Here is a 57317-nt window from a genome sequence, read left to right as displayed (position 1 = left end):
CGCCCGGTTGTAACCGATGCGTCCCTGTAGGCGCGCCGCGTCGATCATCCGCTCGGTATTGCGCATCATGGCGTCCAGGTTGCGTATGGTGATGGCGCCGTTGCCATAGTCTGGAATCAGTTCCCGCTCCCGAGTGGCCAATGCCACCAGCGCCGTCGCCAGCCGCTCCACCTCCGAAACATCGCTGACCTCCAGCGGTCCCGCCCCCGCCTCTATACTCTGGCGGTATTCATCCATCACGTTGGTGGAGACGGTGTCCGGCAGCTGGAAGGCGGTAGAGACCCGGGACACGGACTGACCCACCTTGGCGACCGACAGCTCGATGGCCTGTTTCTGCAGGAACTGTTCCTGACGGGACAGCACGTTGAGTCGCAGGGTCCGGATCAGCCACTGCAGCGTGGTGCCGTTGACAAGGAGGGTGAAGATGACGAAGCCCGTCGCCAGCAGTGACAGCAGGTGGGCGTTCTGTGAACCGATGGCGGTATTCTGGGCAATACCCAATGCCAGCACCAGGGTGACAGCGCCGCGCAGTCCGCCCCAGGCAATGACCAGACGGTAGGGCGAGCTGACCGGGTCGTTCAGGTGCAGCCAGGTCATGGGGGGAAGCAACACGTAAAGCACCAGCAGCCTGGCCGCCAGGGCGGCGATGACCACAACCAGTATCAGGGCCAGGTCGGTGGGGGTTATGCCGCTGAGCATTTCCGGAATCCGTACCGCCGCCACAAAGACGACGGCCGAACCGGCGACAAAGGCGATCTGCCCCCAGACCGACTGTACCCGCGTCCAACTCTTGGGTTCGAGGCGGGTACGGCCCAACGCGCTGAGCATCAGGCCGGCACTGACCACGGCGACTACGCCGGACACATGCAGGACCTGATCCGCGAACAGGTACAGCGGATAGGGCAGCCCCAGCGTCATGGCGGTTTCAGCCGGTGCGGCGCCTTCCAGCCAGGGCAGCAGCGCTGCTGCAAACCGGCCGACGAGGACACCGATTGCGATGCCCCCGATCAAAGAGACCAGCAGCGTCGCCAGGCCGGTGCCGAGTGTTGCCTGAGCCGGATCGGTGCCGAGCATGGCCAGTAGCACGCTGACAATGGCGATGGCTGCTGCGTCGTTGAGAAGACTTTCGCCCTCGACCAGGGTGATCAACCGGGCCGGCGCGCCGAGTTCCCGAAAGACCCGCAGCACTGCCGTGGGGTCGGTGGTGGCGACGATAGCGCCCAGGATCAGGCAGTTGATCAGGGTTTGTTCGCTCACCAGCGCCAGCGAGCCGCCCACCAGCAGCGTGCTGACGCCAACCCCCACGACGGCCAGCAGCAGTACCGGCGCCCAGTCCGAGAGAATGTTCTTTACGTCGACGGTGAGCGAGGCCTGGAACAGCAGTGGGGGCAGGAATAGCCAGAGGTAGGCCTCGGCCGAATAGGCCGGCGAGAAAAGTGGCGAAAAGAAGCCATGCCCGATGCCGGGAATAGCGGGAAAGAACATATGGACCAGCCCGAACAGACTGCCGACGAGCAGGAGCAGGGTCGACGCTGGTACCCGGATTTTGGCGGCAAAGGCCTCCAACCCAGCGACCAATGCCATGAGGCAGCCGACCAGTGAAAGCGCGAGCGCGAAGGTGTGCATAACGGGCGTCCGCTCCTCTTGAGGCGCAATGTAAAGACGGTGGTTTGCTACGCGGCTAGGTTTCCAGCACATCCCTGCCTTCAGGTAACGACTGTCGGCGAATACGCGGGCCTGTCAGGAAATGCCAATGGACTGGACCGGGTCTCTCTGGGCCAGGTTGGCTCGCCGGTCGTGCGGATAGGTCAGGAATACGCTTCGATAGTAACGGTGAGGTGGCCGGGTCGGCAAATGCGGGATGGTCTTACGACAAAGGTACTAGCGATGCCGGATGCAACGCGGCGGCTCCCGGCGGACGCCCGGGAGCCGGTGGGGATTACCCTTCCAGGGGCCAGTTTTCGATGACCTCCACAAACCGCTTCAGCCAGGCATTGGTCTGGCTGCCGTCGATGACACGGTGGTCTATGGTGAGCGACACATAGGCTCGGGGGCGGGCCTGGAAGCTGTCGACACCGTCGATTTCCTTCACCACCACCCGCTTTTCCAGAGCGCCGATCCCCAGAATCGCCGATTGCGGCTGATTGATGATGACCGGGGTCGCCAGCAGTGAACCGGAAACGCCGTGATTGGAAATGGTAAAGGTGCCGCCCTGCACGTCGGCAGGCTTGAGTGTGCCGTTGCGGGCGGCTTCTGTCATTTCCTGCAGGCGCGAGGCGATACCCAGCAGGGACAGCGTCTGGGAACGGTGAATCACCGGCACGATCAGGCCCTTGTCGCCGAGGGCGGCGCCGACGCCGATGTTGATGTCGTCGTAGAGCTCCAGGTAATCGTCATACCAGCGGCTGTTCACCTCCGGTGCGACCTCCATGGCGGCAATCGAGGCCATGACGAAGTAGGCGGTAAAGGTCAGGTTGACGCCCTTCCCGGCAAAGGCGGCCTTGTGGTTATTGCGATGGGCGATGATGGCGCCGAAATCGGCCTCGAATACCGCCGTCACATGGGGCGCGGTGGTGACCGAGTGCGTCATGTGTTCGGCGATGCGTCGCCGCATGCTGCTGTGAGGCACCTGGCGGGCGATCCGCGGCGCGTTGGGGCCGCTGCCGTCCGCGCGAGGTCCCGGCTGGGGAGAGGCTGGCACCCTGGCCGGCGATTCGTCGCGGGCGACGGTGGGCGCTGGGCCTTCATCGATAGCGGCGACCACGTCGGCGCGGGTCAGGCGGCCATTGCGTCCGGTCCCGGTCAGGGCCGTCGGATCGAGGTTGAATTCGGCGATCAGGCGACGCACCGCCGGGGACAGGCGCATTTCGTGTTCGGGCAACTCGTCCTGCGGTGCATGCACTGTCTGTGGCTGGGCCGGCGTTGCTTCGGGTTTCTTCGCGGCTGTTGTCTGGGGGGCAACCTGTCCGGTTACGACGTGGCCGAGTATCGCTCCGGGTTCGGCCTCGCAGTTTTCCGCCAGGACGATCTCCAGAATGCCGTCGCAGGGGGCCGGAACTTCCACCACCACCTTGTCCGTTTCCAGCTCGACCACGGGTTCGTCCTTGAGGACAGCGTCGCCGGACTGCTTCAGCCAGGTGCGTACGGTGGCCTGGGTGCCTTCCTGTTCGACCGGGACCAGAATATCCACCGTACGGCTGCCGACGTCGGTGTCTTGCGCGTTCAGGATCGCACTGTCGCTCATCTCAGAACCCCACCAGATAGTCGATTTTGGCGCGAATGTCGTCGACGGACGGCAAGGCGTGTTCCATCAGCGTCGGATGATGGGGACTGGGGATGTCGGGCATGGTCAGGCGGGCCACCGGTGCATCCAGATCCAGGAAGGCCTGATCGGCAACCACGGCCGCGATTTCCGCGCCGAAGCCGGCGGTTCCCAGGTCTTCGTGGACAATCAGGCAGCGGTGGGTGCGACGGACCGACGCCAGGACAGCTTCCCGGTCCCAGGGCATCAGGGTACGCAGGTCCAGTACGTGGACGGAGCGGCCTTCGGCCGCCTTTTCGCAGCGCTCGACCATGGCGCCCCAGGTGACGATGGTCAGGTCGTCGCCCTCGGTAACCGTGCGCGCCTGGCCGAACGGCAGGACGTAGTCGTCGCCGGGATAGGGGCAGCGTGCCGACGCCGCATCGAGCATGGCGCGGTGTTCGAAGAAGATCACCGGGTCGTTGCCGCGCAAGGCGCCCCGCAGCAGGCCGACGGCATCGGCCGCGTTGGACGGCACGGCGACCTTCCAGCCGGGAGAATGGACAAACTGGACTTCGTTGGTCTGGCTGTGCCAGGGATCTCCGCACTTGAAGAAACCGCCGGCTATACGTACCACCATGGGCGCGGCAAAGCGGTTGTGCGTCCGCCAGCGCATGGTGCCGCAGTCGTTGAGTTGCTCCACTGCCGGGTCGGCATATTTGCGGAACTGGATTTCCGGCACCGGAACCAGACCCGCCATCGCCATACCCACGGCGCGGCCGATAATGCCTTCCTCGGACAGGCTGGTGTCGAAGACCCGGTCGGCGCCGTGTTTTTCCTGCAGGCCGAGGGTCACGGCGTGGACACCGCCCTTGGGACCGACGTCTTCGCCGAAGACCAGCACCCGGGGGTTGACCGCCAGTTCATGATCCAGCGTCTTGCGGATCGCGGTGACCATGTTGATGCGCTGGCCTTCGGTGTTGGGCGTCTCGGAGGCGGCCGGCGCCTGATAGCCTTCGGTCCATTGGCCACCGCGTTGCTGCAGGTCGTCTTCTGCAAAGACATAACGGGTCACCTGCGCCGGGTCGCTGACCGGGCGGGCTTCGGCCTGTTCCCGAGCCTGCTGGACGGCGGCTTCCGCCTGGGCCTCCAGTTGGTTCCACTCGCTGTTGCTGAGAATCTTCGGCACCAGGTAGCTGCGCAGGCGGGGCAGCGGATCATGGGACCATTCACGTTTTACATAGGCGGCGGACTTGTAGGTCTGGGTGTCCTGGAAACTGTGACCTTGCAGGCGCGGCACCTTGAGGCGCAGCAGGCAGGGTCCCTGGCGGCTGCGAACGTGCTCGACCGCTTCGCTGATCAGCAGGGCGGCGTCCTGCGGCTTGCTGCCATCGCCGGAAAGTACATGCAGTCCTTGGAAACTGGCCAGGTTACGGGCGATGTCACCGCCGGGCGTCTGGAAGGTGGAGGGGACTGAAATGCCGTAGCCGTTGTCCTCGATATAGAACAGCATCGGCAGCTTCTGGGTGGTGGCGATGGTCAGTGCCGACCAGAAGCCGTTGGTGGCGACCGAGCCGTCACCGCCGAGCACCAGACTGATGGCATTGTCGTAGCTGCTGTCCTTCATCACCTGGGCGCGGTATTCGATCGCCTGCGCCCAGCCCGCCGTTGGTGTGTATTGGGCGCCGACCCCGCCGCACATCGGCAGTGCTGCCGGTCCGCCGGGGTTGGGGTAGTTGAAAACGACGCCGATATCGCGTCCGTCGGAGTAGCCTCCGGCCCGCGCCATGGAGGAACCAAGGGCGTCGGCCACGTCGACACCCAGCGAGAGCAGCAGCGGACGTGAGCGGTAGTAGCCGCAGGCGGCATCATGGGGATCGTTGAGCTTGAGCCCGAGCATGACCTGGGCCATGTCGTGCCCGCGGGCAGAAAACTGATAGAGAACCTTCTTCTCCGGGACCAGCACCTTCTCTTCCAGCTCGTCCAGGGCGCGGGAAACCAGCAGATGGTAGGCGACCTGGCGCCAGTCGAAGGCCGCTTTGGCCATTTCGGCCGGACTCGGTTGCCGGGTTTTGCGTTGGATGGCAGTCATATTGTTGTTGTCCTGACTATTGGCCAAGCGAGGCCCTCAGATGAGCCCCTGTTGTTATCCATGATAGAAGTCCGGCACGAGAATATGTTTCTTATATTCCTTGTTGGAGCTAGTATTTGAGGAAATCATTCTTCAAATGGCGTTGTATGGAAAATAAATATCCTTTGGATGGTGCTTCCGTCAAAATCCTCAAGGCGCTCCAGCAGGATGCGAGGCTATCGGTGCAGGACCTGTCCGGTCGCATAGGACTGTCCAGTACGCCGACTTGGAAACGGGTCAAGGAGATGGAAAAGGCCGGCGTTATCGACCACTACACGGCAGTCCTCAACCGGGCGCGGGTTGGGTTGAAGAATTGTGTCCTGGCGGAGGTGAACCTGGCGCGGCATGTGGAAAATGTCGTCGAGGAATTCGAAAAGGCCGTGCAGGAGCACGATGCGATCATCGAGTGCTATGCGACGACCGGCCAGGCCGATTACATGCTCAAGGTGGTTACGCCGGACATCGGCGAGTACGACGCCTTCCTGCACAACGTGATCTTCAAGTTGCCGGGTGTCAGCGAAATCCGCTCCAGTGTGGTGCTGCGGGAAATCAAACCGCCGTCACCGCTGCCGCTGGATCACCTTTAATCCGTTCCTAAGCTAAATCTAACCTTCTCCATGCAAACTGGACTGCACGCCAGTGCCGTCAAACGGCGATGGCCGGTCTGGTTTTCCGGTGTTGGAGGAAGTGGAATGCGGCGGTTTGGCCTCTGTGGTGCTCTGGTGCTGCTATTGGGTGAATTATTTGTGTCACTGCCGGCGGCAGCGGCTGGCGGGCCTCTGGGTATCGATCATCGTCTGGGATATGACAACACCGGGATCTGGAAACGCAGCAATCAGCTGAACCTGATGTACCTCATGGTCGGTAGCGAAGTGGGGCTGGGGCTTTGGCAGGGTGGAAATACCCGCCTGGGCAAGACCTCCTGGCAGGCCATGGATGCAACCCTGATCGGCGCCCTTTCCGCCCAGGCGCTGAAATACACCTTCACCCGCGCCCGCCCGTCCCATACCGACAACCCCAACCTGTGGTTCCAGGGCGGAGGTCATCACAGTTTTCCCAGCGGCGAAGTCACCACGGCCGCCGCGATTGTGACGCCCTATGTGCTGGAGTTCGGTCCGGATCACCCCTGGGTCTACGGGCTTGAAGTGCTACCTGCCTACGATGCCGTTGCGCGACTGAAGGTGCATGGCCACTGGCAGACGGACGTGCTGGCGGGTTTTGCGCTGGGAACGGCCATCGGCTATTACACTCATTCCCGGCATGAGTCCCTGTTGCTGAGCATCCTGCCGGATGGATTCGGTGTCGGTATTCGCGAACGATTTTAACGTTTCCTCGGGATTGGGCGCCTTGTGTCTTCAACCAAACCCGTCTACATTTTCAGACTCATGGCCGGGCCGCTGTCTGGGCTAAATCCCTGTGTCGCGAGGTGAGACGTGGTCAGAAGTGGGCTTCCCCGAACCGGGTGGCTACTGGTCATTGTCCTCCTGGTGTTGGGAATGGTTTCCTCTGCTGGCGCGCAAACCATAGCGCCGCCACGTAACATCATTTTTCCTATCGACCTGCTTCCCGATAATGAGTTTGCCTATTATCGCGAGCTGTTGGTCGAATCCCTTAAAAACGTTGGTGTCACGGCAGAGTTTCAGGTTCATGCAACCGTCTCCCAGCCTCGGATGTTGCGGGACCTGCAGCAAGGCATTACCGCTCTGAGGCCCCTGTTGCCTTCAAGGGCTGTGGACAGCACTCTCGTACAGGTGCCTGTGGATCTCACGGGAGGACGAATTGGCGAGCGAATATTGCTGGTCCGACCCGACGAACGCGAGCGTTTTGCCGGTGTTACAGACTTGGATCAGCTTCGGGCCACGGGTGCTGTCGCGATCTTAGGGGGGCATTGGTTTGACGTTGCCGTTTGGCGGGCCAATCGTTTGCCGCTTCACACGTTATCTGGCGATTGGTCGCGGATTTTCGGCATGTTGCAGGCCGGCGGGAGAGACATCGATTATTTTCCGCGTGGAGTTAGTGAAATCCTGTCCGACGCCAAGCGTTATCCGCAATTGGCCATAGAGCCGCATCTGCTACTGGTTTACGACCGGGATTTCCGCTTTTACCTATCCCGGCCTTACGCCCGTTATGCATCACTGATCGAATCCGCACTCGAAGCTGCCCGGGCTTCCGGCTTGATGGCGACCTTGCAACAAAAATACTGGGGTGGAGTGGATCGCGCGCTTTCGCTGGACCAGCGGCGACGGATCCATCTTTACACACCGCCCTAGGCCGGGGGAAAGATGGGTGTCTCCAGCCGTTCAAAGGCTGGCTTGCCAAAGAGATAACCCTGGAAATAGCGAATGCCCTGATCGGCCAGCCACTCATATTCCTCCACCGTTTCGACGCCTTCGGCGATGACAGTGCAATTGAGTTCGTTCATTGACAGGCAGATGCCTTTTACCAACGCTTGTTTGCTGCGCGTTTTGTGAATATCCCGAACCAGTTCCATGTCCAGTTTCAGCAGCTCGGGCTGGCAGTAACACAGGAGGTTCAGGCGGGAAAAGCCTGCGCCGAAATCATCGAGCGCCGTCTGAAAACCCATTTCGCTGTAGGCATTGATAATGGCCTTCAGATGATCCGTGGACGAGAGGTTTTCCTGTTCGGTGATTTCAAAGATGAGTTTCCGGGTATCAAATCCGAACTCCTTGGCGGCGGCCAGTGTGGTGCGTATGCAGCTTTCCGCGCGATAAACCGCCATGGGCATAAAGTTGATACTCAGGTACTCCTGCAGCCCTAACTCTGACGCGAGTTTCACCGCCCGAACCCGGCAGGCCTGATCAAACCGGTAACGGTTCCGGCTGTTGACCTTTTCCAGCACGGTCATGGCGCCTTCGCCTTTGGTGCCTCTCACCAGCGCTTCATAGGCGTAAACGGAGCGCGACTGAACGTCGACGATGGGTTGAAACGCGAAGGAAAAATCAAAATCGAGATTGGCGCCGCAGACGCAGAGCTGGCAATGAGATTCGTCGAACAAGGCGTTTTCATCGAAGTGATTGTCCAACATTATTTCATCCACCATTCCAGGTTACGAGCGAGGTTGCTGCGTAACACCATGACCTGTTTGCTCAACAAAGAAACGTTGACCTCATGTTTCGATGAAAGTGTTGCAGACGTCGTTGCCAAATTCAAAGTTTTGCGCGGCAAGGCGGGTGAACACGGCAAAGGAATTGCGATTTGGAAAAGAGGCAAACGGTTACCCGGAAAGGTTTCACAAGAGCAACCATCCACCAACCGCAAGCCCAGTGATCAGTATTGCCGAGACGGCGATCAGGAAGTTTCGTTCCATTGTCTCCGCAGGATCTTTTCCGATGAGTGGCCGTTGCGTCATTGTTGTATGACTGACATGGGAAGGGGTATCACCGGAGCGATGAATCAGGTCAACCAGTTCACTGAACATCGTTGATGAGAAGGTGTAGGGATCAAACGTGGCGATATGATGACGCCTTAATAAGGTATCGATGTCCCCGGCGATGGGCACGTATTTCATCGACCATTGGCCGAAACTTTTTTCTTCAATCGGCCCCTCCAGGACTAACTGGATGTCCCGATGGCGATTATCGCTTTTGATGCGATCGAACAGTTTCCTAACCGTTTCCGCTTCGCCCTCAAGGTATTGAAAAAAACAGCCGTTGCCGTAGTACAAACCACCGACGACACCCTTCTCCAGGTTGTTTTTTCGAGACGTTGCCAGAATGCGCGCGACGGACGGCTCCACCCCTTGCGCAGATGCGAAGGAAGTGAAGTTGGCGCGGCTGATATATGCTAGCTTTATGAAAGCCATCTCGATCAGTCTCCAATAGAGATTCAAGACCCGCTTTTACGTAGCGCAGCTCGCCGCAGACCGCCGGCTTTTGTTCAAATTTGTAACGCTTTTGCGGATAAGGGCAAATGATGCTCCGGGCAAGACCCTGTCTAGCGGGATTTCGCAGGATGTCTGCGTTTATACGGCAGCTTTGGGATAGGGTCATGATGTAAAGAATTGTAGTGCCCGTCATCGAAGGATCCCGTTTTAACGTAACCTCATCATCCAGTTGCCGGCTAGTCAGCACAAGTGGAGATGAGGCATCGGAACCGGGTTGACGATCAGTCGATTTGCAGTGCCACTGGAGGCATCGTTCAGGATATGTTGTCGAATCTCGACTTGCCCTTGCTGCTTGAGAATCTGCCTGCCGGTGTAGTCGTCTATGCAGCGAACAGCCAGATCGTATACGTCAATCCGGAGGCCGAGAGGATACTCGGGGTGCCGAGCGCCCAGTTGGTGGGCCGGCTCGCGGATGATCCGTCGTGGGAACTTCGTGGTAGCGATGACAGGCCGTTGCCGGTGAGCGGGCACCCGTTCGAACGCGTCATGGCTGACGGGAAGCCGCTGAATAATATGGTTTTGGGCGTGACCTTCGGGACGGCTCATCAATTACGTTGGGTGGTCGTCAGCGCCTATCTGGACAAGCATTCGCCAGAGCGGTTTGTCGTTGTTACCTTTACGGAACTGAGCCGGCAGCGCCCCGTCCCTTTTCAGGAAGCGTTCGAGTTGGTTGACGAGGCGATCGTTATTACCTCGGCCGATCCAAGCGACCGCCCATGGCCGCGAATTACCTACGTAAATGCCGCATTTTGCACTTTGAGCGGATACTCCTCCGTCGAACTGCTCGGGGAGACGCCGCGGATTCTGCAGGGCGAGGGCACCGACCGTGCAGCATTGGACCGTATTCGTGAGGCGCTTGTCGATGGGCGGCCGATACGGGAAACCCTGTTGAACTACAACAAGGTTGGCAAACCCTATTGGCTGGATATCTCTATTTCGCCCCTTCTCGACAGCCGGGGGCGTATCACCCACTTCATCGCCTTGGAAAGAGATGTCTCCCACCTGAAGCAAGAAGCCATTAGCCAACGTCGGGCAGCTGAAAGGGACCCCCTAACCCATCTACGTAACCGGCGTGGTTTTAAGGCGGCGTTGAAAGGGCTGATGGCTAATGGGCGGATAGGAAGAAGTCGTTTCTCCGTCATCACCCTGGATATCGATCACTTCAAGCGGATCAATGACAGCCTTGGGCATGCCAAGGGCGATATCGTGCTGACAAAGCTGGGAGAAATACTCAGAACCAGTCTGCGTCGCAACGACGTGGTGGCGCGTTTTGGGGGTGAGGAGTTCGTCGTGCTTCTGCCAGATACCGACCTCGATATCGCCTATCAGGCTGCCGAGCGGCTGCGTGAGGCGGTTATGGCCATTGACACTCCAACAACATTCACCATTAGCCTTGGCGTGGCCTGCAGCGGTCCGCAAGAACGGTTTGAATCGGTCCTGCTTCGGGCGGACCGGGCGCTATACACCGCCAAGGAGTCAGGAAGGAATCGCACCGAAAGGGCGCCGGAAGGACCCTCGACCGGCCCTTCCGTCTGACACCTAGGTCTCCTGCGTATGCCCTGATGCTGTGGAAAATCGCCCGGCGATACTGCGGCAAATCACGAGAAGCAACACGATCAGGCAAAGGCCGAGCAGTTGTTCGTTGGAAAACGTTGTGGCGTAAAGCTTGATCAGCAGCTCGCGTAAGGCGAACACGATAGTGACGTCGAGCAGTGTGGACAGGCGGACGTGCCGGGTTCGCAGGTAGTTGGTGAAGATACTGAACAGTTCGACAATGATGAAGACGTCCAGCACGTTGGCGACCATCTCCCGGAATTCCGGTTCGTCGATCCCACTGGTGCGAAAGCCGGGGATAAGGTGGATCAGGTTGGTCAGCACGTCGACAAAGCCAAACAGCAGTACCACAAGCATCACCAGCACGAGGCCGATCATGACGATGTCTACGGCTCTGTCATAGAGACTGAGTATCCAGTTCTTCAGGGTGGGTGCTTGCTTCACGTGGGCTTGGCCTTGTCTGGTAGCGATGTGTTTGGCGGAGGCTGAACACCGAAAACGGCGGGCCTGCATCCAGGCCCGCCGTTTTAGAGTATGACAACGCTAGCTTAACGTCTTCTGGCAGGAAAGCCTTTTCGTTGAGAAGCCTCATTAGCCCCTTTGGCGTCGCTACCCTGTCAGTATGCCGGCTTCAGCATGCGGCCGCGGCGGGCATCCAGGCTGTAGGCGCCGGCGCCGAAAGCGACGACCTGCAGCAGGCCTCCGGTAATGGAGATGTTTTTCAGGAAGTGGATCATCTGGTTCTGGTCGGCAAAGTTATGGTGGAACACCAGGGCCGTCGCCAGGGTGAAAATCGCCATGACCAGGGCTACGGCCCGGGTGCGGTAGCCGAGGACCAGTGCCAGGCCGAAGCCGACCTCGACCAGGATGGCGACAAGATAGGCCAGATCCGGTGCCGGCAGACCGGCATAGGCAATATAGGCCTTGGTGGCGGCGGGCGCAGCGATCTTGCCGACACCGCTGATCAGGAACAGTGAGGCGAGCAGAAGGCGTGCGGCGAGGGCGGTTGTGGCGCTCAGATTCGTGTTCATGGCGATTCTCCTAAATGGGTTCGATCGATGCGGATGAGGATGTCTTTTCATCAGCTTGATCTCATTCTAGTGTCGCCAAATGGCGCTAAAAAGCGGATGATTCGCGTAAGATTGTCAACTGGATGAAGACAATGAACCGATTGGAGGATATGCGGATCTTCGTCGAATCCGTGGACGCGGGCAGTTTTACCGCGGCGGCGGAGCGCCTGGAGTTATCCAAGCAGTTCGTCAGTAAACGGGTGTCGGCGCTCGAGGCGGGACTGGGCGCCCGCTTGCTGATCCGCACAACCCGAAAGCTGCGTGTCACCGAGCTGGGGTTGGCCTATTACGAGCGGGCGAGGGGCATTCTCCAGCAGGTGGACGATGCCGAACAGATGGTCGCCAGCCAGGTTGCGGAGCCCCGCGGTCTGCTGCGGGTTGCGGCGCCAATGTCCTTCGGCACCATGCACCTCAGCCCGGCCATTCCGGATTTCCTGCAACGTTACCCTGAGGTTTCGCTGGACCTGGATCTCAACGACCGGCGCGTGGATCTCATCAGCGAGGGATATGACATGGCCCTGCGCATCGGCAAACTGGAGGATTCGAGCATGATTGCCCGCCGGCTTGCGCCGCTGGACCGGGTGATCTGTGCCAGTCCCGCTTATCTGGAGCGGCACGGCGAACCGGCGTCTCCCGAAGCTCTGCGCAGTCACACCTGTCTGCTCTACGGCCTGAACCGGAGTATGGAGTGGGACCTGGTCCGGGACGGCAAGGCCCTGTCGGTGCCTGTCAGCGGGCGCCTGCGGGTGAATAATGGCGAGCTGTTGCGCGACGCTGCCATCGCCGGTCTGGGGCTGGCGTTCCTGCCAACCTTCATTATCGCGCCGGCACTGTCGGACGGGCGCCTGGTCAGTCTGCTCGACGCCTTTCGTCCACCGGCGACATCCATCTATGCCGTCTACCCCCAACACCGTCAGTCTTCCTTGCTCATCCGTTCCCTCACGGACTTCCTGCACGACCGCTTCAATCTGGATGTGGTGTAGCGTTTATCCCGCACTTCGTTGGGGCACGAGACGGGATCGGCCTCGCTGTTTCGGGGCGAAATGATGTGGGTAATTAGATGTTTTTGCGAATATTTTTTGTTTAACTGATTGATAATTTGGCGCTTGCTTTACCTTGGTACGCCCTTTGTGACAGCTCTAAAAAAATCCGTCTGGGGGCAAGTCCATGAGTAATGCGGTCAAGTTGAAACCGGAGTTAAGTGCGTTGCACCTCTGGGGAATCGCCGTTGGCTTGGTGATTTCAGGGGAATATTTTGGGTGGAGTTACGGCTGGGGAACCGCTGGCACCCTGGGGTTCCTGATCACGGCGATTTTCGTCGCCGCGCTCTACACGACCTTTATCTTCAGCTATACCGAGCTGACGACAGCCATCCCCCATGCAGGTGGGCCTTTCGCCTATGCGCGCAAGGCATTCGGTGAGCACGGTGGCCTGATTGCCGGGCTGGCGACCCTGATCGAATTTGTCTTCGCGCCGCCGGCGATTGCCATGGCAATCGGTGCCTACCTCAACGTCCAGTTTCCCGAGCTGGACCCGAAAACGGCGGCCGTTGGGGCCTATGTGGTCTTTATCGGTCTCAATATCCTGGGTGTGAAGATTGCGGCGACCTTCGAGCTCTTCGTCACCATCCTGGCGATCATCGAGCTGCTGGTCTTCATGGGGGTGGTCGCGCCCGGCTTCAGCGTGTCCAACTTCGTTGCCAACGGCTGGGCGGGTTCCAGTGTCTTCAGCGGTGCGGCTGTCGGCGGTATCTTCGCGGCGATTCCTTTTGCCATCTGGTTCTTCCTTGCCATCGAAGGCGCGGCCATGGCGGCCGAGGAAACCAAGAACCCCCGCCGCAGCATTCCGCTGGCCTATATCGCCGGTATCCTGACCCTGTTGGTGCTGGCTATGGGCGTGATGATCCTGGCGGGCGGTGTCGGCGACTGGAAAGCGCTGAGCAACGTCAACGATCCGCTGCCGCAGGCCATGAAAGCGGTGGTCGGTGCCAGCAGTGGCTGGCTGCACATGCTGGTGTGGATCGGCCTGTTCGGTCTGATCGCGTCCTTCCACGGCATCATCCTGGGCTACTCGCGGCAGATCTTTGCACTGGCCCGGGCAGGTTACCTGCCGACGTCATTGGCCAAGCTGCACCCGCGTTTCCGCACGCCCCACCGGGCCATCATCGTGGGCGGGATCATTGGCGTTGCCGCGATCTATAGCGACAATCTGGTGCAGTTCGGTGGCATGACGCTGACGGCGAATATGATCACCATGGCTGTATTCGGGGCGATTCTCATGTATATCATGTCCATGCTGAGCCTGTTCAAACTGCGCAAGACGGCGCCGACCATGGAGCGTCCCTTCAAGGCACCCTGGTACCCCCTGGCACCGGCTTTCGCCCTGGTCTCGGCCTGTATCTGCATGGCGGCGATGGTGTACTACAACTTTGCCCTGTTCATCGTCTTCCTGGTGTTCATGGGTGCGGGGTACCTGTACTTCGCCTTGACCGGCGCACAGCGTGCCACTGCCGAGGACTCGATGTCCCCCGCGGAGGCGTCGGCCTGAGTGTCCGCCTGAATCTGGAAAACGGCGAGAGGGAGGTTTCGTCCGATGAGCTATAGCTGTCGCATCGGCGTGCACAACCACCGTTTCGCCGACCTGCGCGACCTGCTGGCGAAAGCCAGCACGCTCAGGTCTGGCGATTGTCTGGCAGGCGTTGCCGCGGGTAGCGCCGAGGAACGCATGGCGGCAAAGCTGGCGCTGGCCGATGTGCCATTGCGTACCTTTCTCAACGAGGCGCTGATTCCGTACGAGCAGGATGAAGTCACGCGTCTCATTTTTGATACCCATGATATGGCGGCCTTTGCGCCGATAGCCCACCTGACGGTGGGCGAGTTCCGTGACTGGTTGTTACTCGAATCCACCTCGGCCGAAGACCTGAGTCGTTTGGCGCCGGGCCTGACGCCGGAGATGGTGGCGGCTGTCAGCAAGCTGATGCGCAACCAGGACCTGATCCTTGCCGCCCGCAAGTGCAGGGTGATTACCCGATTCCGTAATACCATCGGTTTGCCGGGTACGCTGGCCGTGCGGTTGCAGCCGAATCATCCCACCGACGACGTTCGCGGGATCGCCGCCTCCATCCTCGATGGGTTGCTGTACGGTTGTGGCGACGCAGTGGTCGGCATCAATCCGGCCAGCGACAGCCTGCCGGTGCTGGGCAATCTCTGGCGCATGATGGACGAGGTGCGCAGTCAGTTCGAAATTCCCATGCAGAGCTGCGTGCTGACTCATGTCACCAACCAGATCCGTGCTATCGAACAGGGCATGCCGATCGATCTGGTATTCCAGTCCATTGCCGGCACCGAGAAGGCCAATGCCAGCTTCGGTATCGACCTGGCGATGTTGCAGGAAGCGCGGGAGGCGGCATTGAGCCTGCAGCGCGGCACGGTGGGCGACAATGTCATGTATTTCGAAACCGGGCAGGGCAGTTGCCTGTCGGCTGACGCCCATCACGACGTCGACCAGCAGACCTGCGAGGTCCGGGCCTATGCGGTCGCGCGCCACTTCAAGCCGCTGCTGACCAACACTGTCGTCGGCTTTATCGGTCCTGAGTATCTCTACGACGGCAAGCAGATCATCCGTGCCGGGCTTGAAGACCATTTCTGCGGCAAGCTGCTGGGCGTGCCGATGGGGTGCGATATCTGCTACACCAACCATGCCGAAGCCGACCAGGACGATATGGATAACCTGCTGACACTGCTCGGTACCGCCGGGGTCACCTTTGTTATGGGGGTGCCGGGCGCCGACGACATCATGCTGAATTACCAGAGCACCTCCTTCCACGATGCGCTCTACGTGCGGGAAGTGCTGGGGTTGCGGCGGGCGCCGGAATTCGAGGACTGGCTGGTGCGCATGTCCCTGATCGACACGGCCGGCCGGCTCAGCGACCAGTCCACGGTGTCCGATCAGCTGCGTGCCTTGGTGCATCACGCGGAGGATGCCAGATGAGCCGCTGGGTACAGCCCAATCCCTGGGAACAGTTACGGCGCCATACGGCCGCCCGCATTGCGCTGGGGCGAGTGGGCGCGAGTTTACCGACGGCGGAAGTGTTGCGGTTCGGGCTGGCGCATGCCCAGGCCCGGGATGCGGTGCTGACGCCTATGGATACCGATCATTTATGCGAGACGCTGGAGAATAACGGTTTCCCCGTGCTGCGGGTCGCCTCCCGCTGTGAGGATCGGCCCACGTACCTGATGCGTCCCGACTGGGGGCGCCAGTTGAATGAGCGCGGCCGGCACCTGTTGGGCGATCCGGCACAGTCGAGTCCTGTGGCGATTGTGGTGGGGGACGGTCTGTCGTCAGTGGCCGTCGAGCATCATGCCTTGCCGCTGTTGCTGCTGCTGCGCCAGCGGCTTGAGCTGGACTGGGCGCGGATTCCCGTCATCCTGGCGCGGCAGGCCCGGGTGGCGCTGGCGGATGAAATCGGCCAGCTGCTCGGTGCGGAGGTCGCGCTGATGCTGATCGGCGAGCGCCCCGGCCTGAGTTCGCCGGACAGCCTGGGGGCCTACCTCACCTACAGGCCCAAGGTGGGCCGGAATGACGGCGAGAGGAACTGTGTCTCCAATATTCGTCCGCAAGGGCTCTCCTATCCGCTGGCGGCGCAGAAGATTGCCTACCTCATGGAGGAGTCGCTGCGACGCCAGCTGTCGGGTGTCGGTCTCAAGGACGACTCGATGGCGGACGTGGCGTTGCTGGCAGATCGGCGTTAGGTTTTTCCCCAGCGCGCTTGAACGCTAGGTTCTGCCGCCGCTCTTACGGTCATCCCGATGCATCGTCGACCGCAACTTATAGCGGTCTCCCGGATGTATCAGTCGCGCATAGCTGATCAGGTGATCGTTGGACCAGGTGCGCCGGGTCATGCACAGGCAGGGTGCTGTCCGTGAAATCTCCAGGTGCATCGCCGTCTCGGCATCGGCCAGTATGGCTTCCACGACGTGCTCGATATCGCTGATCGGGTAAGCGTCGACCAATACCTCGTTCGGTGTCATCCGCGAGAAATCCGCCTCCAGATAATCCGGCGCCCAGCGTGGATTCACGTAGCGATCCTCGAGTTGGATCGGTATGCCGCTCTCGCGATGAATCAGCAGGGTATGGAACACCTCCGCGCCAATCCGCACACCCAGGCCCAGTGCCACCTCGTCATTGGCCGTCACGGTTTCCCGCTTCAACAGATCGCTGCTGTAGACATGGCCTCGCGCCCGCACCTCTGCGGCGATGTTGAACACATCGACCAGCGACGACTCCGCCTTTCTATCGGTCACAAAGGTGCCCAGCCCGGGCTGGCGCGTCAGGTAACCCTGCTGGACCAGGTCGCGGATGGCCTTGTTGGCGGTCATGCGGCTGACATCGAAGTCCCGGGCCAGTTGCTCTTCCGGCGGGATCTGGTGATGCGCCGGCCACTCGCCGCTGTGGATGCGTTCGAGCAGGTAGCGTTGTATCTGCAGGTAGCGGGGAGGGTTGGTCGCCATCGGGTGTCCTGTTGCCGGTTTCGGCCGATGTTAATGCATTCAGGTTGGCAGGTCATGCCTGAGCTATACAACTCAACCTTATTGAATATACATTGTATCGCTCGCCTGGACTGGATTTACCTCGCGATCCAATGCATGCACTGGCGGTGCCGAAAATCGCTGCAGCTTTGCTAACTACATAAATATCAATAATTAATCCTGAAATTTGTGGCGTCTCAAGTACCTGCTGGCTTTACAGCTTGCGACCATGGTGGGCATCGCAAAGCGCTTGACATCTGCATCGTCTCGCTTTAAATGTATATACAAATAAATTCGAGAACGGATGCAGCATGTCCTCATTTACCGGAAAACGACGGTTTTGGCGCGACCTGACGCTGTTCGATGGCCTGGAAACGTTGCCGGAACCCATGGCGGTGATCACCGAAGGCGAGCGTATCGCGGCAGTCGTCCCGATGGCGCAGCTCACCGACGACTTGCTGATCGGCGCGGAAGAAGCCGGGCAGGGTGGTGTCCTGACGCCAGGTTTGGTGGATTGTCACACCCACCTGGTGTTTGGCGGCTCCCGTGCTGACGAATTTGAACAGCGTCTGGAAGGCGCCAGCTACGAGACGATCGCCCGCCAGGGTGGTGGCATTTTGAGTACCGTCCGGGCCACACGCGCTGCGAGTGACAGCGAACTGCTCGATGCGGCGGCACCAAGACTGCAGGCGCTGTTGGATGACGGTGTGACAACGGTAGAGATCAAGTCCGGTTACGGGCTCAACCGGGACGATGAACTGAAGATGCTGCGCGTAGCCCGTCGCCTGGGGGAGCAGTTTCCGGTGCGGGTGGTGACTACGTTGCTGGCCGCACATGCCCTGCCGCCGGAATACCGGGATGACAGCGACGCCTACATCGAGCAGGTGTGTGAGGACATCATTCCGGCGGCCGCGGCCGAAGGGCTGGCGGATGCGGTCGATGTTTTCTGCGAGAACATCGCCTTTTCCGTCGACCAGTGCGAACGGGTTTTTCAGGCGGCGCAGCGACAGGGTTTAGCCGTCAAGGCCCACGCAGAGCAGTTGTCCAATCTTGGAGGCAGCGCGTTGGCGGCCCGTTATGGCGCCCTGTCCGTTGACCACATCGAATATCTCGACAGCGCCGGTATTGCCGCCATCCGCGCAGCGGGGACGGTAGCGGTGCTGCTGCCGGGTGCCTTCTACAGCCTCCATGAAACTCAGCTGCCACCGGTCGAAGCGCTGCGTGCTGCCGGTGTGCCCATCGCCATCGCCAGTGATGCCAACCCCGGCAGCTCACCGCTTTTCCTGCCCACGCTGATGCTCAATATGGCCTGCAACCTGTTTCGCCTGACGCCGCGGGAAGCCCTGGCCGGCATGACGGCTCATGGGGCCAGGGCGTTGGGAGCGATCGACTATGGCCGGATCATGGTGGGGGCCATGGCGGACTTCTGCCTGTGGCATGTCCAGCAGCCGGCAGAACTGGCCTATGCCGTGCAGCCCGGCCGTCTGGCTCAACGGGTGTTCAGGGGGGAAGTGACCCATGGCTGATATCGATATGACGGCCTGGCAGGGGCGTATCGATCCGGAACCGGATAGCCTGCGCTGGCACCAGCATATCCTGCCCTTGAGCCATGCATTGGAAAGAGCGCCGGGCTTGGCCCTGCTGGGTTTCGCCTCCGATGCCGGGGTATTGCGCAACCAGGGGCGTCCGGGGGCGGCCCTGGGGCCTCAGGCACTGCGCCGGGCGTTGGCCAACCTGGCTCTGCACCGGGCAGGTCCGGTTTATGACGCTGGCGACATCCACTGCCATGGCGATGAACTGGAATCGGCCCAGGAGGCGCTGGGCGAAAGGGTGTCGGCACTGCTCGATGGTGGGCATTTCCCGTTGGTGTTGGGCGGTGGCCATGAGGTGGCCTTTGGCAGCTGGCTGGGGCTGGCTCGCCATCTTGGTCAGCGCGATGCGACCACTCGCCTGGGCATTATCAACTTCGACGCCCATTTCGACCTGCGTGATCCTGCAACCGTCCGCTCGTCCGGGACGCCATTTGCCCAGATCGCCCAGCAGTGTGAAGCCCGCGGCTGGCCTTTCCACTATGCCTGCCTGGGTGTAAGTCGTGCGAGTAACACGCGGGCCCTTTTCCAGCGTGCGCAGGCGTTGGGCGTCATGGTGCGTGAAGACCATGAGATGACCGAAGCCGGCCTGAATACGATCGCCCGAGACCTGGAGCGCTTTATCCAGGCGTGCGACCACCTGTACCTGACCATAGACCTCGACGTCCTGCCCGCCTGTGAGGCGCCGGGTGTGAGTGCACCGGCGGCCCGTGGCGTGCCCTTATCTCTGCTCGAACCGCTGATCGAGATCGTCCGCGACAGCGGCAAGCTGCGCCTGACTGATTTCGCCGAACTGAATCCCGACTACGACATTGACGGCCGCACGGCGAAAGCTGCCGCCCGTCTGATCCATCTGGTGACCCTGACCGGCTGAGCCCGGTCTGGCCGCTGAACACGACAGATCCAGAACAAGAGGCACTTTGACATGACACAGCATCAGCCGTTTCCCACTGGCAAGCGTCACGACCCCAGTCGCCGGATCGCAGCACCCACCGGGTCCGAGCTAACCTGTAAGAGTTGGCTCACCGAGGCGCCCATGCGCATGCTGATGAACAACCTGCACCCGGATGTGGCTGAGCGGCCGGAAGATCTGGTGGTGTACGGCGGCATCGGCCGCGCCGCCCGCGACTGGGAATGTTTCGACACCATCGTCGAGACCCTCAAGCGCCTGGAGGACAACCAGTCGTTGTTGATCCAGTCCGGCAAGCCGGTCGGCGTTTTCGAAACCCATCCCGATGCGCCGCGGGTGCTGATCGCCAACTCCAATCTGGTACCGGCCTGGGCCAACTGGGAGCACTTTAACGAGCTCGACCGCAAGGGCCTGATGATGTACGGCCAGATGACCGCCGGCTCCTGGATCTATATCGGCTCCCAGGGCATCGTGCAGGGCACCTACGAAACCTTCGTCGAGGCAGGACGCCAGCATTACGACGGCAACCTGAGCGGACGTTGGATCCTGACCGCCGGTCTCGGCGGTATGGGGGGCGCACAGCCGCTGGCCGCCAGTCTGGCCGGTGCCTGTTCCCTGAATATCGAATGCCAGCAATCACGCATCGACTTTCGTCTGCGTACCCGTTACCTGGACGAGCAGGCCACGGACCTGGATGACGCGCTGGCGCGCATCGAACGTTATACAGCCGAAGGCAAGGCCGTCTCCATCGGTCTCTGCGCCAACGCGGCCGATGTGCTGCCGGAACTGGTGCGTCGGGGTGTCCGTCCCGACATGGTGACCGACCAGACCAGCGCCCACGACCCGCTGCACGGCTACCTGCCGGTGGGTTGGAACTGGGACGAGTATGTCGAGCGCGCTGAGAAGGAACCTGCCGCCGTGGTCAAGGCGGCCAAGCAGTCGATGGCGGTCCACGTCCAGGCCATGCTGGCTTTCCAGGCGCAGGGTGTGCCGACCTTCGATTACGGCAACAACATCCGTCAGATGGCCCGGGATGAAGGCGTCACTAATGCCTTCGATTTTCCCGGCTTCGTGCCCGCCTATATCCGGCCGCTGTTCTGCCAGGGTATCGGTCCCTTCCGCTGGGCGGCGTTGTCCGGCGATCCGGAGGATATCTACCGCACCGACGCCAAGGTGAAGGAGCTGATTCCCGACGATCCCCACCTGCACCACTGGCTCGACATGGCCCGTGAGCGCATCAGCTTCCAGGGCCTGCCGGCCCGGATCTGCTGGGTGGGTCTGAAAGACCGGGCCCGTCTTGGTCAGGCCTTCAACGAGATGGTACGCAACGGTGAGCTGAAGGCGCCCGTCGTGATTGGCCGTGACCACTTGGACTCGGGTTCAGTGGCCAGCCCCAACCGGGAAACCGAAAGTATGAGGGACGGCTCGGACGCCGTTTCCGACTGGCCGCTGCTCAACGCTTTGTTGAATACCGCCGGAGGGGCGACCTGGGTTTCAATACACCATGGCGGCGGTGTCGGTATGGGATATTCCCAGCATGCCGGCGTGGTCATCGTGGCCGATGGCAGCGATGCGGCGCATCAGCGTCTGGGGCGGGTGCTGCGTAACGATCCGGCGACCGGCGTTATGCGTCATGCCGATGCGGGATACGAGATTGCCCGTGACTGTGCACGGGAAAACGGATTGGATCTGCCGATGCTCAACCGGGGAGGTCAGCAATGAGCAGCATGAACATTCAGCCGGGTCAGATGACCCTGGCCGATTGGCGCCGGGTTTACGAAGCGCCGATTCACATCGTCCTGCCGGCATCCGCCGATGCGGCCATTGGTGCGGCCGTTGATTGCGTCAATCAGGCGGTGGCCGAGGATCGCACGGTGTATGGCATCAACACCGGTTTTGGCCTGCTGGCCCGCACCCGCATTCCGGGTGACCAGTTGGAAGCGTTGCAGCGCTCGCTGGTGCTGTCCCATGCGACCGGCGTCGGCGAGGCGATCGACGACGCCCTGGTGCGGCTGATCATGGTGCTCAAGATCAACAGTCTGGCGCGCGGCTATTCCGGTATCCGTCGCCAGGTACTCGATGCCCTGATCGCACTGGTCAATGCCGACGTCTATCCCCGCATTCCACTGAAAGGTTCGGTCGGCGCCTCGGGCGACCTGGCGCCCCTGGCCCATATGAGTCTGGTTCTGCTTGGCGAGGGCGAGGCGCGTTATCGGGGCGAGTGGCTGCCGGCAACGGAAGCGCTGGCGGTGGCCGGTCTCGAACCCTTGTCGCTGGCGCCCAAGGAAGGTCTGGCGCTGCTCAACGGTACCCAGGTTTCCACCGCTTATGCGCTGCGCGGCCTGTTCGAGGCGGAAGACCTTTACGCCGCGGCGACGGTCTGTGGTGCGCTGACGGTGGAGGCGACCCTGAGCTCCCGCGCGCCCTTCGATCCGCGGATCCATGAGGTTCGCGGCCAGCGCGGCCAGATCGATGCAGCAGCGGCCTATCGCCTGCTGCTCGGCGAACGCAGCGATATCAGCGATTCCCACGTCGATTGCGGCAAGGTGCAGGACCCCTACTCCCTGCGTTGCCAGCCCCAGGTCATGGGTGCCTGTCTGACGCAGCTGCGTCAAGCCGCCGAAGTGCTAATGGTTGAGGCCAATGCCGTCTCGGATAATCCGCTCGTTTTTGCTGCCGAAGGGGAGGCGATTTCCGGCGGTAACTTCCATGCGGAGCCGGTGGCGATGGCCGCGGACAACATTGCGCTGGCCCTGGCCGAGATCGGTGCGCTCACCGAACGCCGTATTTCCCTGATGATGGACCGCAACATGTCCCAGTTGCCAGCCTTCCTGGTCGAGAACGGCGGGGTCAATTCGGGGTTCATGATCGCCCAGGTCACCGCGGCGGCGCTGGCCAGTGAGAACAAGGCCCTGGCGCATCCGCGCAGTGTCGACAGTCTGCCCACCTCCGCCAATCAGGAGGATCACGTGTCCATGGCGCCGGCGGCCGGTGCTCGGCTGTGGGAGATGGCGGCCAACGTCCGGGGCATTCTGGCCATCGAGTGGCTGGCGGCTTGTCAGGGGCTGGATTTCCGTAATGGATTGCGCACTACGGCGCCTCTGGAACGCGCCCGTACGGCACTGCGGGAGAACGTCCCTTACTACGACAGGGACCGCTATTTTGCGCCGGATATCGACAACGCCACGCAGTTGTTGGAAAGCCGGATACTGAGTGGACTGATTCAACCGGACCTGTTGCCCAGTCTTTAAATCAATGCCCTGGCCTGCGGGCCGGGAACGTCCGCCCTTCGACCGCATGGGACTGGCACCGCGTATGGTGCCGTGGATCCTGGAGGACAGCGGCACATTGACTGCAGTGCTCATTCCCCGGACTTCCGGCGGCGCCTGAGGTTTCCTGAGCCGGCCCGGGCGTTCCACAGGGATTTGTAACGCCCTCTACTGCCCGTCAGCGCATTCGGATTACACTGGGGCGGTTGTCGTTTCCTTCGGGATCCCGGTGGTCACCGAAGCCCTCAACCGCTGCAGCGAGGATGCGCTCATGGCACGCTTATGGACATTCGTTTGTGCACTGCTGTTATCGGCCCTGGCGTTGTCGGCCCAGGCCGATGGCAAGCTCACGATGCAATGGCTCGGCCAGTCGGCGATCAAACTGACGTCGCCGGACGGCAAGGTCATTATGATCGACCCCTTCCTGACCAAGGACCCTGCGACTCCCGCCAAATACAAGGATCTTAAGGCGATCGGCCCTGTCGACCTGATCCTCGTGACCCATGCCCATGGTGATCATTTCGGCGATACTGCTGCCCTGGCCAAGCTGACTGGTGCGACGGTTGCGCTGAATGCAGACTTCGCCAGTACCCTGCGCACTCTGGGAGTGATTCCGGGCAAGCAGTTGCTGGGGTTCAACAAGGGTGGTCCGATACAACCGCTGGGGCCGGGCATCACCATCACCATGACCCACGCCGAGCACAGCTCGGATTTCATCTACACCAACCCGGTCACCGACAAGCCCCAGGTCTATCCCGGCGGTGAGCCGGCCGGCTACATCATCCGCTTCGCCAATGGCTTTACGATCTACGATATGGGCGATACCGATGTCTTCGGCGACATGGCCTGGATCGGCTCCTACTACCATCCGGACCTGGCACTGGTGCCCATTGGCGGTCACTACACGATGGACCCGGCGCATGCGGCCTACGCGGTGGAAAAACTGGTGAAGCCGAAGATGGTCCTGCCGTTCCATTACGGCACTTTCCCGGCGCTGACGGGCACACCTGAGGCGTTCAAGGCGGCGCTCGGCAAGACGTCGATCAAGGTGTTGGATATGAAGCCGGGAGACAGTGTGACCTTACCCTGATGCTGGGTGTGTGCTCCGAAATGCGACTCAGGAAGGTGTCCGATCATTCACAAAGGTATGGGCAGAATCGATCACGACGCGATTGCGCCCTGATTGTTTGGCGGCGTAGAGTGCCTCGTCGGCATGCCGGATCAGGTTGTCTTCAACCAGGTCCGGGGTGGCCTGGCACCAGTAACCGCCGATACTGACCGTGAGACGTCCGCTGTCGTTGGCTGGATGGTGAATGGCCTTGTCCCATACCAACTGTCGGAACGATTCTGCCAGTTCGGCGAAGGAGGTTTCGTCGATATCTGTCATCAGGACGACGAACTCCTCGCCGCCGAAGCGGGCGATGATATCGGTCGCCCGCTGGAAACGTTCGCTGAGCATGTGCGCCACGGTAATCAACGCTTCGTCGCCCTTGAGGTGTCCCAGGCTGTCGTTGAAGGGCTTGAAATGGTCGATATCGACCAGTAGCAGGCCGATGGTCTGTGTCTGGCGCGTCGCTTGGCGTATGGCACGATTGAGGGCCCGGTTGAACGGGCGCCGGTTGAGGATGCCGGTCAGCGGGTCTGTTTCCGCCTGCATCTGCAGTTCCGCATTCTTCTGCGTCAGCTGACGATTGGCGCTCTGCAGTTCCCTTTCCCGCTCAAAACGTTCGCTGACATTGAACAGCAGGCGCGCCAGCTGGCTGTAAAAAGTGTTGCTGACTTCCATATCATCGCTGCTGCGGTCGCTCGGGCCCTGGCAATCCACCAACAATAGCGCGACGAAGGCGTCCCTCAGATAAACCGGGAATTGCACCTGATAATGGTCTTCACCATTTGACGCTTTTACGATGACGGCGGTTGTCACCGGCGGGGTTTCGGGCAGATCGAAATGGCTCGTGCCCTCCATCGGCCAGCGGTAGATCGAACGGTATCCGTCGTTATCGTGGCGATAGAAGGCCAGCGCCTGGGAGCGATTCAAGGAGGCGGCCCGATGCAGGACCGACGCAATCTGTTGTCCCAGTTGCTGGTCGCTCATCTCCATCAAGGCGACGGAGAGCGAGGAGAGCAATTGGGAGGCCTCGGTTTGCTGCCGTAACGTAGCGGTTTTGCGGGCCAGGGTGTCTTCCAGCACACGGCTTTGGTCTTGCAGCTCCCGATTCAGCCTCTCGGTGTCCTGCAATGAATACTGCCAGCGCTTGTGCAGGCTGTTAAAGGCGGATTCCAACAGGTCCAGTTCGTCCTGCCGGTGGGATCTCGGGCGACCGAGATGCAGGGGCGTGGGCTGCCGGTCGCTCTCGACGGCAGCCAGCTGGCGGGCGGCGCGAACCAGGTAGCGCGTGACAATCCGGTGGATTAGCCACAGGATCACGATGGACATCAGGAAGGTCTTCACTGCCTGCGTCAGGACGATGACCATGAGGTTATCGCGGAGCTTTTCGCGGACGCTTTTCAGTGAGACGTAGGCGGTGAGGGTGCCGATGTTGCGGCCCTCGTGGACCAATGGCATTGGCCAGGCCAGGTCATCTTTCGATGAACCCCGCGTGATCACGTAACCCTCGATGCTGGTCAGGTTCAGGCCGCGCAGGCCCGGGATGCTCAATGCGCCCTCCAACTGCTGTTCGACCAGGCGTAGATCGGCGTCCCACAGGGCCTGGGATATCGAGGGTAAGGTCGAATCGAAATACTGGTGCAGGTTGTGCTGCAGGAGGGTGGATTCCCGCTGGTACTCGGAGACCAACTGAACCCCAATCGCCGCCATCGTGATCAGGGAACTCGTCAGCAAGATGGCCGCCAGCAGTTTGCGGCCGATGCCGAAGCGGGGCGTGCGGGTCTTGGCCGAGCCCTGTCGTGCCTGCGGAGTAAGCCCTGTCATGGCGACTCAAGGCTGAACTGATAGGGTTTGCCGCCGTTGAGGGCTTTGCTGTGAGCGCGAAAATCAATACTGGACCAGTCGCCGCGCAGCAACATGTCCAATAGCTTGCTGTGGGCGGGGATCATATTGAACAGCGGTCGCTGGATGACCAGTCCGTCGTGCGCAAAATCATGGTGATGGGCATAGTCATACAGCATGACCAGCGCCCAGCCTCCGGCCGTGAAGTGGCCGGCGCCGAGGGCGGTGATCTCGCCGTCATCGGTCATCCGCAGGACTTTCTTCGAACTGTTGACGGTGCTGATCAGGAGATCCTTACCCGGCGTCCGGCCAGCTTCGTTTGCTGCGGCAATGGTGCCGAAGGCCATCATGTCGTTGGCCGTCCAGATAGCATCGGTTTTTGGGTAGCGCTTGAGCAGCAGCAGGGTCTGGTCGTGGGCCCGATCGGTCACCCAGTGCCCGTAAACGACCTGTTGCAACTTGAGGTCCGGGTGTGTGGCAACGAAGTCGCGCATACCCTGTTCGCGTTGCACGGAGGCCGGTGTCACCCGGTCGCCGGAGATGGCCAGTAGCCGGTACTGTTTCTGATGCGGTTTTTGCTGACGCAGTTTCTGGTAGAGGGTTTCGGTTGTGTGAAAACCCACCCAGTGATTGTCCGGGATCAGGCTGCCCAGCCAGTTCCTGATTTTGCCCCGTGGCTGACCGAGCACGGCCTTCTGGGCCGGTGTCAGGTCGTTGAGAATCATCAGGATGCCGGCACCGGTCGGCGCCAGCTTCTGCAACAGCGCGGGTCCGGTGCCCTTCTCATTGACGATGACGATGAAATCCGGACGCCGCGGGGCGTCGACGATCTGTTGCGCCAGGCGCATGATGCGCGCCGAGTCACGCTCGCCATGCAGAATTGTCAGGTCGATGTGCAGGTTGTTTGCAGTCGCTTCCATAAAGCGATCGACGTCACCCCAGAAAGATTCGTTCTGGTGTCCCGGGTTGAGGAAGGTGACATGTAATTCGGCGGCGGCGCCCTGCGGCCATAGGAATACGGACAACAGTACGATGGTCGATAGGACGAGCCTGACAGCTTTCATGGACAAGACCGCGTTGACATGTGGGGCGTCATGACGCCACGAGATGGGCCCGTTGCGACATGCTGGCTTTCATTTATCGGTGCAGAAACGCTGCCATGTCCGTGGAATAATGCAGACTGTCGCTGGTCACCAGGGAACACATTCGCATAGCTGGAGTCTGGTTGTACCGACGATCCTGGATCGGGAAAACCGGTGATTGCGTTGAAGCCCCTGAGAACAGTGGAGCGATGCCAGGCATCACGGCTTCGCCTGATTTGTGTTCGTTGCCGATATTTTCATCAGTTCGAATGATAATGGCAATCAATAAATTGGTCTAACGGGCTGGGCCGGTGCGTTGTCGGTGGCGGCGAGCCGGTAGCCTACACCGCGTACGGTAGAGACCAGGCGGGTTTCGAACGGTGCATCCAGTTTGCGGCGTAGTCGGGAGACATAGGCATCGAGGGTGTTATCGTCGGCGGCCTGATCCTGTCCCCAGAGGTGCTCGATCATGAAGCTGCGGGAAAGGGTCTGCCCGGCATGCTGCGCCAACAGGACCAGCAGCTGGAATTCGCGGTGTGAGAGGAGAATCTCGGTGCCCGAGCGATTGACCCGCCGGTGGATGAGGTCGAGCTGCAGGTCGCCGATTTCGTAGTGGGGCTTGAACCGGTTCGAGCGCAGCCGCAGCAACGCCAGGGCGCGACTGAGCAGCAGCTCCCCCGGACTTTCCCGGCGCAGAAAGTCGTCGGCGCCAAAATTGAGCGCCTTAATGCGGTCCTCGACGGAAAATTCACCAAGCACGATGATGACGGCGTCATCCCCCCGTTGGCGGAAGAGCGACAGGCAATCATGCAGGCGCTGGTCAACAACCGCTATGGCGATCAGAACCATATCGACCGTTGTCGGCAAAAGCGCAAATTCCTCCGGTGTCGGCCAGCGCCGATGACTCACCTGCCACGCGTGATCGGACAGCACCCGGCCAAATCGCGCCAGCTCGGCGCCGCCCTCATCAATCAGCAGCGCGCGCACAAGGTGTCTCCTGCAAGGTCCGTTGCCGTGACGGTGGCGTTTCGCTCAGCAGGTATCCCTGGTTCGGAACCGTATGCAGCAACCGGTTGCGATGGCCTTTTTCCAATATCGCCCTGAGGTTGCGTATATGTACGGCCAGCAGGTTGGCCGATGATGGCCTTGCGGGCCAAAGTTGTTCCATCAGTGCTTCCTTTCGAACCGTTTGACCTTCCGATTCCGCGAGCAGCAATAACAGGTCGAATTCGCGCGGACGTAATCGCAGGGGAATCCCGCAACGGCTCGCCCGTCGGCCAACCGGGTCGATACCGAGATCCCCGATTCGGTAGTGCTTTGGATAGCCGCTGAGTCTACGCAGCATCGCCCGGATTTGCGCCAGCAATTCGCTGAACCGGACTCCGTCAGGACGACAGGCCGTGACACCGGCCTGCAGCAGCGCCATTTCCTCATCGTCGTTGACCGGGCAAACACAAAGGACGATAGCGGTCAGCGAAAACGATGCCGACATGGCGTCCAGCAGACGGTGGATGGCACCGGCCGAACGGCTGAAGACGATGACGGCGTCATAGGCGTTCATCGCCACCATGCCGACCGCATGATCGAGCTGGTAGGCGGAGTCGACCTGGAATCCCTCAGCGACGAACCCGTGCCGGTATTCGACGAAGGGAATGTCCTCCAGACCCGCCAACAGCAAGGTTCGCGCCATGTTATCCACACACCCTTAAGTCAATCTGAAACAAAAGGTTAAGAAAAGTTCCACAGAACCATAAGCCAATGACTTGAAGAATTTTTTTCAGACGAATGAAATCCCTGTCAGGTTTGCGTCATGCCTTCCCCACGGCTCCATCGCTAGCATCGCCCCCCGTATTTACACCTACTACTTTCATCGCAATCAGGAGGCGAGTGATGGCCACGGCCAGCCGCAATTCAGTAAACCGGGTCCAGTTTGGACTCTGGGGCAGCGTGCTTCTCATCGGTGCCGCCATGCAGCCTGCATGGGGCGCGGAATCATCGGTTGATATCGGTACGGTGCAAGCGACCGCTGCGGGATCGGGCGCGGCGGCCGAGACCAGGAAAGTCGAGTCTGCGCCCTATCAGGCACCATCGAAAACCCCGCTGAAGGTGTCCCAGCCGACATCCGTCGTCAGCAAGCACTACATCGAGCACAACGTCGTCGCGACCAGCAACTACGACGACGTGGTCAAGAACACACCCAGCGTCTCCAGTGTCGGCCCCAACGGGCCGGGCATGATGGAAAACATGGGCCTGAGCATCCGTGGCTTCCAGGACGGGCAGTACGACATCACCTTCGACGGTATGCCCTGGAGCGACTCGAACGATTTCACCCATCACAGCACCTCCTACTTCATGGCGCACGATCTCGATCAGGCATCGGTGGATCGTGGTCCGGGTACGGCGGCGACGGTGGGAACGGCCCCCTTCGGCGGAACCATCAGTCTGCAGTCGAAGGCGCCGAGCGCGGTTTCCTCGATCAACCCTTATACCACGTTCGGCAGCTTCGGCACCCGGCTGTTCGGCCTGGAGTACGACACCGGCGTTCTGCCCCAGTACGGCGGCGCCTCGGGTTTCATCGACTACGAGAAATCGCAATCGAACGGCTACCTCACCAACAGCAAGCAGAAGCGCAGCAACGTTTTCCTCAAGGTGACCCGCCCCATCGGCGACAGCACCTCGGTGACCGTGGCGGCGATGCATAACACCGTTCACCAGAATGTGCCGGTCGGTGCGACAAAGGCCCAGATCGACCAGTTCGGTGCCAACTATGGCCTGAGCAGCGACCCGACCCAGCAGAACTACTACGGCTACAACTACGACGACATCCACACCGATTTCGAATACATCGACCTGCAGTCCTATCTGGATAGCGGCTGGATGGTGGACAACAAGCTGTACACCTACGCCTACTACCACCGCGGCTACAACGGACTGGACCCGAACGGCGAAACACCGAACGGCACCACCTACAGCGCGACCGATGTACCAGGCGAGAAGATGGGCATGGACTACCGCTCCGTGGGTGACTTTGCCCGCTTCGCCCGCGATATGGGTGCAGGCACCCTGAACACCGGACTCTGGCTGGATCACCAGTACAACAGCCGCTTCCAGTATCTGGTCGACTGGACTCTCAACGGTGCGCTGAACCCGAATTCCTCGGCAGCCACGGAACGCGATATGAAGGATACGCTGGACAACGTTCAGCCCTACGTCGAGTTCGCCTGGCATATCACGCCGTCCCTGAAACTGACGCCGGGGGTCAAGTACGCCTGGTTCCGCCGCACCCTCGACGCCGCCGTCAACCAGAAAACCGGGGCGCCGCTGTCTTACTCCAAGACCTGGAGTTCCGTCCTGCCGTCGGTGGACCTGCATTACCAGATCCAGCCGCACTGGGTGGCTTATGCCCAGGTGGCCAAGGGTTTCCTGGCGCCTAACCTGAATACCTTCTACACGGTCGACCCCAGTGCCAGCGACGTGAAGCCGGAAGAGACCATGAACTACCAGTTGGGTACCACCTGGGAACATGATCGTCTGGCCCTGTCGAGCGACGTTTACTACATCAACTTCAAGAACAAGGTGGGCCATCGCAAGGTGGGCAGCAACACCATCTTCTTCAATGAAGGCGGTGTGGTTTACAAGGGCTTCGAAATGGAAGCCACCTACTACGCGGGCATGGGTTTCAGCCTGTATGCCAACGGCAGCGTCAATGATGCCAAGACCAAGGATACGCATCAGTGGATCGCCAACACGCCGAAGAACACGGCGGCGGGCGGGCTCATCTACAACCGCGGTCCCTGGTACGGCTCCCTGCTGGATAAGTTCATCGGCAAGCGCTACGGCGACGATGGCGAAACCCAGGCGCTGGGCGGTTATAGCGTGACCAGCATGGCTGTGAGCTACACCTTCAAGTCGCAGGCGACCGCCTGGTTGCAGAAGGCGCGCATCAACCTGCAGCTCAACAACCTGTTCAACAACAAGTCCATCAACGCGCTGGCTGGTTATACCGCGCAAAACAATACGCCGCTCTACTGGACCATTCCGGAGCGCAACCTGTACGTCACCCTGTCCGCGAACTTCTGAGTATAGGTATCGGCAGGGGCGGTCGGTGGCCGGGAGAACCATCGACCGCCCCGGGGGAGGGGATTCCCGGGGGCTTCATGATCCCGGTGATGTTCTCGAGCAACCTGTCACATAACGGAAATTGAAGGGCAATAAACATCGGGGGACCGGCTTCGAAAGGCCGCGAACCCCCGAGCCTGCCTTACCGAGAGGATTGCGTATGAACCTCGATCGTATCTATCACATCGCCGCGGCATCCGGCGGCATTCTCTACATCATGGCGTTTCTGCTGCTCGTCGCATTGACGGTGATTCTGGAGCGGGCCTGGTACCTGCGTCGGGTCATCCGGAAAGGCGAAGTGGTTTCGACGGCCATCGCCGATCTGCACCACCTGGATATTCGCAGCATCGAGGCACTTTCCCAGCAGGCCCAAAGCTACCCGCAGGGAATCCTGCTGACAGTGCCGCTGCGCTACCCGGAAGTCAGCGATCCCATACGCCTGTCCGAACTGCTGGAAGAATCGATCCTCTGGCAGGCACCGCGTATCGACCGCAGCCTCTGGATGCTCGATACCATCATCACCCTGGCGCCGCTGTTGGGGTTGCTGGGCACCATTATCGGCATGTTCAACGCCTTTCAGGTATTGGGCAGCCCGGGCTCGGCGCCGACCCAGATCACCGGCGGTGTTGCTGAAGCACTGGTGGCGACGGCCAGCGGCCTTTTTGTGGCGATCATCGGGCTTGTGTGCTTCAACGGCCTGAACAACTACGTGCGCTTGATCATTCACCAGTTGGAAACCATCAAGGTCATGCTGGTGAACCGCCTGGATGCTCCGCGCCCTGCGCCCCGTCAAACGTCGGCGGAAGTGACGTCGTCAAGTCCCCGTCTGAGCGCCGCCCGCACGGCTGCGGTTTCCCTGGGGACTTGAACATGCGTTATTTCGAACAGCGAAAGGCACGGATCGAGATCATTCCGATGATCGACATCATGTTCTTTCTCCTGGTGTTCTTCATCATGATCACGCTCCGCATGATCCCGGCAACGGGTATTTCCTCGCAGTTGCCTCAAAGCAGTACGGCGCAGGCATTGCCGCACCCCAAACTGCTGGTGGTGTTGCAGAGCGATGGCAGTATCCGGGTAAACGATCGGGTGATGACGCTGGCGGCATTGACTGCGAAGCTTGCTGCAGCGCCCCATCCAGAGCAGCAGGTGGTGACCATTGCCGGTGCCAAGGCGGTGTCGCTGCAAAATCTGCTGGCGGTTATGGATGCCTGTCGCAAGGCCGGCGTGACGCAAATTTCGGTCGCGGCAAAAGAGGCGCCTTGAGATGACGGCGACTGTGGCAGAACTTTCCCTGCCGCCATACGGCCGGGGTGGCTTGTCCAGGGCCCTGGGGGTGGCGCTGTTGCTGGAATGCGCACTACTGGGCGGTGCGATCTGGTGGCTGGTCAGTGCGCACCAGCCAATACCCGCGGTAGTGAAGGCGCCAATGCACCTGTCACTGGTGACGTTACCGCCGCCTCCCAAGCCCCAACCGGTGTTGCCGAAACCCTTGCCCAAACCGGTGCCACCCAAGCCCAAGGTTCAGCCAAAGCCCAAGCCGGTACCGAGACCAAAACCCAAGCCTCGGGTGATCCCCAAACACCGGGTCAAGCCGCATCCGGTACCCAAGCCGAAACCGGCACCCAAGGTCCATCCAGTGGTGCACAAACCGTTGCCGAAACCGGTTCCCAAACCCCAGGTGGTGCCGCCGGTGGTCAAGGCGCCTCCTCCTCCGCCCAAGCCGGTGCCTGCCCCTGCGCCGTCGGCCAGTCCGGATGTAATGGCGGTCTTCGAAGGGCAGGTCAACACGGCGGTGCAGGCAGCGCTGTATTACCCGCCGGCAGCCCGGATGCTGAACCGTCAGGGACGGGTACGGGTGGCCTTCGATTACCGGGACGGAGCGGTCAGCCATATCCAGGTGGTGCACTCGAGCGGCTTCCAACTGCTTGACCGGGCGGCATTGGCCACGGTGCGCAAGGCCCACTATCCCGAGCCCCCGTCGGCGTTACTGCATCAGTCGGTGCATATGACGGTATGGGTGCAATTCCGGGAAACCAGCGACGACTGACGGGCCGGAGTCCGTCACGCCATCTTTATCAGGAGAGACTTCAATGAAACGGATCTGGGGTCTGGGGGCCGTGCTTGCCCTCGTTATCGCCGGCAGTGTCTGGGCGTTGTGGCCGCGTCAGCAGCAGGGCCTGGTGCTCTATTGTGCCGTGGATTACGGCCCGGCGGTGGCCAAGGCCTTCACCCGGGCGACCGGTATACCGGTCACCACAATTCGCCTGTCCACCGGCGCCCTGTTGGCGCGAGTTTCCGCCGAAGGCAAGCGGCCGGCCTGGACCCTCTTGTGGTTCGATGGCAACGATGCGGCGGCGGCACTCGACCAAGCCGGCCTGCTGGCCCGCAACAGCGTACCCACGTTGCGCTGGAATGCGCAGGGCAGCAGCCTGGTACCGAAGGATGGGAGCTATACACCGACGGGGCTGACCCTTGCTGGTGCCTTCACCTATCGACCGGAAACCCTGTCGAATCCTCCGCGTAGCTGGCCCGGCCTGATGCGACCCGACTTGCAGGGCGCCGTCGGCATGAACAACCCGGCGATTTCCGGTCCCATGTATCCGTTGCTGGCAGGCCTGCTCAGCGAAGGCGGCGGCTGGCCTAAAGGGCAGGGACGGGTGATGGCCCTGAAGGACCACGGCCTGCACGTCTACCCGAAGAATGATAATACGTTGGCCGCGCTGCGGGCCGGGGATATCAAGGTTGCCGTCACGCAGTCTTCTGCCGCCTGGTATCTGGCCGCGCAGCATCCGGAGCTCAGGGTCGTTCTGCCGAAACCGGCGTTTGCACTGCCGAGTGTGCTGACCGTGGCGGCGGCAGCACCGGCTCCGGTCAAGGCCGAAGCCGAACGTTTCATCCAGTTTGCCATGTCGCCGGAGATCCAGCGTCTGCGTATGGCCAAAGGCGGTGCGGACGGGTATTTCTGGCCGCTCACCACGGATGCGCCACCTCCGGTGGCCGGTTTGCCGCCGCTGGCTTCAGTCAGTCTCAAGGCGTTGGACCCCTTCCATTGGGGGGCGCTGGAGTCGCAGGTTAACCAATGGTTCAGCCACGCGGTCGTCGGCCAATGACTCAAGGGCGTCACGGTCTTCAAGGGCATCTGCAGGCGCTGCTCGTGCCGGCGGCTTTTGTCCTGCTGTTCGTCTACCCGATAGGGCGCCTTTTGCTGTTGCCCTGGCTGCCGTCTCTGGGGCCCGCCGGGTCGACGGGCTCCACTGGCGCTGTTGCGGGGCTGCCCTGGGCGGCCATCGGTAACACCCTGCGGCTGGGTCTTGTCAGTACCCTGTTGGCGGTGCCGGTCGGGCTTGCTCTGGGCTGGCTGTTGGAGCGCCGGCGCTGGACCGGCCAGTCGGTCCTGATACTCACGCTGTGGTTGCTGTTCCTGACGCCGAGCTACCTGCTGACCACCGGCTGGCAGATCGTTTTCTCTCTGCCGATGCTGCACCGGAGCACCCTGGCCGGATATTTCTTTGCCGAACCGGGCATCGTCGCCTTGCTCGCCCTCAAGGGGTTGCCCTTTGCCACCCTGGCGGCCCGTGCGAGCTGGCGGGCCATCGGTGCGGAAATCCTCGATGCCGCACGCATGCTGGTGGTGGCCGACTGGCGCCGTCGCTGGGTGCTGTTACGCCTGTTGCTGCCAGCGGTCGGTTCGGCCGTGGCGGTGGTCTTTATCGAAAGCATTCAGGAATTCGGTATCCCGGCGACCCTCGGTGCGCAGATCCACCTGCCGATCATCACCTACGCTATCTATGAGCGACTGGCGACGACCCCGGTCGACTTCGTCAATGCCGCCTGGCTCAGTTGGTCACTGGTCGCGCTGGCGTTTGTGGCGGCGGCCGTGCATCTCTATCTGGGCAGTCGTTACGGCGGCGCGTTGGTCCATGGCCGTCAGCGGGCGCAGGCGGCCACGGCCTGCAGCAGCGGCGAACGAGTGGCGGTGCAGGCCGCAACAGGTTTGCTGGCCGGTTTGGGGGTGGGTATTCCCGGGGTGGCGGTGGTTCATGCAGCCTTGGGGAGCGCGCAGACGCAGGCCCCGTTGCCGGTGCCCTGGGACAGCCTGATGCATTCCACAGTCTTTGCCAGCATCGGTGCCTTATTGGCGGCGGCGCTGGCCATGCTGCTGATTGTCCGGCAACGACGCCGCAGCCGCACCACCCTGCTGGCCGAGGGGGTGAGCCTGGCGAATATGGCGATTCCCGGCCTGGTCCTGGGGGCCGCCTATGTGATTGCCTTCAACTCCCGCTGGCTTCCCTTCTATGGGACGCCGGCATTGCTGGTGATCGCCTATGTCGCGGCGCAGGTGCCGATGCTGGTGCGCTTTCTGCAGGCGCCGATGGGCCAGGTCCATCAGAACCTCTCCGATGCGGCGCGTCTGCATGGTCTCCCCTGGGCTACTCGGGCGGTGGATATCCAGGCGCCGTTGTTGCTCTCGCCCTTTCTCTGGGGCTGGACCATGGCGTTTGGCCAGATTTTCTTTGAGCTGCCGGTGTCGGAACTGTTGTATCCCGCCGGTCATGCCCCGGTTGGCGTGGCCATCGTCGCGCTCAATCAATCATTGCGATATACGGAAGCGTCCCGCCTGGCATTGGCAGGTATCGGCCTGTGCCTGTTGATCGCCGGTGTTGTGGCACTGGCGCTGCGTCTGGCGATTCTGCAACCCATCCCCAAGGAGGCCACCTCATGACGGCATTGCTGGAATTGGACGCCGTGGAAAAACGGTATGGCCGGGCCCCTGTCCTGACGCACATCGATTTTCGCCTGGATCCAGGGGAGTTCGTTGTACTGATCGGGGGGTCCGGCTCGGGCAAGACCACCCTGTTGCGGTTGGTCGGTGGGCTGGAAACGGCCGACAGCGGCGTTATCCGGTTGCGTTCCCAGGTGGTGGATGCGCCGGCCGGCGGTGTCTGGGTGGCACCGGAAAAGCGGCGTCTGGGCATGGTGTTCCAGGATTACGCCTTGTGGCCGCACCTGAGTTGTCTGGACAACGTCATGGCGGCGATTCCGGCCCGTACGCCGGACCGCCGGCAACAGGCGATGGCGCTGCTGGAGAAGGTCGGCGTAGGTGCGCGAGCGGGGCAGCCGCCGCAGCGCCTGTCTGGTGGTCAGCAGCAGCGCGTGGGGATTGCCCGTGCACTGGCGGCAAAGCCGGACCTGCTGTTGTTCGACGAACCGCTCTCCAGCCTGGACGTGGATGCCCGTGAGCACCTGCGTCTGGAAATTCGCAGCCTGACCCGCGAATACGGCGCCGGGGCCTTGTTCGTCAGTCATGATCCGGTCGATGCCTGGCGCCTGGCGGATCGGGTGGTTGTGCTTGAACAGGGCCGCCTGATCCAGGCCGCGGCACCCGAGGATCTCTATGCGCAGCCTGCGACAGCGAGAGTGGCCCGCTTTATCGGCGCGCATGGTGGTTTCGGCGCACGCCTGATCCGGCAGGAGGGACGTCTGGGCGTCGACCTCAATGGCTGCTTTCATCCGGCGACGCCGATGGGGGTGGGCGAGGGCGAGGACGGCATCGTCTTCGTCCGGCCGGCGGGTGTCCGCCCTCACAGCGAAGGCGTCGCGGCCGAACTGATGCACTGCGCCTTCGAGGCGGGTAGCTACCGCGCCTATTGGCGGATTGCCGGTATCGGGCATCCGTTGTGCAGTCTGGAATCCACGCCGCCGGTGAGCTCAACCGCCCGCCTACGGATCGACCCCGAACACATCTTCATTTACCCAACACATCCAACAACAGGAGCAAACACGCATGTCTGACTGGGGTATTTTTCTGGCGACCTACCTGGCCGCCACTGTCGAATGGGTCGAGGCGTTTACCATCGTCCTGGCCGTCAGTATGAGTATTGGCTGGGGCCGCGCAACCGGCGCCGCCCTGACCGCCCTGCTGCTGCTGGCGGTGATGACGCTGGCGACCGGCGGCGCCCTGAGCCTGGGGATGGACATGCAGTGGCTGCAGTTGGTGATCGGTGTCTTCCTGCTGTTGTTCGGCGTGCGCTGGTTGGCCAAGGCCGTGGCGCGTCAGGCGGGTTTGAAAGCGTTGCATGATGAGGACGAAGAGTTTGCCGAGACCCGCCAGGCGCTGGAAAAGGGCGACCGTCATGCCGCCTGGTTGATTGCCTTCAAAGGCGTGTTGCTGGAGGGACTTGAAGTCTGGCTGATCGTCGTGGCACTGGGCATGAAGAGCCATCACACGGTGTTGGCGTCCGGTGCGGCGATCCTGGCGCTGGCGGTGGTCGCCGGTGCGGGGCTGGCGGTGCGCGAACCATTGCGGCGCGTGCCGGAAAATGCCATCAAATTTGTGGTTGGCGCCATGATCGTCGCCTTCGGCACTTTCTGGACACTGGAAGCCCTGGCCGGCGATGCCGCCTGGCCGATGGGTGACTGGAGCCTGCTGGCGCTGGTCGCCTTCTATCTGGTGGGCGGCCTTGGATTGGCCGCCCTGCTCAAACCACGGCAAGTTGGAGAGATGACCTCATGAAGGCCTTGTTCAAGACACTATTTGGTGACTGGATCAACCTGGGATTCGTGATCCTGCTGGTGGCCCTGGAATTCGCACTGGTCCGGGCGGGTTATCCCAGCCAGGCGGGCCTGGCGGTGCCTCTGGTGATTCTGGGCGGCGTGAGCGTGCTCGCCAGACGTTGAGGTGACTTTCCGTGACGATCAGGCCGGGTCGTTCGACCCGGCTCCTTTAAGCCCTGGCCGCTGAGCCAGGCACGTCAATCGTCATCGTTAAGGGTGGCCTTTCCGTCCGTCGAACCGCGTTTCCAGTAGCTGGCGGCATGAATCCGGGTCTTGTCGAATCCCCGTTCGCCCACCAGATGGCGACGGATGGCACGGATAGCACTGTTTTCGCCGGCGGCCCAGATAAAGCCGTCACCTTCGGGTAAGGCGAAACGCCGGACGGCCTGCTCCAGGTCTTCGTGGGTACCGGGCTCGATGCTGTCGCGATCAACCCACAGGGCTTCCAATTGGGTGCGGGTGTCGAAACCGATATGTTCTGCGCTGTCCGCTACCTCCGCGATGACGAAAACCGGTTTGCCTTCCGGCAACTCTTCCAGGCGTCGGGCGATAGCCGGAAGCGCCGTTTCGTCGCCGACCAGCAGATGCCAGTCGTATTCGGCCGGGATCACCAGGGAGCCGCGGGGTCCGCCGGTGCCCACATAATCGCCGGGCTTGGCCGTGGCGGCCCAGGTTGAGGCAGGACCATCGCCGTGCAGGACGAAATCGATATCCAGCTCCTGGCGCTCCGCATTGTAACGGCGGGGTGTGTAGTCACGTGCCGGTGGGCGGGGACTGTCTTCCGGGAACACAGGGCCATTGGGTCCCGCCATAGGCAGTACCGGTTTTTCCTGGCCGGGGAGCGGGAACATCAGTTTGATATGGTCGTTGAAAGAGGCCGACGTAAAGCCGGCAAGGTCGTCGCCGGTCAAGGTGATGCGTCGTAGTCTGGGACTTAGGGTTTCGGTCCGGGCGACCTGCAGCAGGCGGAACTTCAACGGGTGGCGTACCCGGTAGGGGGCCAGTTCGGTGGTTGTCATGGGGTTTCCTTTATTCAGTGTCAGTCGTACCGGTGATCTCGGCGGCGGCACGGACCAGGATGGTGGCGATGCGACGTTGTTCGTCCGGTGACGCGTCGGTGCGTGATAGCAGCGCTCTCTTGAAGTTACGGCGTGCTTCCACGTATTCCGGCAGGAAGGCGTCGTCGTTTTCCTCTTCGTGCATGGCACGCCGGATAGAGGCCATTTTGCGTGCGATATGGCGTAACTTGTTCAGCAGCAGATCGGCGTCGTCCCGGCGCTGCTCCAGCGCTTCACGGCCTTCCGGCGACAACTGGTAGCGCTTACGGTTGCCGTGGACTTCGACGCTGGCGTAGCCCAGCTCCTCCAGATAGGTCAGTGCCGGATAGATCATGCCCGGACTGGGTTGGTAGACGCCGTTGGAACGCGCGCCGATGTCCTTGATCAGCTCATAGCCATGGCGGGGTTCATCGCCCAGCAAGGCCAGCAATAGCAGCTGAACATCGTCCGACGTAAATTTGCGCCCCCGGGTCAGGCCTTCTTCTCCGCCGTTTCCGCGGTGATGTCTATGTCGCATCATGATATGTTCTCTGTCATAGAATATATCGTAAGATATATTTTGTGAGAGTTTTATGTCAATCGCGAGAGTGTAGGGGATTGGTCGTATAGGGATTGGTCTATGGGGAAGGGCGTATGCGCAGCTCCTGATGGTGAACTGTTTCTTCTATCCCTTGTCCACGGATACAGCCCTCAGGAGCGTCACCCCTGATGGCCGAATTGTCGGGCGCCTGGAGGTTCTGCAACCCGATATTGTGCGATCGACTCGCCCGTTGCCTGGCCGTTGGCAGAGCCGGAGCGCAAAGGTCATCACATAACGCATCGCTGTTACACCGAAGAGCCGTGTCATCGTCAGTCTTCAGCCAGGTTTCAGTGACGGAAGCTTATACTGCTGGTATCTATTTCCCGGAGACGTTACAGGGTGTCAAAACTCGCTATTTTTTTCTGGCTTATGAATATTGTGCTGGATACGTCCGGCCATCTGGCGTTCAAGTCGGCCGCTGTCACTGAGCATGAAGTCGAGTTTGAGCGTTGGAAGATCATGTTGTCCTCGCCGGTGCTCTGGTGCGGCATCGCCTGTTTTGTCCTGCAGTTTGGTGTTTGGTTCGCCCTGCTTTCCCTGGTTCCCCTGTCACTCGCCGTACTGATTGCTTCGATCAATATCGTGGCGGTGATGCTGGCCGGTTGGCTATTCCTGGGCGAACAGCTGAGCCGGCATCGTGTAGTGGGCATGTGCATGATTGCCGTTGGCGTGGCGGTCGCGGGGCAGCATCTATGAACCGCGCCTGGTTTTATGTCCTGGGCTTCGGCCTGTTGGTCCTGTTCGATACCTGGACACAAACGTCGTTCAAACTCGCCGCCGGTCAGGCCGGCGGATTTGCCTTGACGCTGGTGTGGCTCAAGGATGCGCTTCACAGTGTGTGGACCTATGCCGCTGTGGCGGGGTATCTGGGGGCATTCGTGACCTGGATGACACTGCTCAAGCACGCACCGGTAGGGCCGGCCTTCGCGGTGACGCACCTTGAGGTGGTCTCGGTACTGATCGTTTCCGTGCTGTTCTTTGGCGAACATCTCGGCATGGCGCAGGTGATGGGCGGGCTCTTCATTGTTGCCGGTATTATCGTTTTAAGCCGGAGTGAGTCATCGGCTTTATAGGGACCCACCAGCCTTCAGCAGACTCGCCTGTGGGTTGGGGCACCATCGGTCAGTTGACCTTCTCCAACAAAGCCCCCACCCATCCCGGTAAGGCTTCGCAGGCGGTAGCGGAGATGCTTTCCGCGCCGCTGGGGGTGGTGCTGGCGTCAGGGTTGATGACGGTGACCGGGATACCGGGGCGGACATAATCCAGCAGCGAGGCGGCGGGATAGACTTCGAGGGAGGTGCCGACCACCAGCACCCGGTCGGCGGTGGCCATAAGGACGGCGGCATCCTGTAGGCGGGGAACCGCTTCGCCGAACCAGACCACATCGGGTCGGAGCTGCGATCCCAGGTCGCAGAGGTCGCCCAGTTCGATATTTCCTGACAGCGCATAGACCCGCGTGGGATCTCTGGAGCTGCGGGCTTTCAGGATTTCCCCGTGCAGATGCAGCACGTGGCTCGAGCCGGCGCGCTCGTGCAGGTCGTCCACATTCTGGGTGACCACGCTGACCCGGTAGCCGGTTTCCAGTGCGGCAAGGGCCTTATGGGCGGCATTGGGCCGGGCCGCGCGGACCTGATCGCGCCGCTCGTTGTAGAAGCGCAGCACCCGGTCGGGATGTGCCTGAAACGCTTCCGGTGTTGCCAGATCGTAGACGCTGTATTGTTCCCAGAGGCCGCCCTGGCCACGAAAGGTGGCCAACCCGCTTTCGGCGCTGATGCCTGCGCCAGAGAGTATGACGATGTGTTCGGGCATGGTATGACCTCCTGAAACAACCTCGGTGGGCGACATCTTAAAACAGTCGTGCAGGTTTCTGTCGACGGCGAGAGCGCAATTTCTTTCAAGACGGCTTGGACACGTCGCGCCACAATCCGGTAACAGGGGGTTAGCGGCCTGGCTTCCATTACCAAGGAGTTTTCATGTTCGATACCAAGATTGCGATCGTCGTCAAAGAGGATTTACACACCTGGCAGAAGCTGAATGTCACAGCCTTTTTGATGAGCGGTATTGTTGGCGCCGCACCGGAAATCATTGGCCAACCCTATGAAGATGCTGCCGGTAACCAATACCACAGCCTCACCGTTCAGCCGGTAATCGTGCTGGCGGCGGATGCCGCGCTGTTGGCGAAAATTCATCGGCGTGCTCTCGAGCGGCAGGTATGTACGGCGCTCTATATCGAGGAGATGTTCAGCACGGGGCACGATGCGGCGAACCGTGCCGTCTTCGCCGAATACGGGCCGGAGTCCGCAAAAATAGTGGGCATCGCGCTACGTGAAGAGAAGAAACAGGTGGATAAAATCACCAAGGGGGCTCGAATGCATCCCTGAGCGTCACTCAGGCAGAAGGCGCCCGGGACCTTTTCTTTATGGTCGGCGAAAGGGTTCTGACGCATACTCGTAGGCTGATTGCGGCAAGATCATAATGGCGGTTTTGTTGGAGCGGGAGACAATGCGTACAGCACGGAGGTGGCCGTTTGCGGTGGGTGCCATGCTGACGGTGACCTTATTGATGGCCGGTTGTCACCGCTCGCCTGGAGAGGGTGGCCCCAGGTCGGCCGGGATGATGGGGGGCGGCATGATGAATGGCGGTATGATGAGCCCGTCACCTGCGCCGGTGACGTCCCCCGAACCTGCCCAGAGCGATGCCGCGCCGGCGCCGGCCGTGGCCGGCAACCATGACGGTGCCCGCAAACTGTATCGCCAGGCCTGCGGTCAATGCCATGCCGTGCCGCAGCCCTCGCTGCATTCGGCACAAGCCTGGCCGGCGGTGGTGGATCGGATGCGTCAGCACCTCCGGCAATATGGTCAGCAGGACCTGACGGACAGCCAGATCAGGACCATTGTCGGCTACCTGCAACAGCACGCCGCCCAGTAGCGCGAAACCGATGCATCCTTCGGAATGGGTGTGGAGGAGAGGATCCTTATGAAGACCATCGGCCTGATCGGCGGTATGAGCTGGGAATCCACGATTCCGTACTACCGCCAGATCAACGAAACCGTCAAGGCCCGGCTGGGCGGGCTGCATTCTGCCCGAATCGTCCTCTATAGCGTCGATTTCCACGATATCGAACGGCTCCAGCACGCCGGGCGCTGGGATGAGGCCGGTGACCTGCTGGCTCTGGCGGCCCGTTCGCTGGCGGCGGCAGGCGCCGATTTCCTGGTGCTCTGTACCAACACCATGCACAAGGTGGCGGAAGCCATCGAGTCGGCGGTCGATATTCCCCTGCTGCATATCGCCGATCCCACGGCGGCGGAAATCAAGCGTGCCGGGATAAAGAACGTGGGGCTTCTGGGGACGCGGTTTACCATGGAGCAGGGGTTCTACCGGGACCGCCTGATACACCGACATGGTATCGGGGTACTGGTGCCCGACGAGGCCGACCGTGAAAGCGTGCACCGGATCATCTATGAAGAGTTGTGCCTCGGTATCATCAGCGACCGCTCCCGCGACCAATATCGCGCCATCATCCAGCGCCTGGTCGACCGTGGTGCCGAAGGTGTGATTCTCGGCTGCACGGAAATATCTTTGCTGGTGGCGCCTGAGGATGCTTCCGTACCCCTGTTCGATACCACCGGCTTGCATGCCCTCCAAGCGGCGGAGCGGGCTTTGGCCGAGTAAGGCACGAGGCTTGTGCGAACGGGAACCGACTAATGTCGTGCCCGTGATTTCCCCTATATACCTTGTATCGCCTTCGAGCAGTGTTTAGGCTTAAAAGTCCCCATAAACCCTTATACGAAGCCGGGTATCCATGAGCGAAGCCTCCCAATCCCCGAAGAAACGCGTAGTCAGTGGCACCAAGTTCCGGAGTGAGCACGGTTTTTCTGCGATCAAGGACGGAATCAAAGCCTCGTCCCACGCCGAAACGCCGGTGCAGCGAAAGCCGGATTGGTTGCGCGTACGCATGCCGGGAGGGGAGCGCTATGACGCGGTACAGCGGAATGTGAAGGATCACCGGCTGAGTACCGTCTGCCAGGAATCGCACTGCCCCAATATCGGCGAGTGCTGGAACAACGGCACCGCCACCATCATGGTGATGGGCGCTGTCTGTACCCGAGCTTGTCGCTTCTGTGCGGTGGATACCGGCAATCCCAAGGGCTGGCTGGATAGCGACGAGCCGGAGAATACCGCCAAGTCGGTCGAACTGATGGGGTTGCGCTATATCGTGCTGACGTCGGTCGACCGGGACGATCTCGACGACGGCGGTGCCGCGCATTACGCGGCTTGCGTTAAGGCGATCAAGACGCGCACGCCTCAGGTGAAAGTCGAGGCGCTGACGCCGGATTTCGATGCGGTGATGGCGCATGTCGAGCAGGTGGTCGATTCCGGACTGGATGTCTTCGCCCAGAACGTCGAGACGGTGAAGCGCCTGACCAGCCGGGTGCGCGATCCCCGCGCCGGCTATGAGAAAACCCTGAGTGTCCTGGCCCATGCCAAGCAATACCGGCCGGACATCCTGACCAAAACCAGCCTGATGCTGGGGCTGGGCGAGACCGACGAGGAAATCCTCGCCACCATGGACGACCTGCTCGCCATCGGTGTCGATATCCTCACTCTGGGCCAGTATCTGCGCCCCACCAAGAACCATCTGCCGGTCGAACGTTACTACTCCCCGGAGGAGTTCAATCGCTATCGCGACATTGGCCTGGAAAAGGGCTTTATGGAAGTGGCGGCCGGACCCATGGTGCGTTCCAGCTATCGGGCGGACCGGGTGTTCGAGAAGAACAACCTGGGGCTTTACACACCAGAGGTTCCCAGTGAGCCGGCAGCGGGCCAGATTACGGTACGGATACTCGATTGATGGACGAAAGGCCCGCTATTGCGGGCCTTTCCCGTCTTACTCCAATCCCTTTCACGGCCTTACCGAAACCCAGCCACTTCCTGTGCCGTATAGGGTTTCTCCAGCATGGCAATTTCGTCGTCACTGAGCGTCAGCGACAATGCGGCAACGGCATCGTCCAGGTGCTGTGGCCTGCTGGCGCCAATGATCGGGGATGTCACCCCTTTCTTCTGAAGTAGCCAGGCCAAGGCCACCTGGGCTCGGGGAACCCCCCGACTCTCCGCAATCCGTCCCACCGCCTCGATAATCTGGCGATCGGCTTCTTCCCGGTGACCGTAGAGTGTCTTGCCGAACTCATCGCTGGCCTGGCGCTCGCTGCCTGTATCCCAGGCGCGGGTCAGTCGGCCGCGAGCCAACGGACTCCAGGGCATGACGGCAATGCCTTGATCGGCGCACAGGGGCAGCATTTCCCGTTCTTCTTCCCGGTAGAGCAGGTTGAGGTGATTCTGCATGCTGACGAAAGGCGTCCAACTGTTGAGGCGGGCGGTGTAGAGCGCCTTGGAAAACTGCCAGGCATGCATGGAGGAGGCCCCGATGTAACGGACTTTGCCGGCTTTCACCAGGTCGTGCAGCGCTTCCAGGGTTTCCTCGATCGGGGTGTCGTAGTCCCAGCGGTGAATCTGGTAGAGATCCACGTAATCCGTGCCTAGGCGGCGCAGGCTGTTATCGATTTCGGTGAAGATCGCCTTGCGCGACAGCCCTGCACCATTGGGGCCGGGCCGCATGCGGATAAACACCTTGGTGGCGATGACCAGATCTTCGCGGCGAGCGTATTCCGTCAGGGCGCGACCGACGATTTCCTCCGAGGTGCCGTCCGAATAGGCATTGGCCGTGTCGAAGAAGTTAATGCCGAGGTCGAGTGCCTGCTTGATCAGCGGCCGGCTCCGGGCCTCATCGAGTGTCCAGGGGTGGGTGCCGCGCTGGGGGACGCCGTAGGTCATACAGCCCAGGCACAAGCGGGACACCTCCAATCCGGTTAAGCCGAATTTCACATAGTCCATTGCTGTTCTCCTGGCGCGATCATGCGCCGTTTCCGTAGAGATGAACGTCTAGCTTGCACGGTATCGCCTTGGGATGAACATCGGAAGTCTTGATATTTAAAATGATCACTGTCATCCGCTTACGCGGTGCACCGGAGCAAGACTGCTCCCATGGCCTTGATGCCGATATGGCCATGGGGGCGGTCCTCGCCATTTTGGAGAACGACGGGTTACCGGACTCTAACCTTCCAGGATGGCGGTGACGCCGAGGCCACCTGCCGCGCAGACCGAGATCAGGGTTCGCCCGGCTTGTCCGGTTTTGGCCCGGAGCTCGGCCAACTGTTTGGCGGCACTGGCGATAATACGGGCGCCGGTGGCGGCAAAGGGGTGGCCCAGGCCGACCGAGCCGCCGTTGACGTTGAGCTTGCGGCGGTCGATGCTGCCCAGCGGTGCGCTCAGTCCCAGGACGTTCTGGCAATAATCCGCGCTTTCCCAGGCTGCCAGGGTACAAAGTACCTGACCGGCGAAAGCTTCGTGGATCTCGTAATAGTCGAAGTCCTGCAGTGTCATGTTATTGCGGGCGAGCAGGCGGGGGACGGCATGGGCCGGCGCCATCAGCAGGCCGTCCGCGTGGGGGCCGAAATAATCCACCGCTGCGGCTTCCGCATCGACCAACCAGGCCAATGGCGTATGGCCCCGTTCCTGGGCCCAGGCTTCGGAAGCCAATAACACGGCAGCTGCGCCATCGGTCAACGGCGTCGAGTTGCCCGCGGTGAGGGTACCCTTACCGGAAGTGGTATCAAAGGCGGGTTTCAGGCGGGCGAGCTTTTCCAGGGAAGTGTCGGTTCGCAGATTGTTGTCGCGATCGAGCCCGGCATAAGGGGTGATCAGGTCGTCATGGAAACCGCGCGCATAGGCCTTGGCGCCGTTCTCATGGCTGGCCAGCGCCAGGATGTCCTGGGCTTCGCGGCTGATCCGCCAGTGTTTCACCATTTGCTCACAATGTTCTCCCATACTGAGTCCGGTACGGCGTTCATTCACGTTGGGAATGGATGGTGACAACATGGAAGGCCGCAGACGGCTCAACAGGCGCAGCCGCTCGCTGCGGTTCCGGGCACGGCGGAAGTGGAGAAGCCATTGGCGCAGATTGTCGTCCAGCGCCATGGGCGCGTCAGACGCCGAATCCACGCCGCCGGCAATGCCCACCTCGATCTGGCCCACGGCGATCTTGTTGCCGATCAGGATCGTTGTCTCCAGCGACGTCGCGCAGGCCTGCTGGACATCATAGGCGGGGCATTGCGGTGAAAGCCCGCAGGCAAGTGCGGCTTCGCGGCTGATATTGGCATCTCTGGCATGCTTGAGTACGGCACCTCCCGCGACTTCCAGCCGTCTTTCTCCCTGAAGGCCGAAACGGTCGACCACGCCTTTCAGCGCCGCGGTCATCATGTCGATATTGGTGGCTTCGGCGTAAGCCGTATTCTGGCGGGCAAAGGGAATGCGGACGCCTCCGAGAATGGCGGTGCGTTGCAGGGTTTTCATGACGTTCTCCTCCGTAGGTCTGGTTGTGGCATTTTATATTATGATCGTAATTTATTGATTATATGTTGACCGTAATGTAATCTGTCAAGCATGGGTGTTGGGCATAGAGGAGTGGCGGGATGAAAGTCAGCAGAAAGCAGGCGGCGGAGAATCGGGAGCGCATTCTGGATGTGGCTGCACAATTGTTCCGCGAGAAAGGCTTTGATGGCATCGGTATTGCCGATCTCATGAAGAGCGCAGGACTGACGCATGGCGGCTTCTACAATCAATTTGCTTCGAAAGAAGATCTGGCTGCCCAGGCTACGGCGCGCGCCATCGAGCAAAACAGCGAATATTGGGCCCGGGTATTCGACGCGGAAGCCGACCCCTGGCGTGTTTATGTCGAGCGTTATCTATCCCCTGCCCACCGCGACAATCCGGGGAACGGTTGCACATATGCGGCCCTGGGTGCCGAAGCGCACCGTCATGACCCGGCTGTTGCCAAGGCTTTCACGGAAGGATTGCAGAAGACGTTTGAACGCTTGGAGACCGTTGTGCCCGACACAGGACAGGGAACTTCGCGTCAGCGGGCGATAACGGCCATGGCTGCCCTGGTGGGCGCGCTGGTGATGGCGCGGGCGGTGGATGATCCGGACTTTTCCGGGGAAATCGTCGACGCCGTCCGCACCTCATTGCGGGGTAGCGCGGAATAGCCGGAAAGCGATCATTTCGGTGATCCGCTCTCGAGTTTCCGGCGCGGCTGTGTGAAGATTCTCCAACAAGGGTTTTGATGCGTCGGACGGGAGTATTTCATGTACTACATTGTGGAAACCCACAAATCCTTCGAACAGGCCGCCACCGATCTGGAAGCGGCGGTTAAGGCGCACGGATTTGGTGTGCTGCACGTCCATGATCTTGGCACTACCCTGCGCAGCAAGGGCATCGACTTCGAAGAGCAATGCAAGGTGTTTGAGGTTTGCAATCCGGGGCAGGCCGCCAAGGTGCTGTCCGCTGATATGCGCCTTAATATGGCCTTACCCTGTCGAATTTCGGTCTTCACCGATAACCAGGTCACCAAAATTGGCCTGATCAAACCTGCAGCCATGCTGGCGGGCCTCTCCCAGGACGAAACGCTGCTGCAAACGGCCCAGGATGTCGAAGATGCCACCATCCAAATGGTCGAAGCCGCCCGTTGACGTTATACTGAGCATCGAGTGATCGATAACCGGCACGGCGCCGCCGTCAGCCGGTTTTTTTTATGGCCGTAGCGCCCTTTATCGCGAGGAGTTCTGCCGGGTTTTGTTGTTGATTTCCCGGAAAAGACTTCTTGTTTACGTGAAAACTCCGCGGAATCTGCTAGTTTTCATTTGCAATAGCTGTCTCCACTCATTTCGCAAAAGGATTCGGAAAGGGTCGATCAGCCGTTAACATTTATCCGGGGTATACCCCCCGTTGTTTACGGAGTCCCGAAGTCATGAGGCGTAATCTGCCGGTTACCCAAAAAGAACAATCTGTGGGGGAGCAGGACCGCCTGATTTCCGTTACCACGTTGAAAGGCGTTATCACCTACTGTAACGATGACTTCGTGCGTATCAGCGGATTCACTCGGGACGAGCTGGTCGGTCAAGCGCACAATCTGGTGCGCCACCCGGATGTGCCTCAGTCGGTATTCGCGCATCTCTGGGATACGATCAAGGCGGGCAAACCCTGGATGGGGATCGTCAAGAATCGCTGTAAGAACGGTGACCATTACTGGGTCAGCGCCTACGTGACCCCTGTTTTCGAGAAGGGTCAGGTTACCGGTTACGAAAGTGTCCGGACCGCGGCAACCCGCGAACAGATTGCCCGCGCCGAAAGACTCTATTCCCAGCTGAACAAAGGCGGCTCGGCGCTCACAACGCTGTCGAAAGTTCGTGGTGTGATCGACACCAGTTGGCCCTTTATCCTCTCTCTGATCGTCAGTGTTCTGGGGGTGGTCTTTGCCGATTCGACAACGGTTGCTGCAGCTGTGATCATTCTGGCAAACCTGATCGCTTTTGGGTTGGCCCGCGCCATGATCCGTAGCCGCTTCGAGGCCCTGATCGCGCTGCGGCCCGATGCCTTTTCCGATCCGCTTATCGCACTGACCTACTCGGATCAATATGGGGCCTTCGGCCAGTTGGCGATGATTCTGATCAGTGAAGAAGCGCGACTGAATACGGCCCTGATGCGGATCGAGGATACGGCGGTCGAGGTGCTTCGCGAATCGGGCCAGAGTCACAAGTTGATCAACGAGGGCGCCCAGTTTATTGCCCGCCAACGCGCGGAGACCGATCAGACCGCCTCGGCAATCCATGAGATGGCGGCGTCGATCCAGGAGGTTTCGCAAAACGTCACGGAAAGCGCCAAGGAAGCCGGGGAAGCCAACAGCCATGCGGAAGCGGCGGCAACGCTGGCGCGGGAAGCGCTGGATTCCATCGAGAGTCTGGTCGCCCGGGTGAATGATATGGGGCGGGCCATTGCCTCTCTCAGTGAAGCAACCGGTAGCATCGGCGAAACCGTCAATCTGATTTCAGAGATCGCTGAACAGACTAACCTGCTGGCACTCAACGCAGCCATCGAGGCGGCGCGGGCAGGCGAGCAGGGGCGGGGCTTCGCGGTGGTCGCGGATGAGGTGCGTTCTCTTGCAGCCCGTACCCGGGAATCCACCAGCCGCATCCATGAGGTGATCGAGGACTTCCGGCGACGCTCGACGGAGGCGCTGGAGGCGTCCAGCGATGGCGAGCAGCGTGCCGGTGAAGGTCTCGATAAGGTTCGGTCGTCGGTGCATTCCCTGCAGGAAACGGTGGAAGGCATCAACCGTATTACCGACCGCTTCCTACAGATCTCCGCAGCGGCTGAAGAGCAAAGCGCAGTGGCGGATTCCATCAACGAGCAGGTGACCCGCATTGCCCAGCTCGCCGATGAGAGCAACGATCGTGCGGACGGCGCCGACAAGGCCAGCGAAGCCCTGCTCGGTCTGGCTGACGGTATGCACGATCTGGTTGAACGTTTCCTGGGTTCCGATCGCCGGCGGCGTTAAGCCGGTGATCAGGACTCCTGGGCTTCCATGTGCTGGCGCAGGAGCTGATTGATTCGCGTCTGGTAACCGCGTCCCTGACTCTGGAACCAGGCCAGCACATCGGCGTCGAGTCGCATCGTAAATGCCTTTTTGGTCGGCAGACGCTCGCTCTCGGGCCCTGCCTGCGGGTCCAGGGCGCTGTCTCGCAGTGAACGGTATTGAAGATAGCTTCGGGCCGGGGTCCCGGCCTCGTCGCTCAGGTTCGATGCCTGGGCTGACGGATGGTCTTTCGAATTGATGATGTATTGCTGACGCAAAACGGTTCCTCCCTTTTCTCCCGGTTTAATGGGGCAGACTCAATTCTCCGCAGAGATTCTGTGCAACCTGTTGGCGCACCTGTTCTGGATGGGGCGTTTCCGCCAATAGAACATGCAGTTTGGTAAAGGCTGCCTCGAAGGTCATATCCGCGCCACTCACCACGCCCGCATCGTGCAGCACCCTGCCCGTGGCATAGGTTTCCTGGCTGACGCGTCCCCGCATGCATTGGGTAATATTGACAATGACCACACCCCGCTGACTTGCGTCGGTCAGCGCGGCGACCAGGGCCTTGTTCTGATGGGGCATATTGCCGACACCGAAACTGCTCATCACAAAAGCGCGGATCCGCGCATCCGCCAAGACGCGGCTGACAAAATCCGCCGAAATCCCGGGGAACAGTTTCAGGGCAACCACCGCATGGGGTTCGAACAGCGGCGCAGACAGCATCTGACGGGTGGGTGGCAGGGGCTGCTGCTGCAGGTGGATGTCGATCCCCACCTGACCCAGGTCCGGAAAGTTCGGCGAGTCAAAGGCTTCGAAGCCGGTGGCATTCGCCTTTGTGGTCCGGTTGCCCCGCATCAGGCGGCCGTTGAAATACAGGCAGACCTCGTGGATCGGGTAGTCACGCGCCAACAGCATGGCCGTGATCAGGTTGTCCTTGGCGTCGTTGCGCAGTTCCGTCAGGGGAATCTGGGACCCCGTCAGGATGACCGGCTTGTCCAGGCCCCTCAGCATGAACGACAGGGCCGAGGCGGTGAACGCCATGGTGTCGGTGCCATGCAATACCACGAAACCGGCGTAGTTCCGGTAGTTATGCCGAATCAGCTCCGCCAGCGCCGTCCAGTGGTAGGGCTGGATGTTGGCGCTATCGATCAGTTCCTCGAACTCCACATAGTCGAATTCGAAGTTGTCGCTGGGCATGGCCGCTTCCAGCCGCTGCCGCAGCAGGGATTCGAAGCCCTTGGTCGGCACGTAACCTTCATCGGAGCGGATCATGCCGATGGTGCCACCGGTGTAAATCAACAGGATGCGAGAAACCAAACCTACCTCCTTCGCGGCGCGAGCATCGTGCGCGGCTGCAACAGTTCGTCGAGCATCGCCGGTGACAGCAATTTCTCCTCTAGAACCAGTTCCACCACGCCGCGTCCGGTTTCGAGTGCCCGCTTGGCAATCCGTGTCGCGTTGGCGTAACCGATATAGGGATTCAGTGCAGTCACGATACCGATGCTGTTGCGTACCAGTGTCTCACAATGTTCCTGGTTCGCGGTGATGCCGCGAATGCAGCGCTCGTTCAGCATGGTGATGGCTTCGCCGAGCATGCGGATGCCGTTGAGCAGGTTGTAGAAGATCAGCGGTTCCATGGCATTCAACTGTAGCTGACCGGCTTCGGCGGCCAGGGTAATGGCGACGTCGTTGCCGATGACCTGGAAGGCGGTCTGGTTGACGGCCTCCGGAATTACCGGGTTGACCTTGCCCGGCATGATCGACGAGCCTGGTTGCATGGGCGGCAGGTTGATTTCGTTAAAACCTGTGCGCGGGCCGCTCGACAGCAGACGCAGGTCGTTGCAGACCTTGGACAGCTTGATCGCGAGACGCTTGAGCGTGCCGGAGAACATGACCAGGGCGCCGACGTCGGAGGTGGCTTCGATCAGGTCTGCGCCGGCTACCACCGGCTGGCCGGAAATGGCGGCCAGTTCGGCAATGGCGATGGCAGCATAATCGGGGTGTGCGTTAAGCCCGGTGCCAATGGCGGTGCCGCCCAGGTTCATTTCATGCAGCAGGGCGGAGGCCTGGCAAATGCGCTCGATTTCCTCGCGCAAGGTCACGGCAAAGGCCTTGAATTCCTGGCCCAGCGTCATAGGTACCGCATCCTGCATCTGGGTACGCCCCATTTTCAGGACCGGCTCGAATTCCTTGGCCTTTTCCTCCAGCCCCGCGATCAGGGTTTCCAGTGCCTCGAGCAGGGGAAAGGCAGCAAAGATTACCGCCAGCCGCGCCGCAGTGGGATAGGCGTCGTTGGTCGACTGGGACATGTTCACGTCGTTGTTCGGGTGCAGGTACTCGTACTCACCCCGACGCCGCCCCATCAGTTCCAGCGCGCGATTGGCGATCACCTCGTTGGCATTCATGTTGGTCGAGGTGCCGGCGCCACCCTGGATCAGGTCGACGACGAACTGGTCATGCCATTTTCCGGCAATGATTTCGCGGCAGGCCTGCTCGATGACCGAGGCCTTGTTGGCATCTAACTGGCCGGTTTGCAGGTTGGCAAAGGCGGCGGCCTGCTTCACCATCGCGAGGGAACGGATCAGCTCGGGAAAATGGCTGATAGGGACACCGGAAATCCGGAAGTTCTGCACGGCCCGCTGCGTCTGGATACCGTAATAGGCATCGACGGGAACAGGCTCTTCACCCAACAGGTCGTGTTCCAGGCGAAAGGCGGGAGTGGTGGTACTGCTTGCGATGTCCATGTTCATCTCGGAGAAGGGCCATAAAAGGAGTGGAATGACAGCGCTCATGGAAACATGGGGCAGTGCGACAGACAATTTCGCAGTTTGAACTATAATGGTGTGCCTGTATGTACAAACTGCATCAAACTGCGAATAGCCTGTCTTATGCAGGAAAATGCGGGTGTTTTAGGGGTGTGGATATGTCGTCGAGGGTTGGGGGTCGGTTGTGAGTTCGGATCTGGCAGAGAATCTGCGGCTGCTGTGCAGTCATTACAAATCCATTGCCGAAGTCTGTCGCCGGCTGAGTCTCAATCGTTCCCAGTTCAACCGTTACCTGAGCGGCCAGTACAAGCCCTCCGCCCATCATATGCGCAGGCTCTGCGACTTCTTTGGGCTGGAGGAACACGAAATCCTGATGCCGCATGCCCAACTCACGCAGTTGCTGAGAGTGCGGCCCAATCAACGCCGGGAGCGCAAGCCTGCGCCATACGGCGAGCATCTGGAGCGGCTGCAGCGTCTGGGGACTGCGGCGTTTGAGCCCTATCTCGGCTATTACTTTGAAACCTACCAGTCGATGGCCTATCCCGGCAGCATCCTTCGCACGCTGGTGCATTTCCGGGCCGATCAGGGCGGCATCTATTATCAACGGACCGAACGCATCGCCCGCCGCGACAGCGGAGAGCGGGTCTATCATGGCAAGTACCTGGGGATGGCTTTCCTGCTGACCGATCGTATCTTCATGGTGGATTACGAGTCCCTGACCGGCAACGAGATCACCCAGACTATTCTGTATCCCAGTTTCAAGAACCGGGTGGCTCGCCTGACGGGATTGCGGAGCGGCGTGTCAGCCAGCGCCGAAAGGGTGCCGACCAGCACCCGCGTGGTTTACGACTACCTCGGCCGTCGACTCAATCTCCGCGAGGCCTGGCGGATGTGCGGCCTGTTCCGTGAGGGCTCTACCGACATCGATGACAGTGTCAAGCAGGCGATTCGAAACGACCTGGAACCGGGCGAATGGCATTTCGAGGCGCGGCCGCGCTGAGGCCTGTTCGGTCGGCCCACCTCCGGGTTGGCATTCGGCTGCGATATCGCTAAGATTCCAACCCACTGATCCCGGCCACTGACAGGCCGGAACAGGTTTTGGCAAGGAAAGCCAAGATTTCCCCAAGGATTAAGGGCCGCTCTTCTCCTGTGCTCCTCTCCCTGCTTTCCGCCTACCTGTTGTTTCAAGGCAGAGGGAGTTATTGCCGTGCTGTTAGGCGCTGTTGAGCTGGAAGACCCTTTTAATGGCCGTTACGGCCTCGTCGATATCGCCACCTTCGACTGGCAGGTGGGCCGTGATGCCCGCAACCTGGCCCACTATATCCCCATCAACCACGACTACAGCGACGCCCGCCAACTGGTACGCTGGCTGGAGCAAATGGCGCCCCGCGACGCCTATCCTTCCTGCTGGTACGACTGCCTGATCAAGTCAGGTCAATGGCGTCCTGGCGACGGGGTGGACTCTCTTGACCATGACAGTCTGATTCAACGGGTGGCGGAAGCGGTTGTCGCCGGGAAGTTGGTGCTTTATCGGGAGAATGCCGCCGCCAGGCCAACCCTGCCCCTCTATCGGGCACCCGGATGGACGATGTCTGACCTGCTACCGCCGGTGGTCACGCCGGAAATCAGCAACGTCGCCAAAAATCGCGCGACCGAAACCGCACAGGAGCCCGAGACGCTCCACGACCTTCACCTGGAATATCACTGGCACGATCAAACACCGGTGAGCGGCCTGCCCTACAAGGTGGTGACGGGCGGTCAAACTTACACCGGCACGCTCGACAGCCAGGGTAAGGCACACCTGACCCGGCTCAAGCTGGGCAAAGCCCAGGTGACGTTCGGCGACCCGGACGTTAACCGCAAGATCAATGAGGCGACCGCCAAGCTGCAAACGGCTCTCGATGGTATGGTCAGCGAGACCCGGGCACGGGCCAAAACGATGGACGCCCAGTTGGCCCAGAGCGGCTGGCTCATGGAGGGGGTGATCCTGACCGGTGCCGTTTTCGATGGACTCTACCAAAGCGGCAAGTCCGGTGTCGAAACAATGGTGGATCTTGCCGGGGCGCAGTGGCACGCGGAGGCCAGAGCGGTCGAACTCATGACCCATGGAGACATGGCGCAGCTCAAGGCCGCATTGGAGCATGCGGCAGCCCAAGGCTCGGCAGCTTTGGACGCGCTTCAGCGTGGCTTCAAGACGTTGCAGGTCCTGGCGACCGATCCCAGGGTGTACCGCTTGCTGGCGGATTTTCCGGAGCGGTATTTCCAGGCGATGCCCCTGGCTGACAAGGCGCACATGTTGGGAAGCGTGGCGTTCAATCTGCTTCTGGCGCTGGTGACCGATGGGGTTGGAGAAGCGGCGTCCGCATTGAGCGCTTCGAAACAGCTCGCCAAAGCCAGGGCACTGATCCAGGATCTGGCGGAACTGATTCCCAAACGCCGCCTGTTTCGCGAAGCCGGCACGACGACGGACAGCAGGGTTAAGGAAGTCGGGAAAAAGCTGGCGGTACGCGAGCTGGAACACCGGCCACGTGCGATTCCGGAAACAGCGGAAACCCGGCCGGCAGCGACCGGCAGTGGCCTGGCCACCGACAGCGAATCGAAAATCTGTACTAACGGCTGCCCCATCAGCATGGTGACCGGCGAGGAATTGCTGCGTCAGGAGGATGCCTCGATTGAGGGGCCCCTGCCGTTCACCTTCATCCGCACCTATCGCTCCAGCGACTTGAGCGATCATGGCTTCGGCCATGGCTGGCGCCACAATGCCTTGCAGACCCTGGCAATCCAGGGCGATGACGCGGTACTCGTCGACGCGGAAGGTCGCCATCAGGCCATTCACTGGCCCGTCACGGGCGAGAAGACGCGCAAGGCTGCCGAAGGTTTGGTGCTGTATCGCGAAAGCGAGATGACGGTCCGCCTGAGACAGCCGGGACAACCCGACCGCCTCTTTGCGCCCGTTCCCGGCACCCCGGGCCAGTGGCGTCTGATGGCCCTGGCCAAGGGGCCTCATCGGCTGATGTTCGCTTATGACCGCGAGGAGCGCCTGGTGCGGGTGGCCGGGGCGCGAAATGGACTTTCGTTGCGGTACGGCGATGATGGGCGGCTCTGTGAGCTTAGGCGCTATCGCCAGGGCCTGGAGGCGCATCATCGTTTCCTTATCCGTTACAGCTACGACGAGAACGGTGATCTGGTGGCGGTCGAACATCCCGGCGGGCCGGGCGAGCGCTACCGTTATCGATCCCACTTGCTGTCTGAGCGCCAGCTTCGTTCGGGGTTTCGTTTGTTCTTCGAATGGGATAGGGCCGACGAAAAGGCGCGCTGCCTGCGAAATTGGGGTGAGGACGGTATCTACGATTACCGTTTCGAATGGGATCCGGATAACCGGGCCAGCTACGCGACCGACAGCCGCGGCATACGTCTTGGATACCGCTACAACGCGCAGGGTCAGATTACTGCCGAGATAGACGGTGAAGGACAGGCTTGGGTGCGTTATTACGACGACCGGGGCCGACTGTCCGCAAAGCGCGACCCTTTAGAGCGGACCGAGCAGTATCACTACGACGACCGCGACCGGCTGACCGGCGTGACCAATGCGATCGGCCAGACGACGTCGCTGGAATACGACGAACAGGACCGGCCAGTTGCCCTTATCGAGTCCGATGGCCGAAGCTGGCGCCGCCAATACGACCATTGGGGACAGCCGCTGGAACTGAGGCGACCCGACGGTAGTGTCACCCGTTGGCAGTATGACGAACGGGGTTATCTGCAGGCCGTCCTGTTACCTGACGGCCACCAGCTGACCTATCACTGGGATCAATGGGGCCGGCTGCAGGCGGAAGGGGATGCGTTCGGTCACTCGACGCACTACGACTACGATAACCAAGGGCGTATCGGTGCGATTCTCGATACGGAGAAGCGCCGAACCCGTTACCGCTATGACGATCAGGACCGCCCCGTCTGCATCGAACGCGACGATGGCTCCCGCATTGAACTGGTTTGGGACCCGGAAGGGCGCCTGCTCGAACGCACGCGTCAGGGTGCGGACATCGGAAAACTGACGGAAACCTTCACCTATAACCCGGCTGGACAACTCACACGCTACGTCGACGCGGCAGGTCACGCCACCGCCTATGACTATGAAGGCCTGTCCCAGGTAAAGCGCCGCATCAATCCCGACGGTTCGGTACTGGAATACGAATACGATAAGGAGCGCAATCTTACCGCGCTGATCAATGAGCGCGGCGAACGCTACGAGCTGGCCTACGATGGGGCCGAACGCCTGATCCGAGAAATGGGTTTCGACGGTCGTGTTCAGGAATATGGCTACAACGCCGCCGGGGAGCTGATTCAACACCGCGATGGCTCGCGGCACACCGATTTTGAGCGTGATCGTTTGGGGCGGCTGCTCAGGAAAGCCGCCAATGATGGTGAGACCGCACATTTCGGTTACGACGACCGCGGCTTCCTGACCCAGGCCGTTAACGACCACCGGGCCGTCCGTTTTGCCTATGACCCCTTGGGTCGCTGCACGGCCGAATGGC

The 57317-nt window shown here is 60.9% G+C and carries 53 protein-coding genes (2 of these 53 cut by a window edge); 33 read left to right on the top strand and 20 right to left on the bottom strand.

All coding sequences use genetic code 11. The features are described 5' to 3' along the window. The 3 genes from CLR77_RS05065 to CLR77_RS05055 all read right to left on the bottom strand — a co-directional run. Positions 1-1626, bottom strand: the 5' portion of a protein-coding gene (locus tag CLR77_RS05065) for a cation:proton antiporter (RefSeq protein ID WP_097459461.1). It extends 477 nt beyond the left edge of the window; 1626 of the gene's 2103 nt are visible here — the first part of the coding sequence; it begins with the start codon at positions 1624-1626; its stop codon lies beyond the left edge, outside the window. A gap of 313 nt (positions 1627-1939) precedes the next feature. Next, positions 1940-3244 carry a dihydrolipoamide acetyltransferase family protein gene (locus CLR77_RS05060; RefSeq protein ID WP_097459460.1) on the bottom strand — a complete coding sequence of 435 codons (1305 nt, stop codon included), beginning with the start codon at positions 3242-3244 and terminating at the stop codon, positions 1940-1942. Position 3245: 1 nt separating this feature from the next. Beyond that, on the bottom strand, positions 3246-5333 hold the full coding sequence (locus CLR77_RS05055) for an alpha-ketoacid dehydrogenase subunit alpha/beta (RefSeq protein WP_097459459.1): 2088 nt from the start codon (positions 5331-5333) through the stop codon (positions 3246-3248). 146 nt (positions 5334-5479) lie between these two features. Here CLR77_RS05055 and CLR77_RS05050 point away from each other — a divergent pair, with 146 nt between their 5' ends. From CLR77_RS05050 to CLR77_RS05040, 3 genes are all read left to right on the top strand, one after another. After that, positions 5480-5959, top strand: coding sequence for an Lrp/AsnC family transcriptional regulator (locus CLR77_RS05050; protein WP_097459458.1), 480 nt, complete (start codon positions 5480-5482; stop codon positions 5957-5959). A gap of 105 nt (positions 5960-6064) precedes the next feature. After that, positions 6065-6697 carry a phosphatase PAP2 family protein gene (locus CLR77_RS05045; RefSeq protein ID WP_097459457.1) on the top strand — a complete coding sequence of 211 codons (633 nt, stop codon included), beginning with the start codon at positions 6065-6067 and terminating at the stop codon, positions 6695-6697. Positions 6698-6868: 171 nt separating this feature from the next. Further along, a complete protein-coding gene (locus CLR77_RS05040; RefSeq protein ID WP_097459456.1) occupies positions 6869-7642 on the top strand; it encodes a hypothetical protein in 774 nt (257 codons plus the stop codon). Here the strand turns inward: CLR77_RS05040 and CLR77_RS05035 are convergent. Beyond that, a complete protein-coding gene (locus CLR77_RS05035) occupies positions 7639-8418 on the bottom strand; it encodes an EAL domain-containing protein (protein WP_097459455.1) in 780 nt (259 codons plus the stop codon). The two genes, CLR77_RS05040 and CLR77_RS05035, sit on opposite strands and share 4 nt — an antisense overlap. A 204-nt stretch (positions 8419-8622) precedes the next feature. Then, positions 8623-9195, bottom strand: coding sequence for a BLUF domain-containing protein (locus tag CLR77_RS05030; protein WP_097459454.1), 573 nt, complete (start codon positions 9193-9195; stop codon positions 8623-8625). 276 nt (positions 9196-9471) lie between these two features. Between CLR77_RS05030 and CLR77_RS05025 the strand changes: the two genes are divergently transcribed. After that, positions 9472-10812 (top strand): GGDEF domain-containing protein, encoded by a 1341-nt coding sequence (locus CLR77_RS05025; protein ID WP_097459453.1) that lies wholly within the window; start codon positions 9472-9474, stop codon positions 10810-10812. Between the two features lie 3 nt (positions 10813-10815). On the opposite strand, the gene CLR77_RS05020 is transcribed toward CLR77_RS05025, so the two are convergent. Continuing rightward, positions 10816-11274: a phosphate-starvation-inducible PsiE family protein gene (locus CLR77_RS05020; RefSeq protein WP_198962663.1), complete on the bottom strand. Its 459-nt coding sequence runs from the start codon at positions 11272-11274 to the stop codon at positions 10816-10818. Positions 11275-11447: 173 nt separating this feature from the next. Further along, positions 11448-11861 (bottom strand): DoxX family protein, encoded by a 414-nt coding sequence (locus CLR77_RS05015; RefSeq protein ID WP_097459451.1) that lies wholly within the window; start codon positions 11859-11861, stop codon positions 11448-11450. A gap of 131 nt (positions 11862-11992) precedes the next feature. On the opposite strand from CLR77_RS05015, the gene CLR77_RS05010 reads away from it, so the two are divergent. From CLR77_RS05010 to eutC, 4 genes are all read left to right on the top strand, one after another. Next, positions 11993-12883 (top strand): LysR family transcriptional regulator, encoded by an 891-nt coding sequence (locus CLR77_RS05010; RefSeq protein WP_097459450.1) that lies wholly within the window; start codon positions 11993-11995, stop codon positions 12881-12883. A 184-nt stretch (positions 12884-13067) separates the two neighbouring features. Continuing rightward, the gene (eat, locus tag CLR77_RS05005) at positions 13068-14447 is read left to right on the top strand and encodes an ethanolamine permease (RefSeq protein ID WP_097459449.1); all 1380 of its coding nucleotides are present in this window, start codon (positions 13068-13070) and stop codon (positions 14445-14447) included. Between the two features lie 45 nt (positions 14448-14492). Continuing rightward, complete coding sequence (locus tag CLR77_RS05000) at positions 14493-15890, top strand: ethanolamine ammonia-lyase subunit EutB (RefSeq protein WP_097459448.1); 1398 nt, start codon at positions 14493-14495, stop codon at positions 15888-15890. Then, positions 15887-16651 carry an ethanolamine ammonia-lyase subunit EutC gene (gene eutC, locus CLR77_RS04995; RefSeq protein WP_097459447.1) on the top strand — a complete coding sequence of 255 codons (765 nt, stop codon included), beginning with the start codon at positions 15887-15889 and terminating at the stop codon, positions 16649-16651. Before CLR77_RS05000 ends, eutC begins: the two co-directional genes overlap by 4 nt. Positions 16652-16675: 24 nt before the next feature. Here the strand turns inward: eutC and hutC are convergent, their stop codons facing one another. Beyond that, the gene (gene hutC, locus CLR77_RS04990) at positions 16676-17410 is read right to left on the bottom strand and encodes a histidine utilization repressor (protein WP_097459446.1); all 735 of its coding nucleotides are present in this window, start codon (positions 17408-17410) and stop codon (positions 16676-16678) included. A 329-nt stretch (positions 17411-17739) separates the two neighbouring features. Here hutC and hutI point away from each other — a divergent pair, with 329 nt between their 5' ends. From hutI to CLR77_RS04965, 5 genes are all read left to right on the top strand, one after another. Next, complete coding sequence (hutI, locus tag CLR77_RS04985; protein ID WP_097459445.1) at positions 17740-18954, top strand: imidazolonepropionase; 1215 nt, start codon at positions 17740-17742, stop codon at positions 18952-18954. After that, positions 18947-19891, top strand: coding sequence for a formimidoylglutamase (hutG, locus tag CLR77_RS04980; protein WP_097459444.1), 945 nt, complete (start codon positions 18947-18949; stop codon positions 19889-19891). Before hutI ends, hutG begins: the two co-directional genes overlap by 8 nt. A gap of 51 nt (positions 19892-19942) precedes the next feature. Beyond that, entirely contained in the window at positions 19943-21649 is a 1707-nt protein-coding gene (gene hutU / locus CLR77_RS04975) for a urocanate hydratase (protein WP_097459443.1), read from the top strand. After that, positions 21646-23178, top strand: a complete 1533-nt coding sequence (hutH, locus tag CLR77_RS04970) for a histidine ammonia-lyase (RefSeq protein ID WP_097459442.1) — start codon at positions 21646-21648, stop codon at positions 23176-23178. Before hutU ends, hutH begins: the two co-directional genes overlap by 4 nt. A 289-nt stretch (positions 23179-23467) precedes the next feature. Further along, entirely contained in the window at positions 23468-24286 is an 819-nt protein-coding gene (locus CLR77_RS04965) for a metal-dependent hydrolase (RefSeq protein WP_198962662.1), read from the top strand. Between the two features lie 27 nt (positions 24287-24313). On the opposite strand, the gene CLR77_RS04960 is transcribed toward CLR77_RS04965, so the two are convergent. The 4 genes from CLR77_RS04960 to CLR77_RS04945 form a co-directional block, all read right to left on the bottom strand. Then, positions 24314-26128 (bottom strand): sensor domain-containing diguanylate cyclase, encoded by a 1815-nt coding sequence (locus CLR77_RS04960; RefSeq protein WP_097459441.1) that lies wholly within the window; start codon positions 26126-26128, stop codon positions 24314-24316. Continuing rightward, entirely contained in the window at positions 26125-27210 is a 1086-nt protein-coding gene (locus CLR77_RS04955) for an ABC transporter substrate-binding protein (protein WP_097459440.1), read from the bottom strand. Before CLR77_RS04955 ends, CLR77_RS04960 begins: the two co-directional genes overlap by 4 nt. Positions 27211-27510: 300 nt before the next feature. Next, positions 27511-28215 carry a response regulator transcription factor gene (locus CLR77_RS04950; RefSeq protein ID WP_143269363.1) on the bottom strand — a complete coding sequence of 235 codons (705 nt, stop codon included), beginning with the start codon at positions 28213-28215 and terminating at the stop codon, positions 27511-27513. Continuing rightward, positions 28196-28918 (bottom strand): response regulator transcription factor, encoded by a 723-nt coding sequence (locus CLR77_RS04945; protein WP_097459438.1) that lies wholly within the window; start codon positions 28916-28918, stop codon positions 28196-28198. Before CLR77_RS04945 ends, CLR77_RS04950 begins: the two co-directional genes overlap by 20 nt. Before the next feature lie 200 nt (positions 28919-29118). On the opposite strand from CLR77_RS04945, the gene CLR77_RS04940 reads away from it, so the two are divergent. The 9 genes from CLR77_RS04940 (at position 29119) to CLR77_RS20110 (ending at position 38028) form a co-directional block, all read left to right on the top strand. Further along, entirely contained in the window at positions 29119-31308 is a 2190-nt protein-coding gene (locus CLR77_RS04940; RefSeq protein WP_158227120.1) for a TonB-dependent receptor, read from the top strand. Between the two features lie 199 nt (positions 31309-31507). Then, the gene (locus tag CLR77_RS04935; protein WP_097459436.1) at positions 31508-32215 is read left to right on the top strand and encodes a MotA/TolQ/ExbB proton channel family protein; all 708 of its coding nucleotides are present in this window, start codon (positions 31508-31510) and stop codon (positions 32213-32215) included. Positions 32216-32217: 2 nt separating this feature from the next. Further along, positions 32218-32613: an ExbD/TolR family protein gene (locus CLR77_RS04930; protein WP_097459435.1), complete on the top strand. Its 396-nt coding sequence runs from the start codon at positions 32218-32220 to the stop codon at positions 32611-32613. A gap of 1 nt (position 32614) precedes the next feature. After that, positions 32615-33397 carry an energy transducer TonB gene (locus CLR77_RS04925; protein WP_097459434.1) on the top strand — a complete coding sequence of 261 codons (783 nt, stop codon included), beginning with the start codon at positions 32615-32617 and terminating at the stop codon, positions 33395-33397. Positions 33398-33440: 43 nt separating this feature from the next. Next, on the top strand, positions 33441-34460 hold the full coding sequence (locus tag CLR77_RS04920) for an ABC transporter substrate-binding protein (RefSeq protein ID WP_097459433.1): 1020 nt from the start codon (positions 33441-33443) through the stop codon (positions 34458-34460). After that, positions 34430-36073 (top strand): ABC transporter permease, encoded by a 1644-nt coding sequence (locus CLR77_RS04915; protein WP_097459432.1) that lies wholly within the window; start codon positions 34430-34432, stop codon positions 36071-36073. Before CLR77_RS04920 ends, CLR77_RS04915 begins: the two co-directional genes overlap by 31 nt. Next, positions 36070-37143 (top strand): ABC transporter ATP-binding protein, encoded by a 1074-nt coding sequence (locus tag CLR77_RS04910; protein WP_097459431.1) that lies wholly within the window; start codon positions 36070-36072, stop codon positions 37141-37143. The genes CLR77_RS04915 and CLR77_RS04910 overlap by 4 nt, the downstream gene beginning before the upstream one ends. Continuing rightward, positions 37136-37864, top strand: coding sequence for a COG4280 domain-containing protein (locus tag CLR77_RS04905; RefSeq protein WP_097459430.1), 729 nt, complete (start codon positions 37136-37138; stop codon positions 37862-37864). The genes CLR77_RS04910 and CLR77_RS04905 overlap by 8 nt, the downstream gene beginning before the upstream one ends. Beyond that, positions 37861-38028, top strand: coding sequence for a hypothetical protein (locus tag CLR77_RS20110; protein WP_158227119.1), 168 nt, complete (start codon positions 37861-37863; stop codon positions 38026-38028). The genes CLR77_RS04905 and CLR77_RS20110 overlap by 4 nt, the downstream gene beginning before the upstream one ends. Positions 38029-38102: 74 nt before the next feature. Here CLR77_RS20110 and CLR77_RS04900 read toward each other — a convergent pair whose 3' ends face one another. Next, positions 38103-38924 carry a siderophore-interacting protein gene (locus CLR77_RS04900; protein ID WP_097459429.1) on the bottom strand — a complete coding sequence of 274 codons (822 nt, stop codon included), beginning with the start codon at positions 38922-38924 and terminating at the stop codon, positions 38103-38105. Positions 38925-38934: 10 nt separating this feature from the next. Then, on the bottom strand, positions 38935-39483 hold the full coding sequence (locus CLR77_RS04895) for a PadR family transcriptional regulator (RefSeq protein WP_097459428.1): 549 nt from the start codon (positions 39481-39483) through the stop codon (positions 38935-38937). Between the two features lie 399 nt (positions 39484-39882). Between CLR77_RS04895 and CLR77_RS04890 the strand changes: the two genes are divergently transcribed. Continuing rightward, complete coding sequence (locus CLR77_RS04890) at positions 39883-40239, top strand: EamA family transporter (protein WP_227519805.1); 357 nt, start codon at positions 39883-39885, stop codon at positions 40237-40239. After that, the gene (locus tag CLR77_RS04885; protein WP_097459427.1) at positions 40236-40616 is read left to right on the top strand and encodes an EamA family transporter; all 381 of its coding nucleotides are present in this window, start codon (positions 40236-40238) and stop codon (positions 40614-40616) included. The genes CLR77_RS04890 and CLR77_RS04885 overlap by 4 nt, the downstream gene beginning before the upstream one ends. Positions 40617-40665: 49 nt before the next feature. Here CLR77_RS04885 and CLR77_RS04880 read toward each other — a convergent pair whose 3' ends face one another. Then, positions 40666-41352: an SIR2 family NAD-dependent protein deacylase gene (locus CLR77_RS04880; RefSeq protein WP_097459426.1), complete on the bottom strand. Its 687-nt coding sequence runs from the start codon at positions 41350-41352 to the stop codon at positions 40666-40668. A gap of 164 nt (positions 41353-41516) precedes the next feature. Between CLR77_RS04880 and CLR77_RS04875 the strand changes: the two genes are divergently transcribed. From CLR77_RS04875 to lipA, 4 genes are all read left to right on the top strand, one after another. Beyond that, complete coding sequence (locus CLR77_RS04875; protein WP_097459425.1) at positions 41517-41924, top strand: DUF2000 family protein; 408 nt, start codon at positions 41517-41519, stop codon at positions 41922-41924. Between the two features lie 160 nt (positions 41925-42084). Beyond that, positions 42085-42471 carry a c-type cytochrome gene (locus tag CLR77_RS04870; protein ID WP_158227118.1) on the top strand — a complete coding sequence of 129 codons (387 nt, stop codon included), beginning with the start codon at positions 42085-42087 and terminating at the stop codon, positions 42469-42471. A gap of 48 nt (positions 42472-42519) precedes the next feature. After that, positions 42520-43215, top strand: coding sequence for an aspartate/glutamate racemase family protein (locus CLR77_RS04865; RefSeq protein ID WP_097459423.1), 696 nt, complete (start codon positions 42520-42522; stop codon positions 43213-43215). A gap of 130 nt (positions 43216-43345) precedes the next feature. After that, on the top strand, positions 43346-44395 hold the full coding sequence (gene lipA / locus CLR77_RS04860) for a lipoyl synthase (protein WP_097459422.1): 1050 nt from the start codon (positions 43346-43348) through the stop codon (positions 44393-44395). A 59-nt stretch (positions 44396-44454) separates the two neighbouring features. Here lipA and CLR77_RS04855 read toward each other — a convergent pair whose 3' ends face one another. Both CLR77_RS04855 and CLR77_RS04850 read right to left on the bottom strand, forming a co-directional pair. Further along, positions 44455-45435 (bottom strand): aldo/keto reductase, encoded by a 981-nt coding sequence (locus CLR77_RS04855; protein ID WP_097459421.1) that lies wholly within the window; start codon positions 45433-45435, stop codon positions 44455-44457. A 219-nt stretch (positions 45436-45654) separates the two neighbouring features. Beyond that, entirely contained in the window at positions 45655-46953 is a 1299-nt protein-coding gene (locus tag CLR77_RS04850) for an acetyl-CoA C-acetyltransferase (RefSeq protein WP_097459420.1), read from the bottom strand. Between the two features lie 119 nt (positions 46954-47072). Between CLR77_RS04850 and CLR77_RS04845 the strand changes: the two genes are divergently transcribed. From CLR77_RS04845 to CLR77_RS04835, 3 genes are all read left to right on the top strand, one after another. Further along, positions 47073-47645: a TetR/AcrR family transcriptional regulator gene (locus CLR77_RS04845; protein ID WP_097459419.1), complete on the top strand. Its 573-nt coding sequence runs from the start codon at positions 47073-47075 to the stop codon at positions 47643-47645. Positions 47646-47744: 99 nt separating this feature from the next. Next, positions 47745-48128: a DUF302 domain-containing protein gene (locus tag CLR77_RS04840; RefSeq protein ID WP_097459418.1), complete on the top strand. Its 384-nt coding sequence runs from the start codon at positions 47745-47747 to the stop codon at positions 48126-48128. Positions 48129-48406: 278 nt separating this feature from the next. Then, positions 48407-49993 carry a methyl-accepting chemotaxis protein gene (locus CLR77_RS04835; RefSeq protein ID WP_097459417.1) on the top strand — a complete coding sequence of 529 codons (1587 nt, stop codon included), beginning with the start codon at positions 48407-48409 and terminating at the stop codon, positions 49991-49993. 8 nt (positions 49994-50001) lie between these two features. Here CLR77_RS04835 and CLR77_RS04830 read toward each other — a convergent pair whose 3' ends face one another. Genes CLR77_RS04830 through aspA form a run of 3 tightly spaced genes read right to left on the bottom strand, consistent with a single transcriptional unit; the run spans position 50002 to position 52758 of the window. Further along, a complete protein-coding gene (locus CLR77_RS04830; protein WP_198962661.1) occupies positions 50002-50289 on the bottom strand; it encodes a BrnA antitoxin family protein in 288 nt (95 codons plus the stop codon). Positions 50290-50314: 25 nt separating this feature from the next. Further along, on the bottom strand, positions 50315-51331 hold the full coding sequence (gene ansA / locus CLR77_RS04825) for an asparaginase (RefSeq protein WP_097459416.1): 1017 nt from the start codon (positions 51329-51331) through the stop codon (positions 50315-50317). Positions 51332-51333: 2 nt separating this feature from the next. Continuing rightward, positions 51334-52758 (bottom strand): aspartate ammonia-lyase, encoded by a 1425-nt coding sequence (gene aspA / locus CLR77_RS04820; RefSeq protein ID WP_097459698.1) that lies wholly within the window; start codon positions 52756-52758, stop codon positions 51334-51336. Positions 52759-52963: 205 nt separating this feature from the next. Between aspA and CLR77_RS04815 the strand changes: the two genes are divergently transcribed. Next, complete coding sequence (locus CLR77_RS04815) at positions 52964-53779, top strand: helix-turn-helix domain-containing protein (RefSeq protein ID WP_097459415.1); 816 nt, start codon at positions 52964-52966, stop codon at positions 53777-53779. A 207-nt stretch (positions 53780-53986) separates the two neighbouring features. After that, on the top strand, positions 53987-57317 hold the 5' portion of the coding sequence (locus tag CLR77_RS04810; protein WP_097459414.1) for an RHS repeat-associated core domain-containing protein. It continues 1577 nt past the right edge of the window; only the first 3331 of its 4908 coding nucleotides appear in the window; its start codon is at positions 53987-53989; the stop codon falls past the right edge of the window.

It is taken from the genome of Mangrovitalea sediminis (assembly GCF_002514725.1).
In the GTDB taxonomy this organism is placed as follows: domain Bacteria; phylum Pseudomonadota; class Gammaproteobacteria; order Pseudomonadales; family Oleiphilaceae; genus Mangrovitalea; species Mangrovitalea sediminis.
The sequence above is the reverse complement of the archived record's forward strand: the minus strand, read 5'-3'. Positions and strand labels throughout refer to the sequence as shown.

Bases quoted from the DNA above. Each gene is read 5' to 3' on its own strand.
- CLR77_RS05060 (WP_097459460.1), bottom strand. From the start codon at position 3,244: ATGAGCGACAGTGCGATCCTGAACGCGCAAGACACCGACGTCGGCAGC.
- CLR77_RS05055 (WP_097459459.1), bottom strand. From the start codon at position 5,333: ATGACTGCCATCCAACGCAAAACCCGGCAACCGAGTCCGGCCGAAATG.
- CLR77_RS05050 (WP_097459458.1), top strand. From the start codon at position 5,480: ATGGAAAATAAATATCCTTTGGATGGTGCTTCCGTCAAAATCCTCAAG.
- CLR77_RS05045 (WP_097459457.1), top strand. From the start codon at position 6,065: ATGCGGCGGTTTGGCCTCTGTGGTGCTCTGGTGCTGCTATTGGGTGAA.
- CLR77_RS05040 (WP_097459456.1), top strand. From the start codon at position 6,869: ATGGTTTCCTCTGCTGGCGCGCAAACCATAGCGCCGCCACGTAACATC.
- CLR77_RS05035 (WP_097459455.1), bottom strand. From the start codon at position 8,418: ATGTTGGACAATCACTTCGATGAAAACGCCTTGTTCGACGAATCTCAT.
- CLR77_RS05030 (WP_097459454.1), bottom strand. From the start codon at position 9,195: ATGGCTTTCATAAAGCTAGCATATATCAGCCGCGCCAACTTCACTTCC.
- CLR77_RS05025 (WP_097459453.1), top strand. From the start codon at position 9,472: ATGAGGCATCGGAACCGGGTTGACGATCAGTCGATTTGCAGTGCCACT.
- CLR77_RS05015 (WP_097459451.1), bottom strand. From the start codon at position 11,861: ATGAACACGAATCTGAGCGCCACAACCGCCCTCGCCGCACGCCTTCTG.
- CLR77_RS05010 (WP_097459450.1), top strand. From the start codon at position 11,993: ATGAACCGATTGGAGGATATGCGGATCTTCGTCGAATCCGTGGACGCG.
- eat (WP_097459449.1), top strand. From the start codon at position 13,068: ATGAGTAATGCGGTCAAGTTGAAACCGGAGTTAAGTGCGTTGCACCTC.
- CLR77_RS05000 (WP_097459448.1), top strand. From the start codon at position 14,493: ATGAGCTATAGCTGTCGCATCGGCGTGCACAACCACCGTTTCGCCGAC.
- eutC (WP_097459447.1), top strand. From the start codon at position 15,887: ATGAGCCGCTGGGTACAGCCCAATCCCTGGGAACAGTTACGGCGCCAT.
- hutC (WP_097459446.1), bottom strand. From the start codon at position 17,410: ATGGCGACCAACCCTCCCCGCTACCTGCAGATACAACGCTACCTGCTC.
- hutI (WP_097459445.1), top strand. From the start codon at position 17,740: ATGTCCTCATTTACCGGAAAACGACGGTTTTGGCGCGACCTGACGCTG.
- hutG (WP_097459444.1), top strand. From the start codon at position 18,947: ATGGCTGATATCGATATGACGGCCTGGCAGGGGCGTATCGATCCGGAA.
- hutU (WP_097459443.1), top strand. From the start codon at position 19,943: ATGACACAGCATCAGCCGTTTCCCACTGGCAAGCGTCACGACCCCAGT.
- hutH (WP_097459442.1), top strand. From the start codon at position 21,646: ATGAGCAGCATGAACATTCAGCCGGGTCAGATGACCCTGGCCGATTGG.
- CLR77_RS04965 (WP_198962662.1), top strand. From the start codon at position 23,468: ATGGCACGCTTATGGACATTCGTTTGTGCACTGCTGTTATCGGCCCTG.
- CLR77_RS04960 (WP_097459441.1), bottom strand. From the start codon at position 26,128: ATGACAGGGCTTACTCCGCAGGCACGACAGGGCTCGGCCAAGACCCGC.
- CLR77_RS04955 (WP_097459440.1), bottom strand. From the start codon at position 27,210: ATGAAAGCTGTCAGGCTCGTCCTATCGACCATCGTACTGTTGTCCGTA.
- CLR77_RS04945 (WP_097459438.1), bottom strand. From the start codon at position 28,918: ATGGCGCGAACCTTGCTGTTGGCGGGTCTGGAGGACATTCCCTTCGTC.
- CLR77_RS04940 (WP_158227120.1), top strand. From the start codon at position 29,119: ATGGCCACGGCCAGCCGCAATTCAGTAAACCGGGTCCAGTTTGGACTC.
- CLR77_RS04935 (WP_097459436.1), top strand. From the start codon at position 31,508: ATGAACCTCGATCGTATCTATCACATCGCCGCGGCATCCGGCGGCATT.
- CLR77_RS04930 (WP_097459435.1), top strand. From the start codon at position 32,218: ATGCGTTATTTCGAACAGCGAAAGGCACGGATCGAGATCATTCCGATG.
- CLR77_RS04925 (WP_097459434.1), top strand. From the start codon at position 32,615: ATGACGGCGACTGTGGCAGAACTTTCCCTGCCGCCATACGGCCGGGGT.
- CLR77_RS04920 (WP_097459433.1), top strand. From the start codon at position 33,441: ATGAAACGGATCTGGGGTCTGGGGGCCGTGCTTGCCCTCGTTATCGCC.
- CLR77_RS04915 (WP_097459432.1), top strand. From the start codon at position 34,430: ATGGTTCAGCCACGCGGTCGTCGGCCAATGACTCAAGGGCGTCACGGT.
- CLR77_RS04910 (WP_097459431.1), top strand. From the start codon at position 36,070: ATGACGGCATTGCTGGAATTGGACGCCGTGGAAAAACGGTATGGCCGG.
- CLR77_RS04905 (WP_097459430.1), top strand. From the start codon at position 37,136: ATGTCTGACTGGGGTATTTTTCTGGCGACCTACCTGGCCGCCACTGTC.
- CLR77_RS20110 (WP_158227119.1), top strand. From the start codon at position 37,861: ATGAAGGCCTTGTTCAAGACACTATTTGGTGACTGGATCAACCTGGGA.
- CLR77_RS04900 (WP_097459429.1), bottom strand. From the start codon at position 38,924: ATGACAACCACCGAACTGGCCCCCTACCGGGTACGCCACCCGTTGAAG.
- CLR77_RS04895 (WP_097459428.1), bottom strand. From the start codon at position 39,483: ATGATGCGACATAGACATCACCGCGGAAACGGCGGAGAAGAAGGCCTG.
- CLR77_RS04885 (WP_097459427.1), top strand. From the start codon at position 40,236: ATGAACCGCGCCTGGTTTTATGTCCTGGGCTTCGGCCTGTTGGTCCTG.
- CLR77_RS04880 (WP_097459426.1), bottom strand. From the start codon at position 41,352: ATGCCCGAACACATCGTCATACTCTCTGGCGCAGGCATCAGCGCCGAA.
- CLR77_RS04875 (WP_097459425.1), top strand. From the start codon at position 41,517: ATGTTCGATACCAAGATTGCGATCGTCGTCAAAGAGGATTTACACACC.
- CLR77_RS04870 (WP_158227118.1), top strand. From the start codon at position 42,085: ATGCTGACGGTGACCTTATTGATGGCCGGTTGTCACCGCTCGCCTGGA.
- CLR77_RS04865 (WP_097459423.1), top strand. From the start codon at position 42,520: ATGAAGACCATCGGCCTGATCGGCGGTATGAGCTGGGAATCCACGATT.
- lipA (WP_097459422.1), top strand. From the start codon at position 43,346: ATGAGCGAAGCCTCCCAATCCCCGAAGAAACGCGTAGTCAGTGGCACC.
- CLR77_RS04855 (WP_097459421.1), bottom strand. From the start codon at position 45,435: ATGGACTATGTGAAATTCGGCTTAACCGGATTGGAGGTGTCCCGCTTG.
- CLR77_RS04850 (WP_097459420.1), bottom strand. From the start codon at position 46,953: ATGAAAACCCTGCAACGCACCGCCATTCTCGGAGGCGTCCGCATTCCC.
- CLR77_RS04845 (WP_097459419.1), top strand. From the start codon at position 47,073: ATGAAAGTCAGCAGAAAGCAGGCGGCGGAGAATCGGGAGCGCATTCTG.
- CLR77_RS04840 (WP_097459418.1), top strand. From the start codon at position 47,745: ATGTACTACATTGTGGAAACCCACAAATCCTTCGAACAGGCCGCCACC.
- CLR77_RS04835 (WP_097459417.1), top strand. From the start codon at position 48,407: ATGAGGCGTAATCTGCCGGTTACCCAAAAAGAACAATCTGTGGGGGAG.
- aspA (WP_097459698.1), bottom strand. From the start codon at position 52,758: ATGGACATCGCAAGCAGTACCACCACTCCCGCCTTTCGCCTGGAACAC.